Raw genomic sequence first — 57,671 nt, 5'->3', positions numbered from 1 at the left:
TTGATTCCGCTGTTTAGCCATGCAGTCAAAACTGCCACACATATCAGCGCTGTCTTCGGATCGTTAAACCAATTGATATTCGTTCCCAGAAGCTTATTTACAATACCGATTGAAGGATTAAGCATGATCTTAAAAATCATAGCTGCCGAACTGGAGGCAATTGCCATTGGAAGAGCATAGGCAGTTGAAAATACGCGAATACCAGGAAATGCCTTATTACATAAAACTGCTGTTACGAGTCCCAAAAACATACTTCCAAGCACAACAATCACAACATAAATCATTGTTACCTTAAGACTGTTTTGAAAGCTTGCTGATGTCAGCAGATCTGTGTAATTTTCCAGTCCTACAAACAGCTTTGCCTGTCCGTATTTGTTCGTTTTAAATAGACTCAAATACACAGTCTTTACAAACGGATAAAATAAGAATACGGCAAATACCAACATACACGGCAGTAAATAACAATATGACGTCAGACTTAATTTCTTTTTAATTTTCATTTTTTCTTTGTTTCCTTTCCTGACTACAGGCAGCGTTAAAACAGATTTTCCTCTGTATTACAATCAAAGATATGCACCTTATTAGGATTAAAATAAAATGTCATTTTCTCATTTGGCTGTGTTGTATTGTTCGGTTTTAATCGAACTGAGTAGTTTGTGTCACACTCATCAAAATACAAGAATACCTCCGAGCCAAGCATTTCTCTTGCCGTGATTCTCTCTGTAATTCCAATGCTGCTTCTCTCAAAGCCACCTTTTACAGCATTCTCATAATCTGTGATATCCTCTGGCCTAATACCCATGATGACATGCTGTCCATTTCTGCTTCGTGCAAGAACTTCACCTCTCGGACCATCAATAATCACCATTTTCTCCTGATTTTCGCCAAAACTTAATACAGCCTTATTTTTCTTTTCTCCTAAAGCACTGACCTTTGCCTCAAAGAAATTCATACTTGGTGATCCGATAAAGCCTGCGACAAATTTGTTTGCCGGATGGTTGTAGATCGCTGCCGGTGCTGCCGCCTGCTGCACCACACCGCCCTTCATAACGACAATCTTACTTGCAAGTGTCATTGCCTCTGTCTGATCATGTGTTACATAAATAATCGTTGTATTTAATTTCTTATGAAGTTTTGCCAGCTCAACACGCATCTGTGTCCTAAGCTTTGCATCTAAATTTGAAAGCGGCTCATCCATCAAAAAGGCTTTCGGCTGACGAATAATAGCGCTTCCAATTGCAACACGCTGCTTTTGACCGCCTGACAATGCACTTGGACGGCGATCAAGCAGATGCTCAATCTCCAAAATCTTTGCAACCTCATGCACCTGACGGTCAATCTCTGCCTTAGGAACCTTGCGAATTTTCAATGCAAACGCTATGTTTCCGTATACAGTCATATTAGGATACAATGCATAATTTTGAAATACCATAGACATCCCACGCTGCTGAGGCTCTATGTAGTTACATAACTGCCCATCAATCCAAAGCTCACCATCCGTGATATCCTCAAGTCCTGCTATCATACGAAGTGTGGTGGACTTTCCGCAGCCAGACGGACCTACAAAAATAATAAATTCTTTGTCATGAATGTCCAGATTAAACTCTCGTACCGCGAAGTTTCCATTTTCATATTTCTTGCTTACATTTTTCAGTGTGATTTCTGACATACAATTCCTTTCCAATCAATTCTGTCTATTTAAAGCGTCAGACAGAACAACAGGTGTCTTTTTTCATTTCATTCTCTGTCTCACGTCATTTATAATAGCAGGCGTTTCGCCTTACATACTATCCTCGTTTCGGAAAAGGAATGTAAAAGTCAAGTAAAAAAAGCAATGGAGCCCTCCCCATTGCTTTTATCATATCCTTTTTATCTTATAAATTCCTGCCATCTTTCAGGTGCAATTTCTCCTCCCGTCATCAGACACTCTGGATCAGGTGCTATCACATGGCGAGTCACTTCAAAAATACGTCTTGCATCGCACAAAATACACTCTGCTGATCCAAATACAGTATGTACTGCTGCTCCACATTCATCAAATGCCCGATTAAGCTTAACAAAATCCTCAGAAATATGTGGCTGCTGTGAGTTATAGTGCTTTCTCATATAGACAGAAACTGGCTTTTTTCCATGCTGCACGATTTTCATAAGAACTGGCATGTCAGACAGTCTATTTGGCACATTGAGCACTTCCTCTACACTATGGATGTATGTATTTCGCTCATGACCAACCCCAACTAAGAGAATTTTGCCTCCGACATCCTTTAAACGATCATAACAGCCGCCTGGTGTACACGGTGTATTGCGCATTTCTTCCCCAGCCAAATATGACGCAGCATCTTTTCCGTAGCCTGCCATACTGTGAGTCGGATGCAATGAGCGAATCACACCAGGACGTTTCAAAAATAAATTAGGTAAAATCCCCACACATGCAGGTTCATTATCCACATCAAAAACAGGATTCTCTGCATTTATCGTCTTCCATGTATGTGTCGGAAGAAGCAATAAACCCTTTTCAAAAAACTCCATCAAAGCATCTAACACCGTATCGGCTCCTTTTTGTGTTTCACCGATTGCCTTCATAGAAGAATGAATTAAAATTGTTTCTTCCCCTGTAAGTCCCATCGCTGCAAGCTGCTTTTTTAATGATTCCTTTGTATGCATAATATTTCCTTTCTAAAGTGAAATCCTCAAAACCACTCTTATAGTACCACACTTTTATATCTTTTGTAACTATTCTTAACCCCATTCACATCCAAATTAAATCTAACCCGAAGGTGAATGACTTTCACAATTTTTTTGCACTTGTGTATCAGCACTTTCAGTGCTATACTCCACTTGAAAAATACTATAACAGAAGGTGGACTTATGACAACATATGATTTATTTTTATTCGCCGGACAGTCCAATATGGCTGGCCGCGGCATTGCCTGTACACAATTTCCAGAAGGTGCACCTGACTTAATTTCTGGTGCTGGTGCTGAATTTCGCGCAATCTCTGATCCAAACAGACTTTATCCAATCGCAGAGCCTTTTGGTGCTCTGGAAAATAATCCCACTGGTATTTTTGAGCCAGGTATGAAGACTGGCTCACTTGTCACTTCTTTTGTAAATACCTATTTTCAAAATACAGGTGTTCCAGTTCTCGGCCTGTCATCAAGCAAAGGCGGCTCTGTCATCGCAAACTGGCAGGATCACGATGACTATCTTACAGATACAATAACACGTTTAAAAAGCGCGCAAACATTCTGCGAACAGCATAATATTACCCTTCGCCATCAGTATCTTCTTTGGTGTCAGGGAGAATCTGACGGAGATCACCATACAAGTGCTGACGAATATACAAAACAGTTTATGCAAATGTATGAAAAGCTAAAGGCTGTCGGAATTACACATTGTTTTTTAATTGGAATTGGCGCTTATAATGGAACAGCTGATGATATCTGCTACAATGAGATCAGAAATGCCCAGTATTCATTTGCAGAACACAGAAAAGATATCACAGTCGTCAGCCGCCTGTTTGAAACAATGAAAGCACGAGGACTGATGAAGGATTCTTTCCATTATTATCAGGCCGGATATAATGAAGTTGGAAAGGATGCTGCCATAAACACTGCAAAGTATGTATTAACTACTGCTGAGTAAACTCTTCTTTTCGCCTTGCTCATACAAAAAAGCACCTCACACCGTACTAGTAAAATACGATGCGAGGTGTTGTTTTTATTTCCACTGGAAATTAATCATTCCATAAATATAGATAAACAAAATTGCTGCCGGAACAAAATATTTGAAGATTGGCTTCATCCATGACTTTATCTTAAGGCCCTTTCCTGTATTAGCCTCTTCCACAAACTTATCCCAGCCCCATCCAAACTTGTTGCAGCAAAACAGTGCCAGTACAAGTGATCCAAGCGGAAGGATATTGTTAGATACAATAAAATCCCATAAATCCAGCCATGCTGTTCCCTCTGCAAATGGCTGGAATTTAATTACGCTGTAGCCAAGTGCTGTTGTCAATGCAAGTACAAAGATTCCTGCCGCGCAGACAACGCATCCCTTTGGACGTGACCATCCGGTAAGCTCGCGAACCATTGCAAGAATATTTTCGCAAACGCCAAGCACGGTAGACATAGCTGCAAATACCATAAACAAGAAGAACAACGCACCCCACCAGCGTCCTCCAGGCATATGAGAGAATACTGTTGCCATTGTATCAAACAAGAGGCTTGGTCCTGCATTAACTTCAAGTCCATAAGTAAAGCATGCACAGAACATGATAACACCAGCGATAACTGCGACAAATGTATCAAGTACAATTACATGAACAGACTCGCCCATCAAAGAACGATCCTTTCCGATATAGCTTCCAAATATTGCCATACCGCCCATTCCTGTTGACAGCGTGAAAAATGCTTGATTCATCGCACTAACGACTACTGAACCATCAATTTTTGAAAAATCAGGAACCAAATAGAACTTTAAGCCTTCCTTTGCTCCTGAAAGTGTCAGACCATGAATAGCAAGTACCATCATTAAAATCAAGAGTGATACCATCATGTATTTTGTTACACGCTCCAAACCACCCTGCAGATTAAAGCTTAAAATTGCAAATGCAGCAACTACTGTAACCAGTAAGAACGTAACATTTACACCTGGATTAGTTATCATAGCCACAAAACCAAAACTATCATTTTGTCCAGTTAAGAACTTAACGAAATAATAGATAATCCATCCAGTAACAACAGTATAAAATGCCATCAGTGCAATATTTCCAATCAGACATACAATGCCAAAGATTCCCCATTTGTGGCCTGTTTTTTCCAGTTTTCGATACATAAAGACTGGACTTGCCTGCGACGCTCGTCCGACTGCAAACTCCATAACAATTGCCGGAAGACCTAATAAAACAAGGCACGCCAGATATACCAGCATAAAGCCTCCGCCTCCATTTTGTCCGCACATCCACGGAAACTTCCACACATTGCCGCAGCCGATTGCACAGCCAGCCGACAGCATGATAAAGCCCAGTCGGCTTCCAAGCCGTTCTCGATTTTTCATAACATTTCCCTTCCTTATAATAAATTCCCTCTATGACGACAATCGAGGGCAAAAGCCTTGCCCCCGACCTCAACAGATAGATTTATTATAAGCCATACTGCACATTACGTCAACTGCTGATTTAAACTTTTACAGTTTAAAGTAAAGAATATTTTCCCTTACACGTTTCTTACAAAAATCGGTGAACTGTATGCCCACTGTCCATTTTTCTGAGAAACTTCTACGCGATAAATATCATCGTCTTATTTTCAATCATGATGATATCGCATGATGAATTTGCAGCTCATAAAGCTTTTTGTAGATTCCGTTCTGTGCCAAAAGTTCCTGATGTGTTCCACGCTCTCTGATCTTTCCCTTATGCATAACCATTATGCAGTCAGCATGCTGAATTGTTGAAAGACGATGCGCTACCATAATAGTAGTTCGTCCCTTCATCAGCTTTTCAAGCGCTTCCTGAATTAAAATTTCAGTCTCTGTATCAATATTTGCTGTTGCCTCATCCATTACAAGAATTGCTGGCTTATGCGCAAGCGTTCTTGCAAATGAAAGAAGCTGTCTCTCTCCTGCTGAAAAAGTTGCACCACGCTCTGTAACAGGCTCCTTATATTTTTTCGGAAGCTTTTCAATAAAATGTGATGCATTAACATACTCGGCAGCAGCTCTCACATCTTCAAACGGGATATCGTCGTGCAAACGAATATTTGACTCAATATCTCCCTCAAAGATAAATACATCCTGCTGCATCTGTCCAATCGCACTTCTAAGCTGCTTCTTGGAAAGCTTTCTAATATCCACACCGTCAATATAAATATGACCCTTCTGGATATCATAATAACGTCCGATTAGATTTAAAATAGACGATTTTCCAGCTCCTGTTGCACCAACAAATGCCACCTTCTCACCAGGCTCAATCACAAAGGAAACATCACGAAGTACATAATGTTCTCCATCATATGCAAACCACACATGGTCAAACTCAATGCGTCCAAGAACCTTTGGCAATACAATTGGATTTTCATCCTCCTTAACCTGCGGCTCCTCAGCGAGAATTGTAAATATCTTTTCTGCTGATGCTATTGATGACTGCAGTGTTGAAAACTGCTCGGCAAGCTCCTGAATCGGATCAAAGAACTGCTGAATGTACTGTGAGAAAATATAGAGAGTTCCGATGGAAATTGCCCCATCTAACACCTCATTGCTTCCGATGCCAAGCACTATCATTAAAGACAATACACTTAAAATATAGATTAGCGGACGAAAAATTGCAAACACCATCATCTCACGGTAGTGTGCGCGGTACAGCTTGTAATCCTTATCCTTAAACTCCTCGAACTTTCGCTCCTCTCGTCCAAAGATCTGAATGACGCGCATTCCTGAAATATTCTCAGATAAAAATGTATTGATATCTGTAAGCTTTGTGCGTACAATTCGATATGTTTTTCTGGAAATAACACGAAAGACAACTGTAAGCACCATGACAACTGGCAGAAGCACAAATGAAACAAGTGCCAGTCCTCTGTCAAGTGCAATCATAACAACAGCCAGTCCTATTATCTTTACGATATTTCTAAATAAACGCACCAAAATGCCTGAATACATCTCATTTAATGCTTCAACATCATTTGTCACTCTTGTGACAAGCTTTCCAACAGGCGTCAGATCAAAGAAACGGCTGCTTAAGCTTTGAATATGAATATACAGCTCTCGTCTTACAGTCAGAATGATCTTTTGTCCAGTCTTCTGCAAAATCCAGGTCTGTGCCATATTGAAAATAAAGCTTACTACAAGCACAATACCGTATTTCCATGCTGTATTAATAATTACATTGTAATCGCCCTGCGTCTCGAAGTTGTCAATCGCATCTCCAATCAGTGTTGGTCTATATAAATCAAATCCCGTAAGTGCCAGCACAAGCACCAGACAAAGCATAACCCATCCGGCATACGGTTTCATATAGGACAAAAGATGCAGCAGCGCATTTCCTTTATAATTACTTTCCAATTTGTCATCTGTCATTGAACTCATCTTGCTGCACCCCCTTACATCTCATTTAATTCCTGCTCAAGCTGCTGCTTCTCATAAATCTTTGCATAGAAGCCGCCCTCGCGGATTAATTCATCATGTGTACCATACTCAGTCAGCTCACCCTCAGTCAATACTGCGATATGATCAGCCTTTTGAAGCGTAGAAACACGATGTGCGATAATAATCGTTGTTTTTCCCTTGCGCAGACGAATCAGATTTTCTAAAATCTGCTCCTCTGTATCTGTATCGACAGCAGACAGTGAGTCATCCATAATCAATACAGGGGCATTCTTAAGAAGCGCACGTGCAATAGAGCTTCGCTGCTTCTGACCGCCTGAAAGCGTTACACCACGCTCTCCAACAAGTGTCTGATAGCCTTCTGGGAAATCAATAATATTGCTGTGAATGCAGGCCGCCTCAGCTGCTTCCTTAATATTATCGCGAAGCTTTGGATGATCAAAAATACGATCCTCAAGTCCAAACGCTATATTTTCCTCAAGTGTATCTGAGAACATAAAATTTTCCTGAGGCACATAAGCCACATCACGGTGAAGCACATGAAGCGGAATCTCATCAATAGGTCTTCCATCCATCAAAAGCATTCCTTTTTCGCAGTCATATACACGAAGAAGCAGATCTGCAAGCGTAGACTTTCCGCTTCCAGTTCGTCCAAGTACTGCTAACATCTCGCCTGGTTTAATGTGAACACTCACATTCTTTAAAACAGGTGTATCGCCATCTGGATACTGAAATGTCAGATTCTTCAGCTCTATATCACCAGTTAAATGCTCACCATCCTTCTCTTTTACCTTATCAATAATATCCGGCTTTTCATCGAAGATATCCTTGATACGCTTATAGCCTGCTGATGCCTGACTAAATGTATTTATACAGTCACCACAAGCAATCATCGGCCATACGAGCATACCTATATAAGAGTTGAACGCAACAAACTGACCAACTGATACAGTTCCATTAATTACCATTTTTCCTCCAATGATCAATGTCAAAAGAAGACTGATTCCCGTAATCAAATCAAGCAGTGGTCCAAACAAACTCCTTAGCTTCACAACGGCAAGATTCTTTTCCATGTTATTTTCATTTGCCTTTTGAAATTCCTCAAGATCCTTCTTCTCCTGAACAAAAGCCTTTAAAACACGGATACCAGAAATACTTTCCTGCACCTTATCTGAAAGAAATGAAAAGGCTTCCTGTCTGGCAGTCTGGCGTTTTTTCATCTGAACACCAAAGAAATAACATCCGATTGCAACAAGAATCATTGGAACAAATGCAAGCACAGTCAAACGCAAATCAACATATATGATCATTTTAATGATAACCATAATTGACATGACAGCTGCATCAAAGGTTGTAATGACAGCCATACCTACCGCCACTCGCACAGCCTCCAAATCATTTGTAAAATGCGCCATCAGATCACCTGTTTTGTGCTCATTAAAATAACGTGCCGACAATGTTTCCAAATGACCAAACATATCATTTCTAAGACGATATTCAATCTTTCTGGATGCACCAAAAATACAGTATCGCCATCCAAAACGGCCAAACATCATAATCAGTCCTGCAATCAATATCTTCATGAGCATCATTGGAATTCCGGCTTTTTTCAGCGTTTCATTTGTCAGTCCGTCAATTATATCTCCGATAAACTGCGGAATATAAATATTTGCCAGATCGACACAAAGCAAAATTGCTATGCCAAACACATACCACCATTTATACTCATACAGATAGTTTTTCAGTGAAAACTTCTTCTGTTTTTCCATCGTGTTTTCCTTCCATGTTCGTTACTTTTTATCTTATTTCATCTATTTTTTTAGATTCACTTGTGTTTTTTTCATACAAGTATCATTCAATTGAAGCCTTATTCTCTGTATGTATCAACAGACGAAAAGATTTTCTTTACGGTCTCATAGGCCAGCTTTGGTCTTCTATACTCATCCACAATTCCCTTATTGTTCATCGTTCTTGGACGGGTGTTCCACCAATCATTTGTTACGCGCACATCGCAAAACTGCCAAATGTAAACACCAGAACAGTCATCATAGGACAAGATCGCATTTAACTGCTCCTCAAGTGCCTGCACCTGATACTCCTCAGACCACTTCACCTTCGCCGACGTGCGGTATCCATAGATTGCACCTGCACCAACCTCAGTGATTAAAAATGGCTTTCCCTCTCCCGGTGTTGTCTGAACCCACTTATATAAATCATCCAGATACTCGGCTACCGGTGTGTTGTGATACCACTTTGGATAGATGTTATAGGAAACCACATCGACCAGATCAAAGCAGATATCAGTCTTAAAGCGACAGCTTGAGAATGAACGCGGACGTGTTTTGTCTAAGCTCTCAATCAGCTCAAACTGAGCCTTATAGCAAGATTTTCCGTATTCGGTATCACTTGCGCACTCATTTAAAATACCCCAGATATAAATAGACGGATGATTATAGTGAGCTGCTATCATCTCGCGAATACAAGTCTCACACTGGCGCTCGAAGTTTGGATTTCTCATCTGCTCTTCGCTTAAGCCTCTTGCATGATTCTCCTCCCAGACTAAGATACCAAGCTCATCACACAAATCAAGAAACAGCTCATCATTTGGATAATGAGATGTTCTAATTGAATTTGCTCCCATATCTCGTGCAAGCTGCAAATCCTGCATGATTGCAGAAAGCGGCAGCGCACAGCCAAATTGCGGATGATCCTCATGGCGGCAGAAGCCCTTAATGCGAAGCTTCTTTCCATTTAAAAGGATGTCCTTTCCCTGTGTCTTCACTTCACGAAAGCCCACACGGTCAGTCAAATCATCAATCACACAGCCACTCTCATCCTGAAGCCGTGCCGTTACCTGATAAAGAGTCGGATGCTCCGGTGCCCAAGCACTTACAGCCTTGCAGGCAATCTCATCAGTCTCAATCGTAAGCTCGTCTTCATTTTCTTTCATACTACAAGTCTCGCTGCACAAAAAGGCTTCTGTCTCCCCATTTTTCAGCGTGACATTCACAGTTCCATCCCACCTATCCTCAGTAAGTGATGTAATCACAAGCTTGATCCTTGCATACCATCCACCATCCTTATAAATAGGAGTAAAATGCATCTGTCTAATATAATGTTTCGGAAGCTTTTCTAATACCACACCCCTTGAAATACCGCCATAGCTTTGGTAATCATTTTCCACATGAAGGGCAGACGCCTCAGAAAACGAGTTATCCACCAAGACACTTAACTTATGAACACCTGACGGCAAATTTTTGACCACTGCCTCAAACTGAGTAAATGCATTGTAATGCTCTGCAACTTGGTTTCCGTCCACGAAAACTTTTGCCGTATGGCTGACACCCTTAAAGACAATGCGCACATCACCGTCTGCCTCAAAGCTACGCTCATACAAGCCTTGTCCTCTGTAAGCTTCAAAGCCAGGATAGCTTTCCCAACAGGACGGCACCGTTACTTTTCCAACCGGCGTATTTTTTCCATCTGTCACCTGACTAAAATCCCACAAAGATGAAGAAAGCTCAGTTGTCTTTCTAACCTGATGTTCTTCAAATAAACGTATCATTTTCTAACTCCTCCTTTTTCATTTCGACATTATCTACCCTAATGCGTATAACTTTTATTGTAAACCATGTCCAATCGAATAACAATGGAGATTTCACTTCTTTTGAAAAAACATTTAGACACAGAAAAAGCCACGGGGACAGATTCGTCCCCATGGCTTTCCGCGTCCCCTGGTTTTCTTGACGTTGTTCATATAAGGCTATTCATCATATCCCAACCAATAAAATACCTCATCATTATACTTATATTGACTAGAAATCAATGCTACAAGTAAAAGGAAATCTGCCCAGCATCTTACTTGATTACAAATGTTCTGAGAAGCACATAAATATTGAATTTAGAGTATATAAAGGTACGATTGTTTTTCATGCTATCTCATAGCTATCTCATCGTTCGGGCCGAAAATACAGAGATGTTTACCATTCATACACCTTTTATATATACTAAAATTCATCCTCGCCTAAGATGGAACCATCTTGATTACTAATACTCTGAAAACCGCAAAAATATTATATTTTAGATATGTAAAGGTACGATTGTTTTTCATACTGGCTCATCGTTTTGATTGAAAATACAGTGCTCTTTACGATTCATATTTTATCATACACATTAAACCCCACCCTTCACGCTCTCTTGATTGATTGCTTGATTACCTTCCTGATTATTTTCTTGATTACTTTCTTGATTACTTTCTCGATTATAAGAATTCCAGAAACCGCATCAATGCTAGGAATTTAATATCTACAGGTACGATTGTTTTTCACGATGGGTACGATCATTTTTCACAAAGAGAACGATGTTTTTTCGCGATGGGTACGATCGTTTTTCGTTAAGAGTATGATTGTTTTTCTCGAAAGGTACGTTTTTTATATTGACATTTTCGTACCATTGCTATATCATAAAAGAAAAAGGAAAGGGGAAATCAGATAAATGCCAAGGAGAAAAAAGCTGCCAGAAACTTCAGACATAATTGGACTAGGAAATCCCGACAAGCTGACCGTCCAAAAATCAAACCCTCTACAGTCGCTTGCGAAAACCGACCTAACTTTACCAGAATTAAAATTACTTGATGTATATTTGGCAAGAATTGATAGTCATGATCCAGAAAAAAGAACAGTCATAATCGAAAAAGGAGAACTCGAACGTGTCCTATGTGTAACCAGAATATTAAAGGACGATCTTAATAAACGACTTCGCAATTTATTCCAAATTGTGGAAATTGAAGATGCCACAAAGCCAGATGGATTTAAGATAATTTCCTTATTCGAAGAAGCCGAAGCTGTTCCAGACGGCAACGGACTATGGAAAATTACGCTTACATGTACACCCTCGGCGAGAGAATATATTTTCAATATTGAAGATTTGGGCTATCTCAGATATCGTCTGAAAAATGTTATCGAGTTGAAATCTAGATACAGTTATGTTTTATTCCTCTACTTGGAAAACAACCGTTTTCGCAAATCATGGGAAATCAAATTGGATGATTTGAAAGAGTTGTTAAAATGTAAGGCAACTAGATATAATCAATTTAAATTCTTCAATGCTGAAATCTTAAAGAAATGCCATAATGAGCTTAACGAAAAGACAGACTGTCACTTCGACTACGAGCCAGTAAAGCAGGGACGGACTATAGTCGTCATACGATTTACGGTCAAAACCTTAAAACAATTGGCATCTGAAGACGTAGTAAATCTACCAGAAGTTCCAATCGTGATAAAGGATTGCCCACTATGGGAAAGTGCTTTAAGCGATTGGAAACTGTCTGCGGAAAAACTTGATGAGCTTTCAGCACTATTAGATGCAATTCCAGCTTACAAGCTACCAGAAGCACCAACAGCTAAACAAGCCCAGTACAAATACATTGCTCTAAAGGTGGCTGAAATCAAGCGCAGAAATCAAGAAAAGAAAATCAACAACCGCTTTGCATATTTGCGAAAATTAATGCAAAAAGATATGGAAACAAAAGCTGAGAAAGAAACTGCGCAGCAATTGGCAGTCGCACGTGGCACACAGGCATTTCGAAATTTTACAGAGCGAACCAATAATAATTACATCGAAAAGATCTTGGAGCAATATAAGCAGCATTGATAAATGCTACAGAAACAGGGGCATATCACTTTGATATGTCCCTGACCCTTCATTGCTGTGACTCTTTTCGGTATTGTCCCGGTGTCTTTCCAGTATATTTTTTAAAGCGTCTTATAAATACATGATCATCCTCATATCCTACCGCCTCGCTCACCTGCTTTACAAGCTGATCTGTCGTGCGAAGCAGTTCCTTTGCACGCTCTAACCGCACAACTGCCAGATAATCAGATGGGCTAATTCCGGTTTCATTCTTAAACTCAACTGCTAGTGTTACCGGAGAGATGCCAAGCTGGTCGGCTAGTGATGCCATATTTAAATCTGGATCAGAATACGTCTTTTGCATAATCTCCATTGCCTTTACAACCAGCTCTGACTGATGGTTCTTTACATCGGTCTTTGTGTCCAAAATCATATGGCAGGCCTCTGTCAAAAGTGAAGTGAAATCTTCCATTGTTAAGCATCTTGACAGTGTAAATACATTATAGACCTGATTCCAGTCCTTCTCGTCTCCATTCCACTGATCCATAAGAAAACGTAACACTTCGTCATACAAAAGACGAAACGTCAGAAGTGTCGCATGCTCTTCCTCCAACTTTTTACAAAGATCATGGATTGCCTTTTCAACCTCTTGCTCATTTCCCACACGAATCGTATTTTCTAGCTGTACCATGTAGCGGCTTCTCAGATTCTGATAGTTGCTGACAGATGAGTTCTGACCAATCTCTGTAAAGCGAATGATCTGACTGCTATCCACTAAGAATCGGCTGTCATAGGCTGTGTTTGCCTCTAAATAAGCCAATGAGCCATTGAGTAGGGAACGATGCGCCCAACTAACCGCTACCACAAACTCGTCACAGTGTACTCGGCCAATCCGAAGAATCTTATCATAGGCTTGATACAAATTTTCCTCCGATTCTCCAAAAAGTACCATCACTCGTTGATTGGTGTTAACTAGATGAATCCCGTATCCATCCAGATTTTCCTGTTTTTGAATGAACTCAAGAATCTGTTCAAATATTTTTTCTTCATTGCCAGATGCACTACTTCCAATTACACCAACCATCTGAAATCCATACGAAATATTGATTCTCGCATCAGCTGCATCGCGCCTTAAAATTTCAAGTGCCGTATATTTGCTCTGAAGAAAGCTTCGAATAAAGCGACTCTTTCGAAGTGACATCTGATCCTGCTTCATATCCTCAGAGCTATTTACCAACTGTCGGATTCCAACCTCAATTTTTCCCAAATCATAGGTTTCCTCTCCCTCACCAGGCAGCATACGATTTATTTTTTTCACACCGCCTAGCACACGACTTGACAAAATTCCAATTATCAGAAATGTCGGCACACAGCACAGAATAATCAAAACAGCAATTCCCCAAAGATGGGTTTTAAGCCGATCGGTAAAAACATTCATCGGTTGCAATGCAACATAAGAAAAACCTACATCATCTATCTCCTGTGTGAGAAGGTAATTTTTTCCCTGAAGCTTTACCTGTTTCTGCCCAGTTTCATCACCAAGTTCGCTAAGTAGCAGATCATTATCTATCTCATTTGCACCATGTCTTACTACGACATTTCCATCGTAGACTAGCCATGTGTTTCTCGTGTTTTCTTGTTCGTCTGCAAACAGATCATCATAGTGGTCGGTGCCGATGAAGAAAATCAAAATCGTATCATACTTTGGTGCTACCGGATAAATATAGATTACATTCTTTGCCTGTACATCATAAAAGTAGACAAGCTCCCCCTCTATCGCCTCTTCTGGAAGCACAAGTAACTTTTTTTGCTTTGCACAGAGAAGATCTTTCACCTCACTTGGACTATAATTTTCCAATTGATAGGCCGTATCACAGAATAAATCAATTGATATCGATGTCATGTGATTAAAAAGGTATTGATCCTTCTGATAATAGCAGTACATTACATCAAAAAACTGATTGACAGAGCGATACTGGTTTAGCTGCTTTTTCAGCGCAGCGCTTTTTGTCGGCTGCTCATCTAAAAGAAATCTAGCCGAGTCAGAAAGCGCAATCTGCATGGAAATATCCTGTAAAATCTGCAGCTCATTTCCATGCGTTTTTGCAATATTTCCAATATAGACAGAATTCTCCTTATAGAAATCCTCCTGCATTTTTTTGTAGTAAAATCGAAACAGATAGCCGCCCAATATGGCAATGATAAAAACAATCACAACACTTGATGCAATCACATAATGAAGTATGTTTTGCCCCGTCTTTTTTTTGCCCTTCATGCCTCATTTCTCCTTTGCCCTTTTGCCCCATTATACCCATTCACAATCATTTCGTCAAAGGGGTCGCAAAAGATGGCAGCTTATTTTACTGCCATCTTTCGCCTATATCTTCTTATCTTCTTGCCTTATACAGATGAATCATAGATCAATTCATTTTAAAATTATTCCAGATCCATACCATCAATTGCTTCCTGATAGGTGCTGACATACTGATCAATATTCATTCCGTCAAACTTTGATACGAAGGAATCCCAGCTGTCATCGGTCACACCATGAGCCACAAAGTCAGCAACTGCTTCACTAACCGCATTATCAATATCTGTCTCAATTAAACTGAAATCGGCAAGTACATCTGCAGTTAGACCTGACATTGCAAAATACTGGCTAGAATAGGTGTTGATGACACCGGCCTCATCATACATCTGGCAATAATCGATCTTTTCCAGACGCTGCTCGGACAGATTGTAGTTTTCAGAAATGTAATCACCTGGTGCAAAGAACTGAGTGTTGCAGTCAATCTGATTTTTCACAGTCACATCACTTACTGTCACTGTGTTAATCTTTCCGTTTTCCTCATCGTATACCCAACCGGTTCCCTCTGTCGGATTCTGAGGACCGTAGTACAGATCTGCCTGCATCTCAGTATCCATCATCGCATCCAGAAGGCGAATTGACTCCTCTACATGCTCATTGGTTGCTGTGATAAATGCACACGGACGAGCCAGCTCCAGATAGCGATCCATATAGGCTCCCTTTCCATCTACTGACGGTGGAAGAATACACTCGCTGTTTGCTGCAACTCCATCATCCCATCCCATGGCCTTTAATCTCCATGCTGTAAAAAAGCCAACATTTCCTTCGGATAGCTTTGTCTGAAGTGTATTGCCATCCTGTGACAGACACTCTGGATCTAACAATCCTTCCGCATAGCACTCTGACAACCACTCGACACAATCGCGGAATCCCTGCTGTACTGGTGCAAACTGCACCTTCTTATCCTCATCAATATACAGCCATTTATCAGAATTTGGAATACCAAACATTGGAAGTACATACTTTAAATCATAATATGCGCCAGCATCCAATCCCATCTCATACGGCACATAGTCTGGATACGCTTCCTTAAACTTGCGAAGCACCTCTGTCAGTTCATCCACAGTTGTCGGATCTTCCAGTCCCAGCTCATTCATCCAATCACGGTTAATGAAGTAATGACCTTCCTCACAGATATACTGACCAACCAGATATCCAATTGAATAGGTCTTTCCATCGGATGCAACGAGGCTAATTGTTGGATCGCTTTCCTCTGCCTGAATACGAGAGTAATAATTTGGCATCAATTCCTCAGTGATATAATCATCTAACGGAATTACCAGTTCCTGAGACACACCATACTCCTCATAGTCAATCTGTCCCTGTCCGTTTACAGCGATGATGATATCTGGCATCTCACCTGATGCAAACATCAGATTTGTCTTCATGGACCAGTCAGAAGCTTTAATCACTTCCCATTCTAGGTTGATGCCTGTCAATGCCTCCAAATCCTGCACAGCTGCAAGTTCTTCCGGTGCCTTGATCGTATCGCCGTCACGAATCGCCAACATAATCTTCAGCGTCAGATCCTCATCAGTGATCTTCTCAATTGAATCATAGGTACTGTCTCCATGGAGAGTCACACCGTCTCTCTCTGCTGCCGGTACTGCTAAGCCCATCAGTGTTCCTGTCACAAGCATTGCTGTCATTGCGGTTGCATACATTTTTCTTCTCATTTTGAATTCCTCCTGTTTTCCTTTTTTGTTTTTTGATTTTCTGATTCTATCTTTACGCCTTTGATATTTGCCTGCTGCAAATCATCCCTTCAGCGATCCGATCATAACACCCTTTTCAAAATATTTTTGCATAAATGCGTATAACACAACAACTGGTCCAGTTGCCAATACAATGATACAATATTTGGACACATTGGCAATTCTGGTTGCCTCTGCCAAATTCGACGCATCTTCCGACATTGTTGTCATAAAGTCTCCTGTCATATCCACTTGAAGTGTCGCCAAAATCTCACGAAGCACTGTCTGTAACGGATAGAGAGAACGATCCTTTAAATAAACTAGTCCAGTAAAGTAATCATTCCACTTTGCCACACCATAGTAGACAGCTAACACTGCGATAATCGTCTTCGAAAGTGGCATGACAACCTTGATAAAATATTGGAAGTGGGAAGCGCCGTCTAAAGCCGATGCCTCATACAATTCCTCTGGGATATTGGTCTGAATGAAGGTTCTTGCCACCATCAAATTCCAAACTGATACACAGCCCATCAGTACCATAACCAGCGGATTGTTGTACATACCGATGTCTTTCATCACAAGGAAGGTTGGAATCAATCCACCATTAAAGAACATTGTGATGACAAAGAACATATTGATTGCTGCCTTTCCAGGAAATTTCGGTCTGGAAAGAGAATATGCTGCTGTCAATGTCACGATAATACTGATGACCACACTTGATATCGTATAGATAAATGAGTTGCGATACGAAGTCCAGAATTCAGTATACTCTAATACAGCCTTGTATCCAATCAATGAAAAATCAACTGGATGCCAAATAACTTTTCCTGCTACAATCGCATCTGGATCTGATACTGACGCAATGCAGACCAAATACAGCGGATAAATAATCAAAAACATAAATATAATCCAGAAGATTGTATTAAATATGTAAAACACCTGATTACTTCTGGAATGCTTGATCTTAGAACGTTTCATCTCGTCAATCCTCCCTTCCTCTTAGAACAGACCTACATCTGCTGTCTTCTTGGAAATGGTATTTACCAGAATGATCATAACAAAGTTAATCACATTTACAAAAAGACCAATTGCCGATGTATAGGAAAATTGTCCGCTTCCAAGTCCGACTGTGTATACATATACACCCAAAATATCGGATGTCGGAATGTTTCCAGATGTCTGCAAAACCAGTACCTTGTTCGTATTGCTGCTTAATAGCTTTCCACAATCCAAAATGAAAACCATCATCGCAGTTGGAACCAAAGTTGGGAGATCAATATAGCGAATCTTCTGCCAGATGCTTGCTCCGTCAATATCTGCTGCCTCGTACAGAGACAAATCAATTCCAGTCAGTGTCGCAATATAAAGAATTGTACTGTATCCTGCCGTCTGCCATATATTAGAAATGATGTAGATCGGTCTGAATGCTGCTGCCTCTGACATATAGTCGATTGGGTTTAGTCCCATCGCCTGTCTGACATGATTGAAGATACCACTTGTCGGTGATAAGAAGATATAAAGCATACCAGCTAATACAACTGTTGAAATAAAATATGGTACATAGATGGTTGTCTGAATTGCACGCTTTACCTTTTGCTTTCGAATCTGATTCAACAGAATTGATAACAATAACGGAACTGGAAAGCTAAATACCAGATTTAAAATATTCAATAATAACGTATTGATAATCAATCTGTCAAAATAATAAGCATTGAAGAAATTTTTAAAATGCTTTAGTCCAACCCACGGGCTTCCTGCAATTCCTTTGACTGCCTTGTAATCCTTAAATGCAATCTGGATTCCATATAATGGCAAATAGTTGAAAACCAAAAAGTAAAGGACTGCCGGTAACACCAAAACATATAATTGCCAGTAGCTTTTAAATGCTAACCGAAATCCTTTCTTTTTTCTTGGGAGTGTACTCCCTCCTTTCTTTTTCTTCATCGCAAACCTCCTTACCCTCGTTTTTATTTTTTCGTTTTCGCTTCGTCTGATTGCAGTATAGCGTAGCACTTTCAAAAAAGAAAGGGAGTAAATTTTTACTCCCCATTTCTTGCTCAAATTTCATGTGTTTTCGATAATCTGTTCGGTGTTCAAAATTTTGTACCAATCTTTTACCGAAAAATATGCGATATTTTCTTGTTTTTCTCATTCTTTTTGCTCGAATATTATTTGCTTTGTACGATCATGGTAGAATTCTTCTTTATCAAGCCACGGCAACATACCTTACGTTTATCTTGCACATTTTCTCAATTTTGTGTATCATGGACATAGCTCACCCGATCGGGCGAAACGAATGTTTGCGAATTGTAAAATTAATCAAATAGTGGCACACTTCGTAGACATTACATCATTTTTATTTTGATAGGAGAAAAGAAAAATCATGAATCAGTATCTTGATTACATCATGGAACAATTAGAAAAGCTGATGGCAATTGACAGTCCATCTGGTTTCACAAAAAAAGTGACCGACTACCTGTTAGAGGAGTACGCACGTCTTGGCTATAGCGCAAAGCGTACCGTTAAAGGCGGCGTAATTGCAGAGATCGGCGGTGAGGGTGATCCGATTCTTACCATGGCTCACGTAGATACACTTGGTGCCGTTGTCGCTGAGATTAAGTCAAACGGACGTTTACGTCTGTCTCCTGTAGGCGGATTTAACGCAAACAATGCAGAAGCTCATAACTGCCGCGTTTACACCTACGACGGACAAATTTATGAGGGAACCATCCAACTGGCAGATGCTTCCCTTCATGTAAATAAGGAATATTCTACTACACAGCGTACATTCCAGTCAGTTGAGGTTGTCTTAGACGAGCCTGTTACCTCCAAGGATGACGTAAAGGCACTCGGCATCACAAACGGCTGTTTTGTCTGTGCAGATCCAAATCTCGTTGTAACCAACTCTGGCTACATCAAGAGCCGTTTCCTCGATGACAAGCTAAGCGCTGCAATTTTACTTGGCTATGCAAAATATATCCGCGAAAATAACATCACACCGCTTCGCAAGGTTTATCAGCATATGACAGTATTTGAAGAGGTTGGTCATGGTGCATGTGCTTCCATTCCAGAAGATGTTACTGAACTTCTTTCTGTTGATATGGGATGTGTTGGCGATGGACTTGAGTGTACCGAGCGCCAGGTATCCATCTGCGCAAAGGATGGTCACGGTCCTTACAATTATCAGGTGACAACTGGTCTTGTAAATGCAGCAAAAAAAGACAGCATTGACTATGCTGTTGACATTTATCCGTTCTACGGTTCTGATGCCGATGCTGCATTGAGTGCAGGAAAGGATGCCCGTCACGGTCTTATTGGTGCCGGTGTTTACGCTTCCCACGGATATGAGCGCTCCCACAAGGACGGTGTAGTAAATACCTTCCGTCTGCTGTGCTCCTACTTAAATGGAAATGCACCGAAAATGGACTAAGATAATCTTGTGATAAATGATTGAAAGCCATGGGAAAATAGACTCCCATGGCTTTTATCTACTTGATGCCAACTTCAAAAGCTCCAAAAGCCGTTCGTGCTTGCACGATTAGATTTTTGAGCTTAAGACCCTGGTATCAACAGCATTTATTATTAGTGGAATTTCGGCAGATACGTTCCGTGAGCTGCAATCAACTCATCCACCATCTTTTTGATTGTATCAATATCCAACTCGCTTCCCGTATGCGGATCAAGCATTGCTGCCTGATAGACATGCTCTAGCTTATGCGTTCTTGCCGCCTCTATTGTTAGAAGCTGCACGTTAATATTGGTCATATTCATCGCTGCACACTGAACCGGAAGTGATCCGACCGCACACGGATGAATGCCAGAGCCGTTGACAAGGCACGGTACCTCTACACATGCTTCTGCCGGAAGATTGGAAATCAGATGATTGGTATTTAATACATTTCCTCCAATCTGATAAGCCTTGTCGGTGACAACTGCCTCCATGATATGAGATGCATATTCGCGTGAGCGTGTATGTTCCTTCACACCCTTCTCCATCAACTCGGCATATTCCTTCTTCCAACCATCAATCTGGTTGACACAGCGGCGCGGATACTCATCTAGTGGAATGTTGTAGCGATCAATTAACTCTGGGTATTTGCTCTTAATATAAAATCCATTGTACTCTGCATTGTGTTCACTTGACTCAGTGCAGTAGTATCCAAAATTTCGAATGTAGTCAAAGCGTACCTTATCCTTAAATTCAGGATCTTCCATTTTTGCCCCAATGCGTGACTTGATCTCTGGATACAGATCAACACCATTTTTGTCCTTTAATTCAAGAAGCCAACCCATATGATTGATTCCTGCAATAAGTTCTTTTCTTCCCTCCAACTTGTCTTCCATGCCAACTTCCTTTAATAATGTCTCTGAGCAAACCTGAACACTGTGGCATAGACCTACTGTCTGGATCGGTGTATAGTGAAGCATATAACCAGTTAACATAGCCATCGGGTTTGTATAATTTAAAAACAGAGCATCTGGACAAACCTCTGCCATATCTCTTGCAAAATCATCCATCACCGGAATGGTTCTAAGCGCACGCATGATACCGCCGATTCCTAGTGTATCTGCAATTGTCTGTCTCAGTCCAAACTTCTTTGGAATCTCAAAATCAATGATTGTGCACGGATCATAGCCGCCAACCTGAATTGCATTGACTACAAAATTTGCTCCGCGAAGGGCTTCTTTTCTGTTTTCCACGCCCAGATAACACTCAATCTTTCCATAGCCGCCCATTGTCTCTCTCATCGCTTCCAAAATGGTCTGGCTTTCCTTTAATCTTGCACCATCGATGTCATACAGAGCAAATGTACTGTCTCTTAGCACCTCTGAACACATGCAATCTCCGATTACATTTCGCGCAAATACTGTGCTTCCAGCACCCATAAAAGTAATTTTCATAGTAGTTTTCCTTTCTTTTTTAGTTGATTTCTTCTACCCATCAAGATGTTTCCTAGCTATCTTAAGCTACCAACATCTTGTCTTTCTGTGTATCTTCATTCTAACAGATTTCTTTTAAAATGGGATTGATTTTTGTCTGGAAAACTTGTTATTATGTTAGAAATGAATGTAAACAAAACAAACAAATAAAAATGATAAAACAAACCGCAAAAACTACAAGTGAAAGGAAAACACGATCAAATGATAAAAAGTGAAATTGTAATTGATCAACACTATAAAGATTTTAGTCCCATGCAATTTGGCAGTGAAACTTGCGATCCCGGTCATTTCTTTGGACCGAGTGTGCGTACTCACTGGCTTTTGCATTATATTGTGTATGGTTTTGGTCGTTTCGAGCGCGACGGCATCTCTTACTCGGTCAAGCCTGGGGACATTTTTGTAATCCCACCATACGAAAAAACCTATTATGAAGCCGATCAGAAAAAGCCATGGCGCTATATTTGGATTGGCTTTACAACAGACCAATCCGTTCCTGAGCAGCTTTTAAAGCCGATCATTCACTGTCCAAGTGCTGGCAAAATTTTTGAGGAAATGCTTCAGTGCGAAAAAATGGAAAATGGCAGAACTGCTTTTTTATGCGCAAAGCTGTGGGAATTTTTTAGTATCTTGTTGGACAATGCAAAATCTGACACTGATTATGTGCAAAAGGCAATTAACTGCATCAATGCTGAGTATATCAATGGCATCACGATCCAGCAGGTCGCTGATCGCTTGAATATCAACCGCAGCTACCTGTCTGACCTTTTCAAAAAACGCATGGGCATCTCTCCCCAGAAATATTTGATTCAACTGCGACTTGAAAAAGCAGCAGAACTTTTGACTGTCTACGGACAATCTCCCTCCACTGCTGGAATTTCTGTTGGCTATCCAGACCTATATCACTTTTCTAAGATCTTTAAAAAGCATTTTGGTGTCTCACCAAGAGAATACCAGAAGCTTAATATTTAAAGATTTTGTACTTCATTCTCTTCGCTTTTCCTACTTTTCCTGCTGCCTCTTTCCGTCCCCATCGGCTTAATTTGTCTCCGTCGCAATAATTTTCCCATGATCCATCCGAAATACCGTATCGCAAAGGATTTGTATGTCTTCTTTCGAATGACTAGCCAAAATAATCAATTTTCCTTTTTCTTTTAGGGATAAAAGTACTTTTCTTATTTCTTCTACACCCTCGTTGTCAAGTCCATTTAACGGCTCATCCAAAAGAAGAATATCTGGATCTTCCATGATCGCCTGTGCAATACCAAGGCGCTGGCGCATTCCGAGCGAATATTTTCCTACATGTTTTTTACTGTCTGGATCAAGTCCAACTATACGCATTGCATTGCGAATTTCTTCATTTGAAATTTTATGATGTATCATTGCCAAGAATTTTAGATTTTTAAATCCTGAATACTCTGGCAAGAATCCTGGATTCTCTATAATTGCACCAATTCGATCTGGCATACTTATATCTTTTCCTAAAACCTTTCCTTCTATTTTTATACTACCAGATGACGGGCTAACAAAACCGAGTATCATTTTCATCAGCATTGTTTTTCCAGAACCATTTCTCCCTACTAATCCATAAATCTTTCCTGACACAAGCGTCATTGAAATATCAGAAATGACTGTCTGTGTTCCAAATGTTTTTGTCAAATTTTCAATTTCAAGCATATCACATCACGCCTCCTCTGTCAAAAAACCATTTAGCGAAATTCGTTTCGCTGTATGTAATATTAAAATAAATAGAAAAATCACTAATAATGCATCGGCTGCTATCACAAATGGAATGCTGATAAAATGATTTGCTGCCATAATATTCAACTGTTCAACACTTGTCCAACTGACAGGAGAAAATGCCAATATCCAATAATTATTTGGCCAGGCTGCCCACACTAAAATCGGGTCGAGAAATACAAGAGCTCCTGCAATTGCCATTCCACACACTACATTCCTTCTTATCAAACTAACCCAGTACATGAAAAGACCAAGAATTGAAAATGAAACCCAAACTGACACAAATGTATACATCATCGCGCCCGACGGATACAAATATCTTATCATTTCCGATGAGAACTGAGCACTCGGATAAATATTCGCAATCTCTCCAAGTGGCATCTTTCCTGTTCCAAGCACCATATCAGTCAATGCTCCTGAAAATGAATCCCTCATTGTTCCAATTGGGAGAATCATAAGTGACGACACAATTAATATAAAAGCAGCATACAACAATGCCATCCCTACAATATATATGCACTCGCCAACACACCATGCAGTGCGTTTACTCCTCATAATTATATATGGCTTTAATGGATAAAAAAAAGGAGCATCGCATAAAAGACACAGCATTCCAATATAAAACAAAATCTTAGGTGCTTTCACAGAAATTGTTGCACTGCAAAACAACAATTCCATAATATAGATAGGTGCTTTTGTCCCAGTATCAATTCCATAATTGATCACAGGACGCAAATAATAATGAATCAAAAGTGCTGTGAACACAAAAATAAACCACACTCTGGCATCACGCTTTAGTCGCCTAAAATTTGCTCCCGCTACAGCCAATACCGATCTACAATAATCCATTCTGCTCCCTCCATTTCATTCTCCGATAAAATAGATATGTACAAATAAGAATTACACAAACTGGATATAACATTCCCCATAAAAACATAATTCCTTGCAATGTTTCTTGTCCTGCTGGCAATGTCGGTTGCATACTAATCAAATTATAGACATCGAATATCGAACCTAACGGAATGTATGAAATTGCAGAGAAAAATACCATTCCTGAAATTCCAATGCAAACAAACGTATTTGGCTGAAATACTGAAAACAGCATTCCAACTGCGCAGCTCATTGCGCAGACCATTCCAAACTGCAACCCCATCATTCCAATATACAAAACTGGAAACTTATATCCTATTTGATAATAGCACGGAACCGTTTTAATCTGTGTTAGGTTTGCCCCTAAAAAGCCAACTGCCACAACTAAAAATACATAAAATGAAGCAATACATGCAAAAACAACTGCAACTGTATTTACAATAAATTTTGATATGCTGTAACTTATTAAATCCGTTCTTGCAAGTATCATGCGAATATAATGATGTTTGAAATCATAACAAAATCCAGCTGTATAAATTCCAGCCGTGAACATTACCATTAACACCTTAAATTTATCCATCATTAGTGCTGTACCTAGCATATCAATTACACCATACGCCAAAATATCTTTTTTACTTGCTCTAATCATATCCCACGATGAAAAAATTAAAGTAAACACTAGAGCTACTATTATTATTATCATTTTTACGGAACAAATGCTTCGTTTTGCATCCATTTTCATTGCATTCATCTTTTTCACCTCCAATCATTCTATTCATCTTTATAAATTTTCAATATATTTGCTCACAAATCCTGTAACAGCATCAATCCATATACTTCCTTCATCATCCTCTGCCATTTCAGGATAAGAATAGTTAATTTTCCAACATGGGTTCATCGACGGTTCATCTGCCTCAAACTGCACAGCTCTAGTTGAATATACTAGTTCTATTGACTTAATTTTAAATTTACTCACATCTTCAATTCCCTTATCCAACATTGCTGTCGATATTGCTACTTCTTTTGAGATCAGCTTTTTCTCCTGCTTTTTACTCACTTGAACTGGAGAATATCCTTTTACCAGAACCGCTTTTTCTAACTGCGGTACATACACAATAACTAGTGTCTGTCCCCATCCATCCACAAGCAAATTATTTACATACGGTCGGTAAATCAATAGATATGCTTCATCCTTTTCCTCCCACTGAATATACGAAATTTCATTCAGTTCCGTCATTTTCTGTTCAATTGATTGCACCAGATCGGTATCTTCCTTTTCTAATGCCTCCTGACGCTCCTTATTTAATCTCCACTTTTCTGCTTCTGAAAAAGGATGATAAAAATTAGGATCTGGAGCAGCCGTCGTTGTATTGTTTATTTTACAGACACGGTTAAGCGCTTCTTTTGTCATTGCATATACTTGTACGTCTGCATCTTTATATCCACATGCCACCGCATATTTTTCGCATTGTTTAATTGCCTCTTCCCTTGTACATGATTTTAAATCCTCTTTTGGAAACTGCTTTTCCATTGAGGAACCGATTCCATTATATAAAAAACCAGGTATATCATAAATGTCATAGCACATACCTGCAGCGTTTCTATTATCTGTATATATGATATAAGATGACTTTGATTGACCATTCTGTAATATATTTAATATTTCAAACTCATTCTCATAGAGATACTGACCAGAAGACATATATCCCTGCTCTTCTAAATAATCATAATACGGCTTCACCAGATAATCCTGTGCCATTGTCTCATCACAGCCTAAAAAGCAATTTGTCAGCTCATTTAAAATAAACGCATCAGATACTTGTGCCTTAAGATACACAATCTCACCTGTCAGTGTATCTTTTTTCGTTTCACGCATTTGTGTCTCATCTATTTCAGTTTCTTTTGCTTCACATGTTTGAATATCATTTATTTTTGTATCACTTATTACAGTTTCATTTACAGTTGTTTCTGCAAATGGCACCTCCAATTCTCTCTTTAATTTGCATCCTGATAAAGAAAATGTGCTCGATATTAAAATAATTGATGCAATAGGTATTAATCTCACTCTTGATTTCATGTATAAACACCACCATTCTTTTATAAAATACATCCCAAAAAGTTAGTTGCCAAATTAATCCAATTACTTCCTGTTACTTGAACTTTAATCGTATTGGTCGCTTGATTTTTAATTTCACGACCTGCTTCATATCCTTTATTCTTTGTAAATACACCCAAATGATACGAACCGGCCAATACAGTAATTCCAGATAATGCGAACATTAATGCAGCTACTATTGCCAATAATCTCTTTTTTAATGCAATATTCATAATAAGTCTACTTTCTAGTAGCTATCAATTAACTCAACTTTATTTCCCATTGGACTCACCTTCCCTTCTATAATCACGAGTTTCAATTCACTTGATTATTTTATACCATATATGATATCAAAAGTACATGACCAAAATACCATATTTTTTCTTATTTTTCTTTGATTTTGGTCATGTACTTTCTTTAAAAAACATGCTATAATTATTTATTAGTGACTAATAATTTTAAACATTTTGCGAAAGAAGAACGTCACATGAAAAAATTTAGAGCGGTCAATTGCTTCCTGACAAATTTCCATGGCTTTTTCCTGTCTGTTTATGTTCCACTCCAATGCAGCATATAAGAAAAGATTCGCAATAAATTTAGTGTTGCAAAACATATATTCTAGTGTTATACTTATTCTGAAAGGAACTTTTACACCGTGCAAATGATAAATGATCTTATATTAAGGTCAAAGATACCTTCGATAAAATTCCAAAATTTGGAGAATGATTTTTGAATGGAGGAGTTTTATGGAAAAACCAAATGAACGGCGACCCAGCACAAAAATCCAATGGCATCCTGCTTTCTGTGCCGCAGCCGAACTTGAGCTTCGCTTCAATAAAGACGATCTCGAATTTAAGCGCGAGTACAATCTAAGCAAAAAGCCACTTCAAATGGATCTTTTAATCATTGAAAAAAGGAAAGGTGTGCAGATTCAAAATGAAATCGGAAAAATCTTCCGTGCTCATAACATCATTGAATTCAAATCACCTGATGATAATCTCACTATTGATGATTTTATCAAGACACTGGGATATGCCTACCTGTATAAAGGGCTTGGCGATCACGTCAATCAAATCCCACTAGGAGAATTAACAGTTTCTCTCTTTCGGGCATCTTCACCGAAAGGACTCTTAACTCAACTATCTGAATATGGATTTTCTATTCAAGAACATACACCCGGCATATACTACATAAATGGGTTTGCAATTCCTATGCAGATTGTTGTGACAAACGAACTTAATTCTAAGAATCATGAAAGCCTTAAAGTATTATCAAAAAATGCCAATACTGACGATATTCATAGATTCACAAGATTTGCTCAGAGTTTTACAGAGCCTGGGGATAAGGAAAAGGCTGACGCTGTATTACAGGTAAGTGTCGCTGCAAACAGAAAAAACTATGACAAAGTAAGGAGGACTTCGGATATGTGTGAGGCATTGAGAGAGCTTATGAAGGAAGAAATTGAAGAAGAGTTAAAGAAAAGCCGAGATAAAGCAATACAAGAAGGACTCGCACAAGGACTTGAACAGGGACTTGAACAGGGTATTGAGCAAGGTATTGAGCAGGGACTTCAGCAGGGTATTGAGCAAGGTATTGAACAGGGACGCATCAACCAGTTAATTGATCTTGTTATGCAAAATCTTCTGCCTATCGAAACTGCCGCTCAGTGTGCAAAGATGACGCTTGACGAATTTAAGGTTGCAATTGAGAAAAAGGAAAACTAATTAGCAATTCAAGTCAAAAAAATAGCCAGTGGACGAGAAAACATTTTCCCTTCCACTGGCTATTTGCTTCTTTTACTCAAAAATTCCAATATAGGACAGCGTCGGCGCTACTCTTGAATCTATAATTTCAATTACTAGCTCTTTTATTAGTTCTTTTGTTTTGATCTCATCTAACAAGGCAATCTTTTTATAGCCAACCACTGTTCCCTCGAAAATGCATTTTTCACTACCATCATGCACTGTTAAAATTCTAAATGCTTCTATACGCTGACTCTTTTTTATATTTTCTTTCAATACTACACGGTGAATATCATACTCTTTATCAAATTTTATGTGAATCCTACAGTTTCTTTGTCCATCTAACGTCGTAAAATATGAATCATAATCATCGTTTCTTACATTCTCGATTTCAAAGCCTTTCTTTTGTTCTTCGCAGAAAAGTGATGCTTTCTCTAACAAGTTTTTGCCATAGCATTTCTTTTTATATTCACCGATCTCATGCAGTCGTTTTACATCATTTTCATGAAATAAACCTTCTTTTGTCGGAGGAATATTTAATAAAAACGTCGCGTTTCCTCCAACGGAGTGTTCATATATTGAAATCAATGTTTCCAATGATTTGACTTGATCGTCTTCTTCTTCATGATAAAACCATCCTGGACGAATACTTGTATTAACCTCTGCCGGATACCAGATAAGCTCCTTCTCATCTTTTATCAGTTCATAGCTTCCCAAATCCTGATCTGACGCACGGACAATGCGCTCTCTAAACTGCGTATCATCCTGCTTTTGGCTGTTTTCCTGAATCTTTTCCGTATCTCTTGTGCGAAGCGGTACAACACTCCACTCAGATTCTCTCGTGCTTCCAGCCTCATTTCCGCACCAACGCACATCTGGTCCGCACACATGAATACAAGCATTTGGCTGCAGCCTTCTTATAACTTCATAATATCTCTCCCAATCATAGTACTGCTTTTTCCCATTTGGTCCTTCCCCACATGCACCGTCAAACCACACAGCAAAGATTGGTCCATATTGTGTCAGAAGCTCCGTTAACTGATTTACAAAATAATCATCATATGGCTTTCCCTGTCCGTATAGATAATTATTTCGATCCCACGGTGACAAGTAGATTCCAAAATCCAGTCCATGTCTTTTACAGGCTTCTGCTACTTCCTTTACAATATCGCCTTTTCCTTCACGATATGAACTTGCTGCTACCGTATGCGTTGTGTAACGGCTTGGCCATAAGCAAAAACCATCGTGATGCTTGCATGTCAAAATCAGCCCTTTCATGCCTGCAGCGCATAAAGCATCACACCACTGATCAGCATCCATTTTTACAGGATTAAAGATAGCCTCATCTTCTGTCCCGTCACCCCATTCTTTTCCTGTAAATGTATTAACTGTAAAATGAACAAAGCCATAAAATTCTCTTCTTTGATGCGCAATCTGCCGTCTTGACGGCACAACCGAAATCAAGCGCTGTTCCACAAATTTGTCAATTTCTTTTCTCATATGATCCTTCCCTCGGCTTTCTATCTTGCCTTTCCCTTCTTTTTCTTTTCTTCATACATGATCTTGTCTGCTTTTTCAAGCACCATTGGAATAGAAAGCTCGTCTGTACATAATACAATCTGACATCCAACCGACATATCAATTACAAACTTATTTTTTCCCTGTGCATTATACATGGCAATCTCTTTTCGCACAGTCTCCACCAATTCAATTGCACGAGTTTCATCGCCAATCATCATAAGTGCAAATTCATCACCGCCAAGGCGGCCTGCTATACCATGTACTCCGGCAGCTTTCTTTAAAATATCTGCACAGGCACAAATTGCAATATCTCCTGCTGCGTGACCATAATTATCATTGATTTGTTTTAATCCATCCATATCAGCAAACAGAATAATTGCTTTTCTATTTTTATAAATACGATTCATATTCATTGCCTGTTCCATAAAGCCACGGCGATTTTTAATCTGCGTCAGCTCATCTCGCTCTGACACAAAATTTAAAATTTCATTTTTGCTTCGAAGCTCCTCAAGCAAAAGCTCGCGCTCGCGCTGAACAGACAAACGCTTTTTTTCTGTGTGATACGCCATCAGCGCATTTGCCATTTGAATACTGATCAAATAGACCATATCCACTTCCTCTGGCGTAATCTCAACGCTTAATACACCATACTGCGTTGAGCCAGACTGAAGGCAAAATACACTCGGCTTACGCTGATAGCGTACACTTCCTTCCTCAGAAAATCCACATTCTTCTAAAGAAGCCACGTTTTTATATTCATCAAATACCTCTACACATTCTCCATCCTGACGCGCAACCAGATAAATCGTATTTGGAAATTCCCAGCCCTTTTCTATATTATATTCAACTGGATTTCTAAAGACATAAAGCAACGCCGTTTTAACGCCAAAAAAGGACATTGGCGTTAATGCATTTTTAAGAAATTTCTCGCGATCCTGCAATGCAATAAGCATGTTTCTGGAGATCATAGGAACCATCCATGTTTTTTGACGATATACTGTATTTTTTTGTTTTTCATAGACAAATTTTTGTCCCATGTTTTCAATTTGATCAAAACCTGAAAACTGCTTACATGTACAGCCACATGATTCTCTAACACATACCTTCGCTGGTATCACAATATTTTTCCCATGACCGCTTCGCGCTAGCTCAAGTGCACTATAAACAGCCATATATCCTGACCGTTCAGAATCCTGACGAATTGTCGTGATTGGCACTGGCACGTGACGAATACGCTCCCAGTCATCAAAACCGGTAACAGCAATATCATGTCCAATATGAAGTCCACGCTTTTCACATTCCTGATAAGCAGTCAGTGCCATCACATCATTAGCACATACTATTGCCTGAAGATTAGGGATTCGATCTAACAGTGCATTTACCTGTGTCTGTACACACTCTGAAAAATCGCCTGTTTCAATGTGGCTTTCATCCATTGGCAGATCATATTTTTTCATAACATCTAAAAATGCTCTTTTTCGCTGGCAGGCATCTGTATTTCCAGGCGGTCCTGCCAAAAAAGCGAAATTATGATACCCATGGTCACGCACTAAATGCTCCACTAATTCATACATTCCATTATAATTATCGACAATAATAGACGTCCAATTAGGTCTGTCGGTCTGCTCATTTATGAGCACACATGGAACATTGCGAAAATATTCCAGGTATTGCTTTCCATAATCACTCTTCATAAAAATGCTCATCATGCCATATGTCATAATCAAGACATCTGCTTTGACATATCTCGCATAATCATAAATTGCACTTTTTTGATAATCCCATCCTATTGATGTATCAGGTGGATACAGCTGCGCTGTATAAGGACTGCTCACATTCATAAAATACATTAACTGCACATCGCACTCCTTTGATGCCTGATCAATTCCCTTCATAATGTTGATTGCGTGCGGTGAGTTAGCATTGCCAATCACAACTCCTATTTTACAGCGCTCCTGCATTTTTATCCCTCCTTTTTTGAGCCAATAGTCTTATTTCTATAAAAATCAAAATTTACTTCATCATTTCTGCATCTTTTTTTGCCTTTTCCACAGCTGCCACAAGATTATCCCCGGCACGCTCCATCGCATCAAAAACTTCTTTTTGTTCATCCTGATTCCCTGCTGCCGTGCTTGTTCCTGTCAAAATGGCTGTATGCTCATCTGGTGTGAAATCCTCTTCATCCTGCACATCAATCGCGAAAGTGAGAGGATCTAGCTTGCTCAATTCTCTTGCGATAAAATGTGCAAACAAAAATGAGCCATACTCGTTTGTGTGTGTCATATCTCCCGGGTGGAAATAGACACGGCTAGCTTCTTTTCCATTTTTCTTTATTAAATCTGCCGCATATTTATGAAGGTCAATTACAGGCACACCAGTCTCTTCCCCTACCTCAAAAACAGCCTGTGCATGCTCTGCTAAAAGATCATTGTAGGTGCCGTCATCCTTCCAGGTATTGCGCGCAAGCGGTGTTACAAGAATCGGAACTCCGCACAGTCCACGAATCTCATTTACATAATTCATCAGATTTTCCTTATAGCCTGTCTGTGCCTGCAGATGTGCCAGCTTCTGATCGTTATGACCAAACTGAAACAAGCAAAAATCACCCGGACGAATATCCTTCTTTACGATATCGTAGTGTCCCTCATTACGAAAGGTTTCTGTGGTAAGTCCGCTGTGCGCCTGGTTATCAATGGCTGTACCTCCTCCGATAAAATATGCAAGGCACTGTCCCCATGAACTGTAGCATCCGCCCGGCATATATGGCTTTGGACAAGTCTGATCAGTAACTGTGGAATCTCCTGCCAGATAGACTGCCGGAATTTTTGTCTTTGCAGAAAGCTTCTCTGCTGCCATACCAACACTCTTTAATTTCGTCAGATCCTCACATGCCACTGAAAAGCCAATCTTTGTGATTGTCATGCACTCGCTGTGAAAACGCGGGATCATCTCGCCAAAATGCAGATAAAGTGTTCCCTCAATCACCTCTCCTGCCTTTCTTTTTCCAAGACGCAATAGCTGCTTTCTTCCTGCAAATACAAATAGCTGCTCTATTTCTTTAGCAGTCTCTATTTTATATGTGATGTAATAAATGCCCTCGCCATCTGCATCAGCATAGTAATCAGCTACCTGTAATCCCTGTGCGTTTTCGCTTCCCTCGCTGCCTTCCTCAAAGCCGTCACCAAGCTCAGGAATATAGTCTGCAGCCTTAGTATCTAGCGTATGTATCATAATCGTTATCTCTCCTCTTATTTTCATATTTCACAGCATCTTGACCGTTTTTATATCGGTTTTAGCGCTCTGATTTGTGTGTTTTTCCAGTTTTGTTTATATAATACTCCCTTTTTATAATTCTTGCAACCTTTTTGTAGGCTATCTTTTGCAAAGCCATTCGGTGCAATGGTTTCGTCGTCGGACCAGTTTTGTTACAGTTCACTGGACGCCCATTCGAAAAAAAGACAGGTACCAACTTCTGTCAACACCTGTCTCTTTTATCATAAGTTCGTGATCTTTATGCAACAACAATCTTCTTAAAGTTCTTCTTACCCTTCTTAATCACGAGTCCTTCTGCCGGAATCTCATTTGCTGCAAAGCTCATGCGGATATCTGTTACTTTCTCATCGTTTACACTGACACCACCCTGCTCTACTGCACGGCGCGCCTCTGAACGTGACTTAGCAAGACCTGCCTTTACAAGAAGACTTAAGATATCAAGCTTCTCACCTTCACCTTCTGCAAAGTCAGCTGCGCTAAGCTCAACTGCAGGAATCTCTGCTGCATTTCCTGCACCAAACAATGCCTTTGCTGCGCTCTCAGCCTTCTTTGCTTCTTCCTCACCGTGAACAAGCTTTGTCAGCTCAAATGCTAAGATTTCCTTTGCCTTATTTAACTGGCTTCCTTCCCACTTATCCATCTCGTCGATCTGCTCAAGTGGAAGGAAGGTTAACATACGGATGCACTTTAAGACATCGGCATCTGCTACATTTCTCCAGTACTGGTAGAAGTCGTATGGGCTTGTCTTCTCTGGATCCAGCCATACAGCACCTGAAACAGTCTTACCCATCTTCTTACCCTCGGAGTTTAACAGCAGTGTGATGGTCATTGCACCTGCGTCCTCTCCCAGTTTACGACGGATCAGCTCAGTACCTCCTAACATATTGGACCACTGGTCATCACCACCAAACTGAAGGTTGCAGCCGTATTTCTGGAACAGCATATAGAAGTCGTAGCTCTGCATAATCATGTAGTTAAACTCTAAGAAGCTTAATCCACGCTCCATTCTCTGCTTGTAGCACTCAGCTGTCAGCATTCTGTTTACGCTAAAATGCGGTCCAACCTCTCTGAGTACATCAATATAGTTTAAATTTAACAGCCAGTCTGCATTGTTAACAAGCAGTGCCTTTCCATCAGAGAAATCAATGAAACGTGCCATCTGCTTCTTGAAGCACTCTACATTATGCTCGATAGTCTCTTTTGTCATCATCTTTCTCATATCGGTCTTTCCAGACGGATCACCGATCATTGCAGTACCGCCACCAATCAAAGCGATCGGCTTGTTTCCTGCCATCTGAAGTCTCTTCATTAAGCAAAGTGCCATGAAGTGACCTACATGAAGACTATCTGCTGTCGGGTCAAATCCGATGTAAAATACAGCCTTTCCATTATTAACGAGATCGCGGATACGCTCCTCATCTGTTACCTGGGCAATCAGCCCTCTTGCTACTAATTCTTCGTAAACCTGCATGTTTTTTCTCCTTTTCTGCGCTTTTATTACTTTCGCCTGAGAACTTTTCTAAATACAAAGCCCCCGTCCTAACAAAAGGACGAGGGCGAAATCTCGTGGTACCACCTTTCTTCACAGTCTGCTCACACAAACTGCCTTTCAAGTACACGCATCCTGTAAAAATAATCCAGTCAATCTGCGAATACTCTGACAAGATAACGGCTGCCGCGCCGCTGCAGTCTACTTTTGCAAAATCGCAAGTTCGGTGCAGAGCTCAGAGAGGTATTCCTTATAAGCTTCCCCTGCGCCTCTCACCTGCCGGCTGCTCTCTGTTGGTTTCCCTTATCAGTACTTGTTCTCCTCAACGCTGATACACAGAGTATAACAATGTGATTAAAAAATGTCAAGTCATTATTTTCAGTATCTTGACTCCGTTAGATTTTTTCTTTTAAAATATCCAATTACACTTTTTTTATTTCTTAGAAATATCTATTCCGAAGTACTTCTCAGACAGCTCGGTCAGTGTGCCATCATTTGCCATCTCATCAAGTGCATCATTTACAGCCTCTAAAAGAGTAACTGTATCATCACCCTTACGGATCGGAATTGCAATCTCCTCTACCTGATCGGAGTAGGTTGCAATCTTGATGTTTGAATCTGGATGCTCTTTCTTGTAATCGTTAAATACAACTTCTGCATTAAGTGTTGCATCGATACGCTTGGAAAGCAGCAGCTCGATAGTCTGATTTAAATCATCAACACCAGTAACAGTTGCACCATATGCCTCTGCCTGTGATGCGTAGGTACTTGTGATTGTGTTTGCAGTCCTCTTGCCCTTTAAATCTTCCATTGATGAAATCTCATCGTAATCGCCGCGAACGATAACAGCAGTCTTATTATATGCATATGGAGTAGAGAAATTGTACTTTTCTGCACGCTCCTTTGTCACGCCAACACCATTTACCATGATATCGTAACGTCCTGTCTCTAGACCTGCAAGCAGTCCATCCCACTCGCCCTCTACAAACTCAACCTCTACGCCAAGTTTCTCTGCAATGTTCTGTGCCACCTCTACGTCATAGCCAACAAGATCATTGTTATCATCATGGTAGGTCCACGGAGCCCATGTTCCCTCCATTGCCACAACAATGTTTCCGCGCTCCTTAATCTGTGCTAAAAGATCATCTGCTGACTCGCCGGTTCCGATTTCTGTAGATACTTCTTCGCTTCCAAGCTCAGTCTCAGCCTTCTTTGATTCTTCCTCGCTCTTTGCTTCTGCGCTTGTGTTTACTTCGCTGCTGCCTGCTTCTGTATCCTTGGTCTCGGCAGACTTTGTAGTAGTCTCCTTTGTCTCCTGTGCAGAAGTCTTTGCAGCTGTAGTACTCTTATCAGATGTACCCTTTGAAGAGCAGCCTGTCAATGCGGCAGATGCAATCACTGCTGCTGTTAATGTGCATGGAATTAATTTCTTAATTGTCATAATTTTCCTCCTCTTTATTTTATGAAAAAGCAGTACTGACAGATATTTTCCTTATCAGAAATGCTTTTACAATCAATAATTACTCCTGAAAGATTCGCAAGAACTCCTTTGTGCGCATTTCCTTCGGATGCTCAAAAAATTCCTTTGATGATCCCTGTTCGACAATTACTCCTTTTTCCATGAAGATCACACGATTTGATACTGTTCGCGCAAAGTTCATCTCATGAGTAACAACAAGCATTGTCATTCCTTCCTGTGCAAGCCGCTTCATAACTGCAAGCACCTCCACTGTCAGCTCTGGATCTAGCGCCGATGTCGGCTCATCAAAGTAAATAATCTCTGGATTTACTGCTATTGCCCTCGCAATCGCCACACGCTGCTGCTGACCACCTGAAAGCTGCGACGGATAGTAATCACTTCGATCTTCCATACCAACCTTTTTTAATGCCTCGTGTGCTATTTTATTTGCCTCATCCTTTGGCATTTTTCTTCCGACAATTAAGCCTTCCGTTACATTCTGCAATGCTGTTTTGTTGGCAAACAGGTTATAATTTTGAAATACGAAAGCCGTTTTCTTTCGAATACGCGCAATTGTGCGCTTCGATGCCTTATGCAGTTCAATTGTCTCCTTGTCAAATGTCATAGTTCCGCCATCTGCCTTCTCTAAGAAATTCAGGCAGCGAAGAAGTGTCGTCTTTCCTGATCCGCTCGGTCCAAGAATCGCAATCACATCTCCCTTATTAACAGAAAGGCTAACATCATGAAGAACATCTGTCTGACCAAATGACTTTTTAATATTTTTAATCTCCAGCATGTGTTACCCCTCCTTTCTGCCATAGTAGCTTAGCTTCTTCTCACCTATACTCTGCACCTTTGTCAGAACGGTTGAATACATCAGATAAATCAGACCTACTTCAGAATATAAAAGCAATGATTCATAATGTACTGCTATGATCTGCTTTGTCGTTTGAAGCATTTCCGTTACGGTAATACATGATGCCAAAGATGTATCCTTTACCATGGAAATCAATGAATTAAACAGGGATGGGAACGCGGTGCGCATTGCCTGTGGCAGCACGATTCTAAAAATCGTCTGTATATAAGAAAGACCTGCACACTGTCCGGCCTCTAACTGTCCTGACGGAACTGATTCTAGCGAAGCACGAACTGTCTCTGCACAATATGCGCCTTCATTTAATGCAAATACAATTACTGCTGCTGGAAATGGATCGAGTAAAATTCCGATCCTCGACAAGCCAAAAAACACAATATACAGCTGGACTAAAAGCGGCGTACCACGAAAGATCCAGATATAAAAGCGACAAATCTGCTTTAACACTTTGATGTTCGCAAACTGCACTAAAGCAACCACAATTGCAATCACCATTGCCAGTGAAAAGGAGATCACTGTTAACGGAATGGTGACAGTCAAGCCATGCATGAACATCTTTGGAAAGGAGTCAATAAACAGATTCCACAACCGACCACTAAACATAAAACACCCTCTTTTCTTAATAAAAGAATAAAGCAACGCGGCAACCCGCAGGCCGCCGCGTCAAAAACTTTAAAAACCTACTTCTTCGATAGTTTAATAGATTTTTTCCGATATGTCAATGAAATAAAATCTTATATTTTTTGTACTTTTCTGTTACTGTTCATACCATGCGACTGTTAGCGCTATTGCAATTATCAAAAATCCAAGACCCACAAGAAGTGTCATATATTGTCCTTTGCCTTTTTGCTTTCGCTTTTTGGCCTTTTCTACCTTAAACTCGTAGAATTTTCCATTCGCTTCCCGTGTGGAAAACGGAATCAGAAAATGAGCACCTTTTTGCAGTGCAAAGGAGAAAATATCAAGCACACCAGTAGTGGATATCCAGACAAGAAGACCAAAGCTTATATATAACAGTGCAATGACAGAAAAGCCATTGCCAATTGCCAGGATACGGTCTGCAGCCGATACGCCTTCTGCAAACGCTCCTTGCGATGTCATAACACCGACTGCGATAATAAGGCCAATTACAATCTGGATTATTAAACGGATTATATTTTTTTTCTCCATTTAATTTCCTTTCATCTGCTCTTTGTAACGTGCAAACTCGGCATCGTTGCAATGTACAAAATGACCTGGAGCCACCTCTCTGAAGGATGGCTTGTCGACTGTGTAGTCGTGCTCTTTTAGCGGAACGTATGTGATACGCTGACGTTGCTTCTCATAATGCGGGTCTGGAAGCGGAATTGCTGAAAGAAGCGATCTTGTATACGGATGAAGCGGATGCTTGAACAGCTCATCGGAGTCGGCAAGCTCTACCATTTTTCCATAATACATAACACCGATTCGATCAGAGAAATACTTTACAACAGATAAGTCATGAGCGATAAACAGAATCGTCAGTCCCATCTTATGACGAAGATCATCAAGAAGGTTGATAACCTGCGCCTGAATGGAAACATCAAGTGCGCTGACCGGCTCATCCGCAATGATAAGCTCCGGATTCATAACAACCGCACGTGCAACACCAATACGCTGGCGCTGTCCGCCGGAGAACTCATGCGGGTAGCGGCCTGCATGCTCACGCACAAGACCAACGAGCTCTAGTACACGATATACTTCTTCATCAATCTTTTTCTGATCCTTCTCACCGCGGATAACAAGACCTTCTGCAATAATCTGACGCACGGTCATACGCGGGTCGATGGATGCAATAGGATCCTGGAAAATCATCTGAATATCTGTTACAGCACGACGGCGCTTCTGATCTTCCTGCGCAAGACGAATCTGCTTTTTCTGCTCTGCAATCACTTCATCGCGCTTTTTCTTTGCATCCTTTAATTTCTCGCCGGACACACCAGACTTCTTTAAAGCAGTATAGGCTTTCTTTGCCTTCTCGATCTCCCACTTGTAGGAGCCAGTTCCTGCTGCGATGCGTTCTCCCTTAAAGTATACATTTCCGGAAGTGATGTTGTAAAGCTTGATGATGGAACGTCCTGTCGTAGTCTTTCCACAGCCGGACTCTCCTACAAGGCCGAATACTTCGCCCTTTTTCACTTCAAAGCTGACATCATCCACTGCCTTATTTTCTTTAAAATACTGGCACAGATGCTCTACCTTAAGCAGAGTCTCCTGTGAGCTTGCCACATTCTTTTTTTCAGGCATTGGACTTTCCTCCCTTCTCTTTCATTCGTGCAATTCTATCGGTGATGATCTTTGGAATCTTTACCTTTGGTGCATCCGGATGGAGCAGCCATGTTGCCGCATAATGCGTATCACTGATCTTAAACATCGGCGGCTGCATCTCAAAATCAATCTTAAGCGCATACTTGTTACGATCTGCAAATGCATCTCCTACCGGCGGATAAATCATATTCGGCGGTGTTCCCGGGATAGCTTCAAGACGATCATTTGTATCAACATCAGGCATAGCAGAAAGCAGTGCCCATGTATATGGATGCGCCGGTGAATAGAAGATATCATCTGCTGTTCCAGTCTCAACAAGCTTTCCTGCATACATAACGCCAATACGGTCTGCCATGTTTGCAACTACACCAAGATCATGCGTAATAAAGATAATAGACAGATTACGCTTTTCCTTTAAGTGATTGATAAGTTCCATGATTTGTGCCTGGATCGTAACGTCAAGTGCTGTTGTTGGCTCATCACAGATCAAAATATCTGGGTCAGCTGCCAGTGCAATTGCAATAACAATACGCTGTCTCATACCGCCTGAGAACTCAAATGGGTACTGACGATAACGCTTTCTAGGCTCGGAGATACCTACCTCCTCCAAAAGCTTTAATGCCTTGTACTTTGCCATTTCCTTTGTCACACGGCTTACGGCGCCAGATGCGTTTTCACGGAAAAATTCAATCAGCTCTTTTGTATTTTTCGCAAAATCAACTTCGTTTTGCTCTGCCAAATCTTCTTTATAATGCTCTGTCAGACGATTTAACAGTTCTCTTACATTATCCTGCTCAAGCTCAAGGTCAACTGCCGTAGATGGTGTTACCTTCCATGTTGGCTGTTTTCCCTTTGCAGTCAGATTATCATATTTCTTCTGCTGTTTTGCATGCTTTTTTGCAGCAGCTTTATTTTTATCAATTCCGCCAAAATAATGCTCCTGTGAAGCACGGATGCTTCCTGCAAATGTCCATGCAAGTCCATCCTTATGAATCTCAATAGGATCAATTGAAGCCTCTACTGCCTGAATCATCTTCTCAGCAGCTTCTTTACATGACTTCACATCCCAGGAATCACTGTCAAAGATGCTTCTGTTTGCACTGATCACATCAATTGCTTCCTTCTTTTTCCTTGCAGATTCTTTTGCACTAAAGGAAAGTGCCTTTGATGCTTCCTCACAAAACTCGTTTAAGAAGTTCTCCTCAAGATAGGTGCGCATCATTTTGTTAAGCTCATCAATCGGCATAGAAACTGGCACAGACTTTCCAGAGAACTGCGCATAGTAACCCATACTAAAGAAATCTGGTTTTTCTTTTTTAAGTGCTTCTGTCATGATGCCCTGCAAAATCTCAAGCTGCGCTTTTGATGCTGTAAAGTTTTTTGACTTGCAGTCAGAAGGAATCACTGATTCAAGTGTCTTTACTGCAGCTTCAAGCTTGCTCTTATCATTGCTTACAACAAAATCATTTGGTGTAAGCTTTGACAGGCGCACGATTTCCTTAAGTGTATACTTCGGATCATCGAGTGCTTTCTTTTCAATATGAAACAGTGTATCTGTAATATCGTCAAGCACCTCGATTGCAGCCTCATGCGCTGTGTTGTATGTCTGCTCAATCTCGATATGCTTAAATTCAAACTTATCAAAGTTTTGGCAAAGTGTGTGCGCCTTTGTGCTGTCTGTACCTGCCGCTGTCATTGTCTTTTCAAGCAGCGCAAGTGTCTGATTAAAGGAGTTTCTGCTGGCCTTCTGATGTGCCTTTCCCTTTAACAGCATCGCCTCTGTCAGCTGCTTTCCAACACGCATAATCGGATTTAAACTTGAAAGCGGATCCTGGAAGATCATTGCAATCTTATCACCACGGATGCGGTAAAAATCATCCTCACCTATTTTTAACAGATCCATACCATCGTAGATGATTGAACCGCCCTCGATGATGGAGTTTCCTGCAAGGATTCCAAGAATTGCCTTTGAAGTTACTGATTTACCTGAACCAGACTCTCCTACAATTGCAAGTGTCTCTCCTTTATTTAAATCAAAGCTGATATCTCGTACCGCCTGTACTTTTCCTGCCGGTGTGCGGAATGAGACAACCAGGTTATTTACTGAAAGTTTCTTTTCCATTCTAAATTACTCCTCCGTTCCTCTCAGGGATGGGTTAAAGGCATCCCGCAATCCGTTTCCAAACAGGTTGAAGGAAATCATAAGCAGGGAAATATAAATTGCCGGGAATAAAATAATGTGCGGATACGTCGTAAGCATCGAGGTTCCCTGTGAAAGCATGGTACCAAGTGATGTCATATTCGAAGAATCCAGATTTACAATTCCCAGATATGTCATGTTCGACTCTGAGTAGATAACACTCGGAACCGTAAGCACAGCACTAGTAATTAATGTTCCGATTGCATTTGGGAAAATATGCTTAAACATCAGTCGTGAATCCTTAGCGCCAAGTGTACGTGCAGCCAGAATATATTCCTGATTCTTATAACGATAAAACTGCATACGTGTCTTGCTTGCCATACCAATCCAACCTGTCAATACAAACGCAAACAACAAAGATGGCACAACGCCGACCTTGCTTGCCAGATGCAGCTGGAACAATGATGTTACTACAATAAACGGAACATCGTTTAAGATATCGGAGATTCGCTCCATGATCAAATCGATTGCGCCGCCGTAGAAGCCCTCGATTGCACCGTAAACAGCACCGATTGCCAAGTTGATTGCAGAAATAATCAATGCAAACAAAAGACTAAATCTTGCACCCTCAGCCATTCTTGTCAGGATATCCTGTCCGTAAGCATTTGTTCCGAACAAGAATATCGGCTCATGGCCGTAACGATACTGAAAATAGCTAAGAGCATCTACACGAACCTTAAATGACATTGACGTTGAAGAACCGGTTACTGTCGCGTAACGATAAGAACCATCATCTCCAGCAATACGAAGACTATGATAATCTCCGTCCTTTCCCTTTGTCAGATAAATAGGCGTAATATTTCCATCCTTATCCAGCTTCGGTGCACCCTTATTTGTACACTTATACCAGATATTTGGATCAGAACGCAGATTCGGTGCCTGAATTGACTTTGAGTCAACTGACGGATAAATTACCTGAATCTGATTTTCATCCTGCCAATCTTGAATAGCCTCATACTCTGCTTTTGTCAGCGTCAGATTTAACATACCAATCTTGGAATAGGAATCTACTCTTACATCATAAAATGTGCTGTTTGATGTGCTGGAGGAATCCTCATAATCAGCCTTATAGACTTTTGTGATCGCATTTACTCCGCGCTCTGTCTCCATTGCCTCATAATATGCATACATATCACTGCTGATTGTTTCTCTCTTTGCACCATCCCAGCCTGCCCATGAAAATAGCTTTGACTTTGGAAGCAGCTTTCCATACTGAAGATACGTTGTATCAGTCTTCGATTTTGTATAATTGTTGTGTGACACAAGCGGAACAATAAGTGCAAATGCAAGAAGCAGTGCAATGATAACCGCTGCTGTCAGTGAACTCTTATTGCGGCAAAAACGCATCATAGCATCCTTGAAATAACCAACTGGCTTTGTCTCAAGCTTCTTGTCATGGATCGCCTCGCTGCGGTCAAAAAATTCAAATTTTTCTTTTGGGATATTTGTATAATCTGTATTTTTGCGTGCCATTTTATCGTTCCCCCATTCTGATTCTCGGATCGATAAAGCCGTAGCTGATATCAACTACTAGTCCTGATACAAGTCCGATCAGTGTATAAAATGCAGACAACAGCATAAAGAAGTTGTAGTCGCGTGCTGTAATAGAATTTAAATACAGCTGGCCGACACCAGGTACACCAAAGATCGTCTCAATAATCAGAGATCCGCCTAAGATACCGACAAACTCTCCCAAAATCATTGGGAATACCGGAACCATGGAATTTCTCATTGCATGGCGAATCGTTGCCTGTGAGCGAGTCAAACCTTTTGTTCTTGCAAGCAGCATAAAATCACTTGTCAATACCTCAGAAAGCTCGGCGCGCACATATCTGGCCAGACTGGCAATACTTCCAAATGCCAGTGCCAGCACAGCCGGCATGACTGAGCGGAACATAGACAGTGAAAAATAGTTCGTTCCACTGTTCATCTGAAGTGGGAACAACTTAAGCTTATAGCAAAGCAAATACTGGATTAACAGTGCATATACATAAGACGGAACGGAAATAAATACCATGACAAGTGTAGAGATAAGATAATCCTGCCACTTGTTTTTCTTTAATGCAGCAAAAATACCAAGCAGCAGTCCGCTCGGAATTGCAAAAATCATGGAATAGATGTTTACCATCATGGTTGCCGGAAGTTTGGAAGTGAATACCTTCCATACATCCTGGCTGCGGTACAGCGCCTCACTGATTCCCCAGTCTCCACCTAATACGCTTCGTTTTAAGAAAATCAGATACTGTATCAGAATCGGCTTGTTATAGCCTAACGCTTCTCTTCGCTGCTGAATCAGATTCATGTCCTTGCCAAACTGCTTGGCATCCACAAGCGGCAGCAGCTTTACAAGTACAAAGCATACTGTCAGAATTGTGAAGAAGACAAAAAACATCAGCGCGATACGCTTTAGTACGTACTTAACCATCGTTGTCCTCCGTTTGTTTTCATGTTTAATTTTACGGTTTTACGCTTTTAAAATTTTTTCAAAAAACTGACAGGAAGGGGGCGGCAAGCCGCCCCCTTTCCCGTCGAAGTGTTGCTCTTTTTCGCAACATAATCACTTCTTATTATTCGATTTCTCGATTTTGATACTTCATTAGTTGTAATTGAGTTTTCCACCCTGCTCAGATACAAATGCATCCCACTCAGCATCGCTGTAGTCGTATGTCATGTACTGAACACCACCGCGGCCGATGCTGTAGTAATACTCATCTGTAGCAAACTGAATCTTCATACTCTTTAATGCAGCTGTACAGTCATCGAACATTGGAATCAGGTCATAATTTCCAAGAACTGCATTCTCCAGTCCAACTAATACCTCAAAACGATCTTCGCTGTTGTCATCTGCAGAACCAGCAGAGAACTCTTTTGTGGTACCATCCTCAGCCTTAATGGTAATAACTTCACCAAGCATAGCCTGAGTCCAATCCCATGCAGTTGCCGTGTAGGTAACGCCATCTGCCAATGTGATATCTATATCAGCAGACTTTGTATCCCATGACGGGTCATACTGATACTCGCTTGATGTATAAGCTTCCATTAAGCTGTACGGATCAAGTGCAGCACCTGTCCAGCCTACACCAAACAGAAGATCTACCTGCTGGCTTCTAAGTGCATCACTAAAGCCATTTCCAAGTGTATCATCTACGCTAAAGGTTAACTTGCCCTCAAGAGAAGTTCCCTTTACTGCCTCAGTGTAGCAGTTTACAAGGAACTCGTTACCCTTGTTGTAGAAGGTGCTCTCGCTGTTTGGAAGACCAATCTTGATCTCAACCACATCATCCTCATCCATAAGACCAGCTGCGATTGCCTCATCATATGCCTCGTTGAATCTCTCCTGAGCCATCTCTAAGTTGTAGCCTGTGATGCTGTCTACTGCCTCATCAACAGTTTCATACATCAATCCCTCACCGATATCATCAGAAAGACCCCAGAAGTTTGCTAAAACATTCTTTGCTTCCTCAGTATCACGGTAAGCAATACCCTCTTCCGGATCAGAGATAATGCTGTTTGAGTAAAGACCAAATGCAGCAGAGCTTAATGGGTTAACTGCTGCATTGAATGCATCACGGTCAAGTGCATAGCAAAGTGCCTCACGGAAGGACTTTAAGCTAAGGATTGTCTTGTTGATGTTATCGCCAGCAGCCTTCTGTGCTGCCTCAAGTCCCTCTACACCTGGATTCATTGCCATGAAGAAGGTACTCTCACCAACGGTATAATATGCGTAATCGCTAGAACCGTAGGTTTCGATATCATCCTTTGTCAAGCCATAGCTGTCAAGCTCACCGCTTAAGAACATCTCAAGTCTTGTTGATGGCTCTTTTACGCAGCTAACAACGATACTTGTAGTCTGATACTGACCGTCTACATTACCAAAGTAGTACTCGTTCTTATCAAGAACGTACTCCTTATCAGCCTGATAAGATGTCAGCTTGTAAGGTCCAAAGGAAGCAGTTGTCTCTGCAGAGGTACCATAAGTATTGTTGTAAACACCGTTGCTCTCAGACTCGCAGCTCTTATACAGATCTTCCTTTACTAACCAGGAATCTGTCAGTGAATACTTTAAGTAGAAGCCCTTTAATGGCTTTTCAAGGACTAAAACGAGTTCAGTATCGGATGGAGCAAAGATACCAACTTCGTCGATTGACATCTCTGGATACTCGGTACCCTGATAGATCATCTCTTCCCACTCTTTGTATGCATAGTCGCCGCCTTCTGCTGCGTAATCCTCTACAGTCGCATATCCGTGAAGATTTGCAACGATGTGCTCAAGTGCCTCAACAACCTCATCAGTTACCGGAACATAGCCGTCATCATTTGCATTTGCTGCCAAAACAGTCTCATACAGATCAACGTCGTCTTTCATAAATGCAGACTTATAATCGTCTAATGCATAGTAATCAGACAGTCCGTCAGAACCCCAAGTTGCACAGTCATTTAAGCTAACTGCTAAGTCATGTCCGTCTACAACGTAAACGCCATTCTCATTCTTCTCGAATGCAGATGGATCTACGTACTCATCCTCACCCATCTCAGAAGAGATAAAAGTCTCAGCATATGCATGCTGTCCTGCATAAAGGAAATTCTTTGCATTCTTTAATACAAGATTTCCAGAGTACAGCATATCTGCGCGGTGATGCTGTGCCTTCGGGTTTAACAGAAGTTCTGCGGACTTTACAAAATCAGAAGCAACGATCGGTGTACCGTCATCCCACTTTAAATCATCACGAATGGTAATCTTCCATGCCAATGACTCATCACCGTCTAAACCATACTGATCCTTATACTCAGCAGTTACATCCTCTGGATCGCCTGTTGCAACAAGCGGAACCATCTGATAACCATCCCTATCCTCATTGAAATCGAAGCTGTAGAAACCAGCCTCCAGATACTGCATCAGCTCAGAATCGGTCTGGGTCTGATTGTCATGCAGACTCCAGTTTGTTGGGAAATCGGCTAACGCATAGCGATAGGTATAGCTCTCAGACTCCGTTGTGGTTGCGTCTGATGCAAAAACTGCAGTGCTGCCAAGTGTAGTTGCAGCCATAGAAGCAGCCAGCATCAAAGATAATGCTACCTTTCTCATATTCATTCCTCCTATTTTCTTCTCATGTTCCGTTAGGTTTTATTTAGAACCTGATAAATCAGTATCATATATATTATATATGACCTAAAAAAACCTGTCAAGGCTAGGGCTGATTTTCTTTAGCTTTCTTAGTCAACTTGCCAGAGGGACACATTTTGAGCCACCGTACCTGTCACCATGGCTTACTTGCAGTTCTTATCAAGGAAATCAAGCACTGTCTTTACAAACAGTGGATCCATATCATTTGCCTGCTTTTTATCAAGGCGGGCAAACCATTTTGAAAGCACCTTTTCTGGAACACGGTTATAATACAAATCGTGAAGCATCTTTAATTCTTCCTTCTTGGCTAGATAATAAGCTGTTCCGCCTTTTGTGAAGAAAATTCCCATGTGATTGCTCTTTCCCGGACGTGTCTCAGTATAGTACTCAACATTTGGATTTGTAATATGGCTTCGCTGCGCGATAATAGAAGATCCCTCATAGCTAATCACTTCATCCTCTTTGCCATGCATAACAAGAACTGGCACGTCACAGCTATTGATGCCATCAATTGCAGACAAATTATAATTCTTACCAAAAACAATACGCTGATAAAGCGCAGCAAACGGAAGCAATAAATCTACCAACAATGTTGGAATGATGCGTCCTGCCGCCTCTTTTGTAATTGCCATTGGACTAGAAAATCCTGAAATTGTAATAACACCTGCAATATTGTGCTTAAAATTCAGCACTGCCGCAGCTGTATAACCGCCCCAGCTATGACCATATAAAAATACTGGAAGATTCTTTAGTGATGCAGACGCCTCAATATAACCCAAAACTGCATTCAAATCCTTCACAGCCTGATAGAAGCCCACAGATGAAGCTCCCTCACTTTCATACACGCCCGTATAATCAAATGTAAAAACCTGATAACCATCATCCAGCATATATTTAACCATGCTTAAGTTATCTTCTCCGCCGCCTGCAATTCCATGGCACACAACAACGAGACCTTTGGCAGATGCTTCTCCATATAAATATCCTGTCAGATGAGTGGAACCAGAGACGATTGTGATTTTTTTTCTCACCATTCCGCTCATATCCTTATAGCGCAGACTGATTGCGTCATCCTCCTTCTCCTGTCTGGCGAATACCTTGTGGAAAATACCTCTCACGGTCAAAATACTGGCTGCACTTACCGCTGCCACTCCTGCAATGACTGCTTTTCCTTTTTTTGATTTTGCCATAGAATCCCATCCTTTCTCTGATATCTTTGTTCTACAATCATACCCTTATTTACGAAAAAAAGCAAGGCATGTGCCCTGCTTTTTGTGGCTTCTTAAAAGAGTGGGATCACAATCCCGGCGATCACAAGGATCATTCCAGAAATCAAAAACGCTGCCATCTGACATGCTGCCTTTTCAGATTCATCCAACTCCTCATACGGCACAATTTCCTCATCGAGGTAGTCTGCAATATCGCCGCCCATGCTTTGCTTTGTTTTTTTCTTTTTATTTTTCACACCAAACTTTTTTTTCGCTGTATCAATAGGTGTTAATCCATCCAGATGCAGATAAGAAAACCATGCACCAGCCATTAAAATAATTCCAACTGCCCCCAGTCCAAAGCCAAGCCTTGAAACTCCAATCCGCTCTACGTTCACGTATTTATCCCATAGCAAGACGATCACCAGACCGATTAGGGTTCTGGTGATCGTTTTTGTCACAATGGGGCGAATCATATAGCGGTGATACTGTTTTTTCAACCATCTCATGCTCTTCTCACGCCTCTTCTTTATGCTTTCTCTGCTGCATTGATTGCTTCAATCTCAGCACGATATTTCTCAAGCTCCGGCTCATTACCATATACAAAATGACCTTCAGTAATCTCTACCCACTGCGGCTTAGAAATCGTATAATCATGAAGTGTTGGATCGTAAATCAAAAGCTTTTTCTTCTTCTCAATTTCTGGATCCGGAATCGGAACTGCTGAAAGCAGTGCCTTTGTATAAGGATGCAGTGGATGATGGAATAATTCCTCTGCCTCTGCAAGCTCCACAATACGACCTTTATAGATAACAGCAATACGGTCTGAAATAAAACGTACTACAGAAAGGTCATGTGCAATAAACAGATATGTCAGTCCTCTTGATGCCTTTAACTGGTTTAACAGGTTCAATACCTGTGCACGAATAGAAACATCAAGCGCTGAAATCGGCTCATCAGCTACAACAAACTCTGGCTCCATAATCAAGGCTCTTGCGATACCGATACGCTGTCTTTGTCCACCAGAGAACTCGTGCGGGAAACGAGATGCAAACTCCGGAAGAAGACCAACCTCTCGAAGTGCCTTCTGTACCTTCGCCTCGCGATCTGCCTCATCCTTATACATATGGAAGTTTAACAGACCCTCAGAGACAATGTAATCAACCTTTGCACGCTCATTTAAGGATGCCATAGGATCCTGGAAAATCATCTGGCAGCTCTTAATAACCTCGCGGTCAAGCTCCCTTGAAATCTTTCCATTGATCTTCTTGCCCTTAAAGTAGATCTCTCCGGCCGAAGTAGGATTGATACGGGTAATAGCGCGGCCGATGGTAGTCTTTCCGGAACCGGACTCACCTACCAGGGAGAATGTCTCTCCCTTATAAATATCAAAATTCACATGGTCAACTGCTACAAACTTTTTTCGTCCTTTTCCGAAACTAATCTGCAGGTCTTTGACCTCAATCAGCTTTTCTCTCTCAGCCATACTCATACCTCTTTTACTTATGCGCTCTCATTTTCTGTCTGAGCTGCTGCACAGACTTCGGCGGTTCTATCTTCGGTGCACGCGGATCCAGATACCAAGTCTTTGCCTTGTGCGTCTCTGAAACTTCAAAATATGGAGGCTCTTCCTCAAAATCAATAGCCAGTGCCTGTCTGTTTCGCGGTGCAAATGCATCACCCTTAATCTTGTTAAACAGATTCGGCGGTGTACCGTCGATCGTTGGCAGTGCCTCGCCCTTCACGCCAAGCTGCGGAAGTGCAGAAAGAAGTGCCCAAGTATAAGGATGTCTTGCATCGTAGAAAATCTCATCTACCTTGCCTACCTCCACGATCTGTCCTGCATACATAACTGCAACACGGTCAGCTACGTTTGCCACAACACCAAGATCGTGTGTGATATAAATAACAGACATATGATACTCTGCCTGCAGATTTCTGATCAGCTCCAAAATCTGAGCCTGAATTGTTACGTCCAGTGCGGTGGTAGGCTCATCGCAGATTAAAATCTGCGGCCGGCATGCAACCGCAATAGCAATAACAACACGCTGTCTCATACCGCCTGAAAACTCATGCGGATACTGGTTATAACGCATTTCAGGATATGGAATACCTACCTTCTCAAGAATCTGAAGAGTTGCCTTCTTTGCAACTGCTCCCTTAAGACCCTGATGAAGCTCGATACACTCCTGAATCTGCTTTCCAACCTTTTTCAATGGATTTAAGGAAGTCATAGGATCCTGCATAACCATCGCGATTTTCTTACCACGAATAGTCATCCACTCCTTTTCCTTCTTAAACTTTGCCAGATCCTTGCCATCGTACATAATGCTTCCGCCAGTAATGCTGCCGTTTCCATCAAGCATACCAACAAATGTCTTTGTAAATACACTTTTTCCTGAACCGGACTCTCCTACGATTGCAAGTGTCTCTCCATCATACAGATCAAGAGAACACTTACGGATCGCATTTAATTTGTTTCCGCGAAGGCTAAACGTAATTTCAACGTCTTTGGCGGATAATATTGGTTTCTTTTCCATTGTTCTCCCCCCTTAAACGTGATTTCTCGGATCAGCCGCATCGGAAAATGCGTTACCAACCAGATAGAATGTGATCGTAACAACAGATACAATAACTGCCGGGAATACCAGCAAATATGGATAATTCAGGAAATAGCTTCTTGCATTACGAAGAAGGATTCCAAGTGTAGGTGTGTTAATATCAAGACCAAGACCAAGATAGGAAAGAGTAGTCTCCATACTGATTGTTCTCGGGATTGACAGTGCCACTCTTAAGATAATAACACTAATCAGATACGGTAAAATATTCTTAAGAAGAATACGGTAAGTCGGAGTACCTAAACATCTTGATGCTAAGTTATACTCGCGGTCACGATACATCATAACAAGGTTACGGATGTTTCTTGCCATTCCAAGCCAACCAAATGCAATCAAAGAAACTGCCATGATGGTAAAGCTCTTACCAACCATTAAGGCAATCAGTGTCATGTAAATGATCTGCGGAATGTTATCAATTACATTGTACAGCTCTGTAAAGAAACGGTCTAACTGGCGAACATATCCCCAAAGAAGACCAATCGTAACACCAAGCACGCACTCACCGATTGCAACGATACAGGCAAGCTTAATAGATGTCTGTGTCGCATACCATACCTGGCTCCAATAGTCACGTCCTAAGTTATCAGTACCAAACCAGAACTCTGAGTTTGGAAGGATAAAGCCCTTTGAACTATCTGTGACAAGATTACGATAATCGTATTTTCCGATTACAAGTGCAACGAATGAAAATACAACAAGTGCAACAAACACGATTAAAAGCGCAACTGCACTCTTTTTCTTTAAGAAATTGTGAAATACAGATTTCCAATAAGAATAATTGGAATATCCGATCATCTCGGCCTTTTCAGGGGAGTACTCGACAACCTTAAAGCGTGCGTCATCATTTGAATTGACTGCCATTATCTTGTACCTCCCTTTCCGGTCAATGTAATACGTGGGTCAATGATCATCATCAAAACATCACCCAAAAATACGCCTATGATACCAAGTGCAGCGTATAAAATAACAAGCGTCTGAACAACATTTGTGTCATAACGGTTGATTGCGTCAGTAAGAAGAGAGCCCATACCTGGAACAGAGAAGAAACGCTCTACCAGAAGAGAACCGCCTACTGTCAGCAAAATAGAATAAGGAATATACTGTGCAAGCGGAACGAATGCATTTCTAAGCACATGAGTAACCATGATACGCTTTGATGAAAGACCCTTCACACGCGCCAGCTTAATATAATCCTTATTTAACTCATCTACCATGTAACGTCTTGTCCACAGAGCATAGCCTGCAATTGATGAAAGAGAAAGACATGCAACCGGCAGGATCATAGAAGGTCCTGGATTTCTCGTTGAATACATGGAAGGAAGCTTTAACACATGGGAACCAAATACAAGAACAAGTGAATAAGCAACAAGCGGCGGAACTGCATTTACCAATATCGTGTAAATTGTTCCAATGCCGTCGATAATACCGTCCTTAAAACGTGCCTGAAGCACACCCATAATAACACCAATTACCAGAGAGATTGCAAAAGAGATCAGACCTAACTGCATCGACATTGCAAACTTTCCGCCAATTACCTTTACAACAGAGACACCGCTTTGAATTCGTCGAGATGTACCAAAGTCAAGTCTCAACAACTGCCCATAATAGCGTGTCAGCTGTGTAAAGGTACTATCTAATAAACCTGCTGCCTTAAGCTGATCGTGCTTTTGCTGATCGGTCAGCTTCATTAGCTGGTCCTCGGTAAAGAAATAATCCGTAGGCAGCATTCTAAGCAGCAGGAATACGATAGTCACCACAATGAGGATTGTTACAAGAGACTGTAACAATCTCTTTACGGTGTATTTTGCCATATATTATTCAGCCATACCTGCATTCCAGGTTTCCTGGAATCCAGCGTAGTCTTCTGCAGTATAGGCGTCTGTAGAAGTCTCCCAATTCTTATACTTCTGATTCTGAATACCAAACATAGCGTTCTGATTGGTGTAATCATTTACGTGAGTCAGCTCCCAACCGATATCAAAGTTTGACGGAAGGGTCAGTGCATGATCAAGTAAGAATGCCTCTGCGTCTGCATAAGCCTCATATCTTGCATCCAGATCATCTGTGATGGCATCAGCCTTATTTACTAACTCAGTAAACTCATCATACAGTGCCTTCAGCTCCTCGCTCTCATTATCTACTGCATGACCATAAGCTACCATGTAATATGCGTTATCGCTGTCATTTGTTTCCTGTCCTAAGTAGTTCTGCGGATCACCGTAGTCAGCGCCCCATCCGTTGATAACGAAGGACTGACGTCTTGGATCACGAACTTCCTTAGCAAGACTAGATACATAAGAATCAATATCAAGAACGATGAAGTCATCACCGAAGCAATCGGAGAATGCCTGCTTTAATACATTTGCACTATCAAGAGTAGTCTGATTTCCACCAGCTACGAAATATCTTGCATGTACTGGGAAGGTAACGCCTGCTGCTGTTAACTCCTCAATTGCCTGTGCCTTGTACTCTTCAAACTTCTCAGAATCAAGACGAGTCATTGTCTCACCATCATATGCCGGAAGACCTAACTTTTCCTGAACCAGACTGGTGTACTCGGTACCATCAGACAGGTAAACAAGACCCTGCATTGTGTATGCATTGTTGTAGCACTTGTATGGATTAATTGCATTTGTTCTCTTGTAGTAGCTTCCAAGATCAAGACCATAGTACCAGCACTTACGGAATGCTTCGTTTGCAATAGCGGTATTCCAATTTGTATCCTCGGACTGATCATCGTTATGCTTATCATAGTTAAAGTGGAACTGATAAGAGAACTTTGTTGGACGCTTCTCAACTAACTGATCATGAAGTGGATCAGACTCATTGTTGTAGATAGTGGTCAGGTTAGACTCTGACAGATTTACATGATCAAGCTCACCAGTAGTATACAGCTGATATGCAGTATCAATAGACTCTACCATCTTAATAGTAACAGAATCAAACAACTTTGCCTCGGTATCCCAGTACAGCGGGTTCTTTGTCAAGGTCTTTGTATTCTGCTGGATGTACTCAGTACAGGTATAAGCACCATTGTACCAGATATTTTCTGGTGTTGCAGCCTTAAAACCATCAATGCCGATCTCATCGATCATTGCCTGAGAAATTGGATACAGACAGTTATAGGTAGCTACAGTATCGAAATATGGCTTCTCACTTACACATGTATACTGTAATGTATAATCATCAATTGCCTTGATGCCAACAGTATCAGCAAACTCTGGGCTTTCAGCTGTCAGTGCAAGACCTGCATCTGCATCAAGCTCACTTGTCATGTTGTAGTAATCCTCTGCACCAACGATCATCTCCATCGGCATAGAAGTGTTAGTTGCATCATTCTTGTGGAAGTTTAATACCCACTCAAGTCCGGTTAAGAAGTCCTGTGCAGTAACTTCACCCTTCTCATTTCCGTTCTGATCAACCCACTTAACACCCTGTCTTAAATGGAATGTCCAAGTAACACCATTATCCTCTGTCTCCCAGCTCTCTGCAACTGCCGGTGCCAGCTTACCATACTCATCTGATTCAAGCAAACCATCATACAAATTGGTCAGTACCTGAAGATCAGTTGCCTGCTGAGAATACAAAACGTTCCAAGTCTCAATCTCTCTTGACTGAAGCTCGTAATCATACAGATCCTTAATCTCGTCTGCCATTGCCGGCACTGCGGATACTGCTGCCATTGCGACTGCTGTAAGAACAGCTGCTGCCTTTCTTGTCTTTCTCATGTGTCATCCTCCTTTTTGATGATATGACTTAGTCTCTTCTTAATTGTCATTTCCCCGTAGATGTCATAATACCTATACGAAGAGCGCCTGCCCTGCAGAAATTAAATCCTAAGACGATTTTCGTCTGTTGTCACTTTAAAGCAATGGAGCATTTTTGAAGAATGTGCCCTCCCTACGAACGACATAAAAAATACTGCCTGTTGCTTACTTGTGTCAGCAAAGAATGATTTGAAAAAAAGATGGTACACTTTTCCATGATCCTAATTGTGTCCATCTACTCTCGTCTAGTCATGTCCTGCTTGAAGCATACCGTTACTATAAACCAAATCAATTCATCTGTCAATCATTTATCTTGATTTTTTATAAGAAAAACTTACCTTTTTTCACAAAAAATGCCTTTTTTGTTTATTTTATGAGGTTACCCCCATAAAAAAAAGCATTTTTTCTTAAAAAACTTTTGTTTCTTCTGTTTACAATCCAGAAGTTATCTGCTATGATGAATCAATGTTAATAAATATTCTGTTACTGTTATTACACAGCAAAGTGAGGGGTTTGTTATGGATCATATTGACCGCTGCATCGTTGATATTCTGCAGCATAATGCACGTTTACCGGTTAAAGAGATTGCCAGCCGTGTCTCTTTGTCATCACCGGCCGTATGCGCCCGCATCGAGCGTCTTGAAAAATCTGGTGTCTTAGCTGGCTACCAGGCTATGATAAATGTAACCGCTATCGGCTATCTTGTAAAGGCATTCATAAATCTGGAGGTAGAACCTGACCAAAAGCCAGCCTTCTATCCTTACATTGAGTCCTGCACCAACGTAGTTGAATGCAGCTGCGTAACAGGCGAGTACTCTATGCTGATTGAAGCCTATTTCCATACCACGCAGGAGCTTGACCAGTTTGTCAATTATCTTCAGAAATTTGGACGCACCCGAACCCAGATTGTATTTTCTACATGTGTGGAGCATCGCGGCATTCCGTTGTCCGAAGACAGCACGCTACAGCCGCCAAACAGCTTAAAAAAGTCTGAAAAAAACGATTCTGATAAATAAAAAATAAGCGAGCCGGATTGATCTTATTATCCGGCTCGCTTATTTTTTATCACTTATTATTATATTATAATGTTTCAGCGCAGAAAACCCTGTCCGTTCGCAAGAACGTACGCGGGATGAATGCGCCGATTGTATACAAACCAGACATCATTCCAACAGATTTTTTTTCTGGAATTTGGAACCTCTTTTGGCCTGATGTTCTTCCGAGCGCTGAGATTCAATGTACTGCTTTAATGTTTCAAGAGAAACGCTTCCGGTAGTGGCTATAAAGTAGCTGCGGCTCCAGAATGAGGTATCATCCCCATAGATGTATTGTTTGATCTGTTCAGGGAATCGCTTACGCATCTCTCTTGACAACTGAGTCTTGATACTTCTTACAAAGACGGATACGTTTGTATTCGGTGGCAGTGATACCAGCAGATGGATATGATCTCTGTCTGTCTCTGCTGACAGGATTTTTCCGCGGAATTGCTCCGCCATATGATTTGAAAACTCCTTCATGGCAGAACTCATTTCTTCATTAATTACCGGTTTTCGATAATGCGTGACGAAAATCATATGATAGGTAAGGCAATAGATACAATGCTGCCCCCGGTTGTATCCATCTTTCTTTACCCTGTCTTTTTTGTCTTTGATATCATCAGCATTTCCGGATATACGTTTCATAATAATACCTCTCTCATTTATAGCTAAAATGATTTAAAACTTTGTGTATAGCTTGATTTTACATGTATTTTATCGTATAATATATCTGTAGTCAACCATATTCTCACGTTTTTTAAAAAGGAGGGTTCTGTATGCATACCATATCAATATTTGTGGATAAAAACCGGATGCCAAAGCCTGCATCGTATTTCGAGTGCCAGACTCACCTTGCAAAAAATTTGCGAAACGCAGCAAACTTTATCATTCGTAACCTGCGTACTGGACTGAAAAAAGCTCCGGATACACGCACCGCCAACGAGAATGAGGTTCTGGAGACCGTACGTATCGGTATTGAGATGGCAAATGAAAAGCTTCTGAAAGATGTTGACCGACTCACGAAGCAGCTGCAGAAACTGCCTGCAGACGACCCGGCCCGCACAAAGATCCAAAAGCGCATAGAAAACAAACAGAAAAACCATCCGAGTATGCCAACATCCGATCACTGGATGCTCACCTACGAGACATTGGATGCGGTGATGAAGAATACAAAGAATCCCGACTACTATGCCATGCCGTCACAGGTAAACCAGCAGGTACTTCGAAAGGTTCTCAAGGACTGGAAATCATATTTTGAAGCCCTGGCATCGTATCGCCAAAACCTGGAAAAGTTTAAATCACAGCCAAAGCAGCCGAGATACATAAAGACACCGTACACGACCGTTACTTTTACCAATCAGGTTGCAAAGCGGTCTGATATCCGTGGAAAAATGTATATCACCTTTCCACGCTGTTTGGTGCCGGTCTGTGTTGGAAAGCCGGAAGGCTCTTATGTCCGAACAGAAGTCAAGCCCTGCTATGGCGGATATATGATCTATGTGACCTTTCAGGATGCAGTCAAAACACCGGAAGCACCGAAAAATCCCACAAGGATTCTTGGACTGGATCCGGGACTTGACAACTTTTTAACCGCATTAACGAATTTCCCGGAAGCTCCGTTCATTCTGGACGGACACTGGTTAAAATCCATCAATCAGAACTTTAACCGCAAACGCGCTGTTTTGATGTCTGAGCTGACCAGAGGATTGGATTCCACAAAATCCGTGAAAAACTCTGCCCGACTGAACCGTATCTCAAAGAACAGAGCCTGTCAGATAGAAGATTTCTTTTACAAGGCAGCCCACTATATTGTGGATTTCTGTCTAAAAAATAAGGTTGAGGTCATTGTCTGCGGACACAACAAAGACCAGAAGCAGGGGATTAACATTGGTGCCGGCAACAACCAGCACTTTGTCAGCATTCCATATGCAAGATTTTTCTGGATCCTTACATGCGTTGCAGCAAAGGCAGGCATTCCTGTCATTGAAACTGAGGAATCATTTACTTCCAGGGCAAGTCTGATCGACAACGATCCCCTTCCTGTCTACAAAGAAGGAAAAGATGCAGCGTACCGGTTTTCCGGGAAACGAATCTCACGCGGACAATACGAGTCAAAGAACGGTACGATTCTAAATGCAGATGTCAACGGTGCAGGAAATATCATTCGCAAGATCTATCCGAATGCATTTGATGAAGTAAAAGATTTCTCCTACACGAATAAGACGGTCATCCGGGTCACCAGAGAGGCACTCTGCCTTGTAAAACACAAAGAAAAGCACGCCGGACCACGAAGAAAAAGTGGCATGAACCGATGGCTGCATCATCGCAGACAGGAACAGAAGCTTGTCTATTTTGAACTGTTTAAAGCAAGCAGTGCCAGGGATAAGACCAGGTATATCGAGGAATCAAAACAAAAAGCCGCCCAAAAGACGGCTTAAAGGTAAACCCGTAACAGGGTGTAGAGGGCTCGTGAAGGTCCTTTGAGGCGTTCCACCATGTCTCAAGAAGCCTCGCCCGTTCGTGAGAACGTGCGCGGGAGCATCAGTTCGCTCGGCGCGAGCGTTAATCTTAAAGGTGAAAGTCCTAAGTGCGCCTGTTAGCGGGAAGCACATAGCCAACAAGACAAGGGTGTCCG

Annotated in this window: 45 protein-coding genes (1 of these 45 running past the window's edge); 7 read left to right on the top strand and 38 right to left on the bottom strand. The window is 41.0% G+C overall.

What is annotated here, in order from left to right; all coding sequences use genetic code 11:
- From LKD48_RS09530 to LKD48_RS09520, 3 genes are all read right to left on the bottom strand, one after another.
- A protein-coding gene (locus tag LKD48_RS09530; protein ID WP_308731887.1) for a carbohydrate ABC transporter permease crosses the window boundary here: on the bottom strand, positions 1–500 show its 5' portion. 364 nt of this gene lie to the left of the window's left edge; 500 of the gene's 864 nt are visible here — the first part of the coding sequence; the start codon lies at positions 498–500; the stop codon falls past the left edge of the window.
- A 35-nt stretch (positions 501–535) separates the two neighbouring features.
- The gene (locus tag LKD48_RS09525; RefSeq protein WP_308731886.1) at positions 536–1,669 is read right to left on the bottom strand and encodes an ABC transporter ATP-binding protein; all 1,134 of its coding nucleotides are present in this window, start codon (positions 1,667–1,669) and stop codon (positions 536–538) included.
- Positions 1,670–1,869: 200 nt separating this feature from the next.
- Positions 1,870–2,664 carry an AAC(3) family N-acetyltransferase gene (locus LKD48_RS09520; RefSeq protein WP_308731885.1) on the bottom strand — a complete coding sequence of 265 codons (795 nt, stop codon included), beginning with the start codon at positions 2,662–2,664 and terminating at the stop codon, positions 1,870–1,872.
- A 204-nt stretch (positions 2,665–2,868) separates the two neighbouring features.
- Between LKD48_RS09520 and LKD48_RS09515 the strand changes: the two genes are divergently transcribed.
- Positions 2,869–3,645: a sialate O-acetylesterase gene (locus tag LKD48_RS09515; protein ID WP_308731884.1), complete on the top strand. Its 777-nt coding sequence runs from the start codon at positions 2,869–2,871 to the stop codon at positions 3,643–3,645.
- A gap of 75 nt (positions 3,646–3,720) precedes the next feature.
- On the opposite strand, the gene LKD48_RS09510 is transcribed toward LKD48_RS09515, so the two are convergent.
- From LKD48_RS09510 to LKD48_RS09495, 4 genes are all read right to left on the bottom strand, one after another.
- Complete coding sequence (locus LKD48_RS09510) at positions 3,721–5,058, bottom strand: sodium-dependent transporter (protein WP_066556853.1); 1,338 nt, start codon at positions 5,056–5,058, stop codon at positions 3,721–3,723.
- A gap of 252 nt (positions 5,059–5,310) precedes the next feature.
- Positions 5,311–7,083 carry an ABC transporter ATP-binding protein gene (locus tag LKD48_RS09505; protein ID WP_308731883.1) on the bottom strand — a complete coding sequence of 591 codons (1,773 nt, stop codon included), beginning with the start codon at positions 7,081–7,083 and terminating at the stop codon, positions 5,311–5,313.
- A gap of 14 nt (positions 7,084–7,097) precedes the next feature.
- Positions 7,098–8,870, bottom strand: a complete 1,773-nt coding sequence (locus LKD48_RS09500; protein WP_308731882.1) for an ABC transporter ATP-binding protein — start codon at positions 8,868–8,870, stop codon at positions 7,098–7,100.
- Between the two features lie 98 nt (positions 8,871–8,968).
- The gene (locus LKD48_RS09495; RefSeq protein ID WP_308731881.1) at positions 8,969–10,666 is read right to left on the bottom strand and encodes a glycoside hydrolase family 2 protein; all 1,698 of its coding nucleotides are present in this window, start codon (positions 10,664–10,666) and stop codon (positions 8,969–8,971) included.
- 929 nt (positions 10,667–11,595) lie between these two features.
- Between LKD48_RS09495 and LKD48_RS09490 the strand changes: the two genes are divergently transcribed.
- Positions 11,596–12,753, top strand: a complete 1,158-nt coding sequence (locus LKD48_RS09490; RefSeq protein WP_308731880.1) for a replication initiation protein — start codon at positions 11,596–11,598, stop codon at positions 12,751–12,753.
- A 49-nt stretch (positions 12,754–12,802) separates the two neighbouring features.
- Here the strand turns inward: LKD48_RS09490 and LKD48_RS09485 are convergent, their stop codons facing one another.
- The 4 genes from LKD48_RS09485 to LKD48_RS09470 form a co-directional block, all read right to left on the bottom strand.
- On the bottom strand, positions 12,803–15,007 hold the full coding sequence (locus LKD48_RS09485) for a helix-turn-helix domain-containing protein (RefSeq protein WP_308731879.1): 2,205 nt from the start codon (positions 15,005–15,007) through the stop codon (positions 12,803–12,805).
- A 161-nt stretch (positions 15,008–15,168) separates the two neighbouring features.
- Positions 15,169–16,776 (bottom strand): extracellular solute-binding protein, encoded by a 1,608-nt coding sequence (locus tag LKD48_RS09480; protein ID WP_308731878.1) that lies wholly within the window; start codon positions 16,774–16,776, stop codon positions 15,169–15,171.
- Positions 16,777–16,857: 81 nt separating this feature from the next.
- On the bottom strand, positions 16,858–17,772 hold the full coding sequence (locus tag LKD48_RS09475; RefSeq protein ID WP_227101084.1) for a carbohydrate ABC transporter permease: 915 nt from the start codon (positions 17,770–17,772) through the stop codon (positions 16,858–16,860).
- Positions 17,773–17,793: 21 nt separating this feature from the next.
- Complete coding sequence (locus LKD48_RS09470; protein WP_227101086.1) at positions 17,794–18,738, bottom strand: ABC transporter permease; 945 nt, start codon at positions 18,736–18,738, stop codon at positions 17,794–17,796.
- Positions 18,739–19,177: 439 nt separating this feature from the next.
- Between LKD48_RS09470 and LKD48_RS09465 the strand changes: the two genes are divergently transcribed.
- Positions 19,178–20,224: a M42 family metallopeptidase gene (locus LKD48_RS09465; protein WP_227101088.1), complete on the top strand. Its 1,047-nt coding sequence runs from the start codon at positions 19,178–19,180 to the stop codon at positions 20,222–20,224.
- A 152-nt stretch (positions 20,225–20,376) separates the two neighbouring features.
- On the opposite strand, the gene melA is transcribed toward LKD48_RS09465, so the two are convergent.
- The gene (gene melA, locus LKD48_RS09460) at positions 20,377–21,696 is read right to left on the bottom strand and encodes an alpha-glucosidase/alpha-galactosidase (protein WP_308731877.1); all 1,320 of its coding nucleotides are present in this window, start codon (positions 21,694–21,696) and stop codon (positions 20,377–20,379) included.
- 240 nt (positions 21,697–21,936) lie between these two features.
- Between melA and LKD48_RS09455 the strand changes: the two genes are divergently transcribed.
- Positions 21,937–22,704 carry an AraC family transcriptional regulator gene (locus tag LKD48_RS09455; RefSeq protein ID WP_082868540.1) on the top strand — a complete coding sequence of 256 codons (768 nt, stop codon included), beginning with the start codon at positions 21,937–21,939 and terminating at the stop codon, positions 22,702–22,704.
- A 66-nt stretch (positions 22,705–22,770) separates the two neighbouring features.
- Here LKD48_RS09455 and LKD48_RS09450 read toward each other — a convergent pair whose 3' ends face one another.
- The 5 genes from LKD48_RS09450 to LKD48_RS09430 form a co-directional block, all read right to left on the bottom strand.
- Positions 22,771–23,409 (bottom strand): ATP-binding cassette domain-containing protein, encoded by a 639-nt coding sequence (locus LKD48_RS09450; RefSeq protein ID WP_308731876.1) that lies wholly within the window; start codon positions 23,407–23,409, stop codon positions 22,771–22,773.
- Between the two features lie 6 nt (positions 23,410–23,415).
- Entirely contained in the window at positions 23,416–24,321 is a 906-nt protein-coding gene (locus LKD48_RS09445) for a hypothetical protein (protein WP_308731875.1), read from the bottom strand.
- Positions 24,308–25,093 (bottom strand): hypothetical protein, encoded by a 786-nt coding sequence (locus tag LKD48_RS09440; RefSeq protein WP_308731874.1) that lies wholly within the window; start codon positions 25,091–25,093, stop codon positions 24,308–24,310. Before LKD48_RS09440 ends, LKD48_RS09445 begins: the two co-directional genes overlap by 14 nt.
- Before the next feature lie 30 nt (positions 25,094–25,123).
- Positions 25,124–26,323 carry a hypothetical protein gene (locus LKD48_RS09435; protein ID WP_308731873.1) on the bottom strand — a complete coding sequence of 400 codons (1,200 nt, stop codon included), beginning with the start codon at positions 26,321–26,323 and terminating at the stop codon, positions 25,124–25,126.
- 116 nt (positions 26,324–26,439) lie between these two features.
- Positions 26,440–26,670, bottom strand: a complete 231-nt coding sequence (locus LKD48_RS09430) for a hypothetical protein (RefSeq protein WP_308731872.1) — start codon at positions 26,668–26,670, stop codon at positions 26,440–26,442.
- Between the two features lie 513 nt (positions 26,671–27,183).
- On the opposite strand from LKD48_RS09430, the gene LKD48_RS09425 reads away from it, so the two are divergent.
- Positions 27,184–28,161, top strand: coding sequence for a FliH/SctL family protein (locus LKD48_RS09425; protein WP_308731871.1), 978 nt, complete (start codon positions 27,184–27,186; stop codon positions 28,159–28,161).
- A gap of 72 nt (positions 28,162–28,233) precedes the next feature.
- Here the strand turns inward: LKD48_RS09425 and LKD48_RS09420 are convergent, their stop codons facing one another.
- From LKD48_RS09420 to LKD48_RS09320, 20 genes are all read right to left on the bottom strand, one after another.
- Positions 28,234–29,679 carry an alpha-L-fucosidase gene (locus LKD48_RS09420; protein WP_308731870.1) on the bottom strand — a complete coding sequence of 482 codons (1,446 nt, stop codon included), beginning with the start codon at positions 29,677–29,679 and terminating at the stop codon, positions 28,234–28,236.
- 20 nt (positions 29,680–29,699) lie between these two features.
- A complete protein-coding gene (locus tag LKD48_RS09415; protein ID WP_308731869.1) occupies positions 29,700–31,661 on the bottom strand; it encodes a GGDEF domain-containing protein in 1,962 nt (653 codons plus the stop codon).
- Between the two features lie 52 nt (positions 31,662–31,713).
- Complete coding sequence (locus LKD48_RS09410) at positions 31,714–32,931, bottom strand: rhamnogalacturonan acetylesterase (protein WP_308731868.1); 1,218 nt, start codon at positions 32,929–32,931, stop codon at positions 31,714–31,716.
- Positions 32,932–33,211: 280 nt separating this feature from the next.
- Entirely contained in the window at positions 33,212–34,444 is a 1,233-nt protein-coding gene (gene tyrS, locus LKD48_RS09405; protein ID WP_066561089.1) for a tyrosine--tRNA ligase, read from the bottom strand.
- 451 nt (positions 34,445–34,895) lie between these two features.
- Positions 34,896–35,903 carry a transporter substrate-binding domain-containing protein gene (locus LKD48_RS09400; protein ID WP_082868607.1) on the bottom strand — a complete coding sequence of 336 codons (1,008 nt, stop codon included), beginning with the start codon at positions 35,901–35,903 and terminating at the stop codon, positions 34,896–34,898.
- 79 nt (positions 35,904–35,982) lie between these two features.
- Positions 35,983–36,717, bottom strand: coding sequence for an amino acid ABC transporter ATP-binding protein (locus LKD48_RS09395; RefSeq protein ID WP_066561086.1), 735 nt, complete (start codon positions 36,715–36,717; stop codon positions 35,983–35,985).
- 3 nt (positions 36,718–36,720) lie between these two features.
- Positions 36,721–37,398, bottom strand: coding sequence for an amino acid ABC transporter permease (locus LKD48_RS09390; protein WP_066561084.1), 678 nt, complete (start codon positions 37,396–37,398; stop codon positions 36,721–36,723).
- Between the two features lie 153 nt (positions 37,399–37,551).
- Positions 37,552–37,965, bottom strand: a complete 414-nt coding sequence (locus LKD48_RS09385) for a DUF3899 domain-containing protein (protein ID WP_066561082.1) — start codon at positions 37,963–37,965, stop codon at positions 37,552–37,554.
- Positions 37,966–39,060 carry an ABC transporter ATP-binding protein gene (locus tag LKD48_RS09380; protein WP_066561080.1) on the bottom strand — a complete coding sequence of 365 codons (1,095 nt, stop codon included), beginning with the start codon at positions 39,058–39,060 and terminating at the stop codon, positions 37,966–37,968.
- The gene (locus LKD48_RS16440; protein ID WP_331466830.1) at positions 39,053–41,203 is read right to left on the bottom strand and encodes an oligopeptide/dipeptide ABC transporter ATP-binding protein; all 2,151 of its coding nucleotides are present in this window, start codon (positions 41,201–41,203) and stop codon (positions 39,053–39,055) included. The genes LKD48_RS09380 and LKD48_RS16440 overlap by 8 nt, the downstream gene beginning before the upstream one ends.
- A 6-nt stretch (positions 41,204–41,209) precedes the next feature.
- Positions 41,210–42,754, bottom strand: coding sequence for an ABC transporter permease (locus LKD48_RS09365; protein WP_308731867.1), 1,545 nt, complete (start codon positions 42,752–42,754; stop codon positions 41,210–41,212).
- A gap of 1 nt (position 42,755) precedes the next feature.
- Entirely contained in the window at positions 42,756–43,706 is a 951-nt protein-coding gene (locus LKD48_RS09360) for an ABC transporter permease (RefSeq protein WP_066561076.1), read from the bottom strand.
- Positions 43,707–43,877: 171 nt separating this feature from the next.
- Positions 43,878–46,367, bottom strand: coding sequence for an ABC transporter substrate-binding protein (locus LKD48_RS09355; protein WP_066561074.1), 2,490 nt, complete (start codon positions 46,365–46,367; stop codon positions 43,878–43,880).
- Between the two features lie 182 nt (positions 46,368–46,549).
- Complete coding sequence (locus LKD48_RS09350; protein WP_066561073.1) at positions 46,550–47,596, bottom strand: alpha/beta hydrolase; 1,047 nt, start codon at positions 47,594–47,596, stop codon at positions 46,550–46,552.
- Positions 47,597–47,688: 92 nt separating this feature from the next.
- Positions 47,689–48,123: a hypothetical protein gene (locus LKD48_RS09345; RefSeq protein WP_066561071.1), complete on the bottom strand. Its 435-nt coding sequence runs from the start codon at positions 48,121–48,123 to the stop codon at positions 47,689–47,691.
- Positions 48,124–48,143: 20 nt separating this feature from the next.
- Entirely contained in the window at positions 48,144–49,100 is a 957-nt protein-coding gene (locus LKD48_RS09340) for an ATP-binding cassette domain-containing protein (protein ID WP_066561063.1), read from the bottom strand.
- 13 nt (positions 49,101–49,113) lie between these two features.
- A complete protein-coding gene (locus LKD48_RS09335; RefSeq protein WP_066561061.1) occupies positions 49,114–50,154 on the bottom strand; it encodes an ABC transporter ATP-binding protein in 1,041 nt (346 codons plus the stop codon).
- 12 nt (positions 50,155–50,166) lie between these two features.
- Positions 50,167–51,093 carry an oligopeptide ABC transporter permease OppC gene (gene oppC / locus LKD48_RS09330; RefSeq protein WP_066561059.1) on the bottom strand — a complete coding sequence of 309 codons (927 nt, stop codon included), beginning with the start codon at positions 51,091–51,093 and terminating at the stop codon, positions 50,167–50,169.
- On the bottom strand, positions 51,093–52,043 hold the full coding sequence (locus tag LKD48_RS09325) for an ABC transporter permease (RefSeq protein ID WP_308731866.1): 951 nt from the start codon (positions 52,041–52,043) through the stop codon (positions 51,093–51,095). The genes oppC and LKD48_RS09325 overlap by 1 nt, the downstream gene beginning before the upstream one ends.
- Positions 52,044–52,046: 3 nt before the next feature.
- Complete coding sequence (locus tag LKD48_RS09320) at positions 52,047–53,960, bottom strand: peptide ABC transporter substrate-binding protein (protein WP_308731865.1); 1,914 nt, start codon at positions 53,958–53,960, stop codon at positions 52,047–52,049.
- A gap of 557 nt (positions 53,961–54,517) precedes the next feature.
- On the opposite strand from LKD48_RS09320, the gene LKD48_RS09315 reads away from it, so the two are divergent.
- Positions 54,518–55,015: an Lrp/AsnC family transcriptional regulator gene (locus LKD48_RS09315; RefSeq protein WP_308731864.1), complete on the top strand. Its 498-nt coding sequence runs from the start codon at positions 54,518–54,520 to the stop codon at positions 55,013–55,015.
- A gap of 147 nt (positions 55,016–55,162) precedes the next feature.
- Here the strand turns inward: LKD48_RS09315 and tnpA are convergent, their stop codons facing one another.
- Positions 55,163–55,681: an IS200/IS605 family transposase gene (gene tnpA / locus LKD48_RS09310; RefSeq protein ID WP_262535909.1), complete on the bottom strand. Its 519-nt coding sequence runs from the start codon at positions 55,679–55,681 to the stop codon at positions 55,163–55,165.
- 131 nt (positions 55,682–55,812) lie between these two features.
- Between tnpA and LKD48_RS09305 the strand changes: the two genes are divergently transcribed.
- Positions 55,813–57,474, top strand: a complete 1,662-nt coding sequence (locus LKD48_RS09305; RefSeq protein WP_262535908.1) for an RNA-guided endonuclease InsQ/TnpB family protein — start codon at positions 55,813–55,815, stop codon at positions 57,472–57,474.
- Positions 57,475–57,671: the final 197 nt, after the last annotated feature.

The organism is Anthropogastromicrobium aceti (assembly GCF_020687335.1).
Classification (GTDB): Bacteria; Bacillota; Clostridia; order Lachnospirales; family Lachnospiraceae; genus Anthropogastromicrobium; species Anthropogastromicrobium aceti.
The sequence above is the reverse complement of the archived record's forward strand: the minus strand, read 5'-3'. Positions and strand labels throughout refer to the sequence as shown.

Bases quoted from the DNA above. Each gene is read 5' to 3' on its own strand.
- LKD48_RS09525 (WP_308731886.1), bottom strand. From the start codon at position 1,669: ATGTCAGAAATCACACTGAAAAATGTAAGCAAGAAATATGAAAATGGA.
- LKD48_RS09520 (WP_308731885.1), bottom strand. From the start codon at position 2,664: ATGCATACAAAGGAATCATTAAAAAAGCAGCTTGCAGCGATGGGACTT.
- LKD48_RS09515 (WP_308731884.1), top strand. From the start codon at position 2,869: ATGACAACATATGATTTATTTTTATTCGCCGGACAGTCCAATATGGCT.
- LKD48_RS09510 (WP_066556853.1), bottom strand. From the start codon at position 5,058: ATGAAAAATCGAGAACGGCTTGGAAGCCGACTGGGCTTTATCATGCTG.
- LKD48_RS09505 (WP_308731883.1), bottom strand. From the start codon at position 7,083: ATGAGTTCAATGACAGATGACAAATTGGAAAGTAATTATAAAGGAAAT.
- LKD48_RS09500 (WP_308731882.1), bottom strand. From the start codon at position 8,870: ATGGAAAAACAGAAGAAGTTTTCACTGAAAAACTATCTGTATGAGTAT.
- LKD48_RS09495 (WP_308731881.1), bottom strand. From the start codon at position 10,666: ATGATACGTTTATTTGAAGAACATCAGGTTAGAAAGACAACTGAGCTT.
- LKD48_RS09490 (WP_308731880.1), top strand. From the start codon at position 11,596: ATGCCAAGGAGAAAAAAGCTGCCAGAAACTTCAGACATAATTGGACTA.
- LKD48_RS09485 (WP_308731879.1), bottom strand. From the start codon at position 15,007: ATGAAGGGCAAAAAAAAGACGGGGCAAAACATACTTCATTATGTGATT.
- LKD48_RS09480 (WP_308731878.1), bottom strand. From the start codon at position 16,776: ATGAGAAGAAAAATGTATGCAACCGCAATGACAGCAATGCTTGTGACA.
- LKD48_RS09475 (WP_227101084.1), bottom strand. From the start codon at position 17,772: ATGAAACGTTCTAAGATCAAGCATTCCAGAAGTAATCAGGTGTTTTAC.
- LKD48_RS09470 (WP_227101086.1), bottom strand. From the start codon at position 18,738: ATGAAGAAAAAGAAAGGAGGGAGTACACTCCCAAGAAAAAAGAAAGGA.
- LKD48_RS09465 (WP_227101088.1), top strand. From the start codon at position 19,178: ATGAATCAGTATCTTGATTACATCATGGAACAATTAGAAAAGCTGATG.
- melA (WP_308731877.1), bottom strand. From the start codon at position 21,696: ATGAAAATTACTTTTATGGGTGCTGGAAGCACAGTATTTGCGCGAAAT.
- LKD48_RS09455 (WP_082868540.1), top strand. From the start codon at position 21,937: ATGATAAAAAGTGAAATTGTAATTGATCAACACTATAAAGATTTTAGT.
- LKD48_RS09450 (WP_308731876.1), bottom strand. From the start codon at position 23,409: ATGCTTGAAATTGAAAATTTGACAAAAACATTTGGAACACAGACAGTC.
- LKD48_RS09445 (WP_308731875.1), bottom strand. From the start codon at position 24,321: ATGGATTATTGTAGATCGGTATTGGCTGTAGCGGGAGCAAATTTTAGG.
- LKD48_RS09440 (WP_308731874.1), bottom strand. From the start codon at position 25,093: ATGAATGCAATGAAAATGGATGCAAAACGAAGCATTTGTTCCGTAAAA.
- LKD48_RS09430 (WP_308731872.1), bottom strand. From the start codon at position 26,670: ATGAATATTGCATTAAAAAAGAGATTATTGGCAATAGTAGCTGCATTA.
- LKD48_RS09425 (WP_308731871.1), top strand. From the start codon at position 27,184: ATGGAAAAACCAAATGAACGGCGACCCAGCACAAAAATCCAATGGCAT.
- LKD48_RS09420 (WP_308731870.1), bottom strand. From the start codon at position 29,679: ATGAGAAAAGAAATTGACAAATTTGTGGAACAGCGCTTGATTTCGGTT.
- LKD48_RS09415 (WP_308731869.1), bottom strand. From the start codon at position 31,661: ATGCAGGAGCGCTGTAAAATAGGAGTTGTGATTGGCAATGCTAACTCA.
- LKD48_RS09410 (WP_308731868.1), bottom strand. From the start codon at position 32,931: ATGATACATACGCTAGATACTAAGGCTGCAGACTATATTCCTGAGCTT.
- tyrS (WP_066561089.1), bottom strand. From the start codon at position 34,444: ATGCAGGTTTACGAAGAATTAGTAGCAAGAGGGCTGATTGCCCAGGTA.
- LKD48_RS09400 (WP_082868607.1), bottom strand. From the start codon at position 35,903: ATGACAATTAAGAAATTAATTCCATGCACATTAACAGCAGCAGTGATT.
- LKD48_RS09395 (WP_066561086.1), bottom strand. From the start codon at position 36,717: ATGCTGGAGATTAAAAATATTAAAAAGTCATTTGGTCAGACAGATGTT.
- LKD48_RS09390 (WP_066561084.1), bottom strand. From the start codon at position 37,398: ATGTTTAGTGGTCGGTTGTGGAATCTGTTTATTGACTCCTTTCCAAAG.
- LKD48_RS09385 (WP_066561082.1), bottom strand. From the start codon at position 37,965: ATGGAGAAAAAAAATATAATCCGTTTAATAATCCAGATTGTAATTGGC.
- LKD48_RS09380 (WP_066561080.1), bottom strand. From the start codon at position 39,060: ATGCCTGAAAAAAAGAATGTGGCAAGCTCACAGGAGACTCTGCTTAAG.
- LKD48_RS16440 (WP_331466830.1), bottom strand. From the start codon at position 41,203: ATGGAAAAGAAACTTTCAGTAAATAACCTGGTTGTCTCATTCCGCACA.
- LKD48_RS09365 (WP_308731867.1), bottom strand. From the start codon at position 42,754: ATGGCACGCAAAAATACAGATTATACAAATATCCCAAAAGAAAAATTT.
- LKD48_RS09360 (WP_066561076.1), bottom strand. From the start codon at position 43,706: ATGGTTAAGTACGTACTAAAGCGTATCGCGCTGATGTTTTTTGTCTTC.
- LKD48_RS09355 (WP_066561074.1), bottom strand. From the start codon at position 46,367: ATGAGAAAGGTAGCATTATCTTTGATGCTGGCTGCTTCTATGGCTGCA.
- LKD48_RS09350 (WP_066561073.1), bottom strand. From the start codon at position 47,596: ATGGCAAAATCAAAAAAAGGAAAAGCAGTCATTGCAGGAGTGGCAGCG.
- LKD48_RS09345 (WP_066561071.1), bottom strand. From the start codon at position 48,123: ATGAGATGGTTGAAAAAACAGTATCACCGCTATATGATTCGCCCCATT.
- LKD48_RS09340 (WP_066561063.1), bottom strand. From the start codon at position 49,100: ATGGCTGAGAGAGAAAAGCTGATTGAGGTCAAAGACCTGCAGATTAGT.
- LKD48_RS09335 (WP_066561061.1), bottom strand. From the start codon at position 50,154: ATGGAAAAGAAACCAATATTATCCGCCAAAGACGTTGAAATTACGTTT.
- oppC (WP_066561059.1), bottom strand. From the start codon at position 51,093: ATGGCAGTCAATTCAAATGATGACGCACGCTTTAAGGTTGTCGAGTAC.
- LKD48_RS09325 (WP_308731866.1), bottom strand. From the start codon at position 52,043: ATGGCAAAATACACCGTAAAGAGATTGTTACAGTCTCTTGTAACAATC.
- LKD48_RS09320 (WP_308731865.1), bottom strand. From the start codon at position 53,960: ATGAGAAAGACAAGAAAGGCAGCAGCTGTTCTTACAGCAGTCGCAATG.
- LKD48_RS09315 (WP_308731864.1), top strand. From the start codon at position 54,518: ATGGATCATATTGACCGCTGCATCGTTGATATTCTGCAGCATAATGCA.
- tnpA (WP_262535909.1), bottom strand. From the start codon at position 55,681: ATGAAACGTATATCCGGAAATGCTGATGATATCAAAGACAAAAAAGAC.
- LKD48_RS09305 (WP_262535908.1), top strand. From the start codon at position 55,813: ATGCATACCATATCAATATTTGTGGATAAAAACCGGATGCCAAAGCCT.